We start from the raw sequence: 57,671 nt of genomic DNA on the forward strand, positions 1-57,671 counted from the left end.
CGGCACTGTCATCGAAGGGAAACTTTCGCTGCGTGCTATCCACCAAGCGCATATCACGTTGGAAGATTGCCGCATTCCGGCAGCAAACCAGCTTCCTGGTTGCCGCAGCTTTAAAGACGTCGCCCGGGTGCTGACGGCAACGCGCGTCGGTGTTTCGTGGATGGCGCTCGGCTCGGCCATTGCTTGTTATGAAACCGCGCGAAACTACGTGCTCGAGCGTGTGCAGTTTGGCCGCGAGCTGGCTAAGGCCCAGATTATCCAGCAACGGCTGGCGAATATGGTCCTTGATCTGAGCCAGATGATGCTTACCTGCCGCGAGGTTTCGCAGCGTGACGATGCGGGAGCCTTGTCCCCTGAGCAGGCCTCTGCGGCGAAGCTTCACAATACTCGCGCCGCGCGGCGGATTGCTGCCGATGCCCGCGATATGCTCGGCGGCGTGGGAATTCTTTTGGAAAATGACATCGCTCGCCACTTCGCCGATGTGGAGGCAATGCATACCTACGAAGGTACCGATACCGTTCAATCGCTCATTATGGGCAAAAAGATCACCGGCTTTTCGGCATATAAGTAACCAGACTAAAGCGGACCCCTTCACCCTGAAAGACCAGGGTGAAGGGGTCTGAACTATCTGTATAGAAGGGTGGGTAAGCCTGCGAAGCTATCCGCGTCCAAGGCAGAAGCCCTGCAGCCACAAAGGAGCCCCGCCTTATGGCGGGGCGGGGTAAGCCATTAGTTTCGCAGCGGCTTCCGGGTGGCAGCCATGTGCTGTGCGCGCTCTACATTGGCAGGAAGCAGGACCAGCGGGATAACGAACTCGGACTCTCGCTCACAGAACTCTGAATGAGTAAGCGACCCAGAGCCGGTGTAATGGTCCGCTAACTTGGAGACGATCGCGTGGTCATTATCCGTGGTGCCCTCCAATGGCCACTCACTATCAAGGGCTGTGGAACCGGAGTAGAGCTCGATGTCTTCATCGGCTGGGGCGGAATAGTTTGTAGCGAGCTTTTCGGCCTCTTCCAACGCACGGGCGAGGACGTGGTTAAAAGACATGAGGACTACGTCATCTGTGGTAAGAAACCCTTGCTTTTGCGCCTCAAAAGCCGAAGAAAAGTTGCTAGCGGAGGCGATAAAATCAAAGGCCTTTTGGTGGTAATCGGTTACTCCCGCGGCCTTTAGCCGTTGGAGGGAAGAAACCGTTCCGGTCCAGCCGGGGAATAGTCCTACATTGCGTTCCGGAAAGCCCATGCGCGCATCGGCGTGGGCCACGACGCGGTCGCAGGACAAGGTGGCTTCGAGGCCGCCGCCGAGTGCCACCCCGCGCACTGCCGCCACAACGGGTACAGGTGCAAATTTTAATGCCTGCAGCGTCTGCGCGCCCGTCTTAATAAGCTTAGCTACTTGCTCCGTCGACCCGGATTCACCGGCTGCGGCAATGGAACCGAGATCGGCTCCTGCGCAGAACACCGGTTTATCGTTACCAATCACCAAAGCTACGAGGTTTTCGGTGGTGGCAGCGTCAACGGCGGCGCGAAGTAGCTCAAGGCCCTCAGCCGGCAAAGAATTCATCGGGGTATCTAGATCGATGATGCCTATGCGGCCAGTGTCAGATTCCACTGCGTGTACCTTGCCTGCATCCGTAGAGACGATGATGTCTGTGGATAGAGACTCTAGAGTCACCACACCCTCGCGTGGCGGCAGCTCTTGTACCTCTCCCTTGGTGGAAAGAACCGAACCATTCCCGTAGAAGCCGTTCGCAGAAGCCGCTGCGGTCACAAGCTCCGGTGGGTTGGAACCGTACGCCGAGAGGACCCAGTCGATTCCGATGGCATCGGCAAGCTCGAAGATGCCTTTCTTCCAGCCGAATCCAAGCTTAAGGCCATCATCGATAAGCCCCACGTGGTCCGCGATGGACGGGGCGACGTTGCAGCAATAAGCCAGGGTGTCGAGGAAAACCGCGCGGGCGAACCTGCCGCCAGGAGAATCCGTCTCCATGACCTTGCGTGGATCTTTTATACCCACGACCGGATCATCGGTCTGTTCGCGGGGAACGTAGTCGTACGAGGAATTAATCGTCTCGTCACGCCCGCGGTAAAATCCGCCGTCACCGGTGCGCCCGGTAAGGCCTCGTTCAACCAGTCCAGCAATGAACTCATCGTCGCTTAAGTGGATGTCCCGCAGCGCATCGCCCTGCGGGAGGGCGGTTTCGAGGGACTTCCAGATGGGTTCAACCAATTGCAGGCCAATGTAATCGAGGAGCCCAAAAATTCCGGTCCGTGGGATGCCGAAGGCGCGGCCAAAGGAAGCATCAGCCAGTTCGTAGCTCACGCCAAATTCGCGGGCGCGGGACACACCAGCGGCCATCCAATAACAGCCCACGCGGTTGGCGATAAAACCTGGGGTATCGCGGCACTCGAGCGCAATCTTGCCCAAGGTCTGTTCGATGGTGGTGCGCAGCACGGCCTCGGTGTCCCCGGAAGCGATGAGCTCTACGAGGCGCATTACCTTCGGTGGGTTAAAGAAGTGCGTGATGGCGAATCGCTCGCGAAGGCTTTCTGGGACACCATCGAGTAGGGATTCAAGTGGCAGCGTTGAGGTATTTGAGCTGACAATCGCGGTAGGGGACAGGTGTGGTTCGATGCTCTGGTATAGCGCATGCTTGGCATCTAAATCTTCGAAGATGGCCTCGATAACCCATTCACGATCCGCCAGGAGCTCGTAATCATCACTGGCGCGAACGCGCTCGGCAAACTCCGGGAGGTAGAAACCTTTGCGCTTGAGCTGTATATCGATACCGCGTTGAGCGCTTTCAGCGTCTTTATCGTGGAGGACAACGTCCATGCCGGCTGAGGCGCAGAGGGCTGCAATGCCCGAGCCCATGGAGCCGGCGCCGATGACGGCTACTTTAGTAACACTCATTTACTTTGCTCCATTCTCAATAATCATGGCGATGCCTTGGCCACCGCCGATGCACATGGTGACTAGGCCATAGCGCTTGTTCAGGCGGCGCAGTGCGTAGGCCAGCTTGGTGAGGAGGATGATGCCGGTGGCTCCTACCGGATGGCCATGGGCGACGGCACCGCCGTTGATGTTGGTCTTTGCTGGATCGAAGCCCAGTTCATCTTGAACGGCGATGGCCTGTGCGGCGAACGCCTCATTAGATTCGATGAGATCGATATCATCTAGGCTAAGCCCTGCCTTGCGCAATGCCTTTGGCACCGCAGCGATGGGGCCGATGCCCATGCGGGTTGGATCCACACCGGCGATGGACCAGGAGACTATCTTGGCTAGGGGATTGAGACCGCGCTTCGATACTTCGTCCGCCGTTGCGAGCACGGCGGCTGCCGCGCCGTCATTAATGCCGGAAGCGTTTCCCGCCGTCACCGTGCCATCCTTAACAAACACGGGTTTGAGATTGGACAGTTTTTCCGGATCCGTTTCACGGACGCCTTCATCGAAGTCCAGCTCATCAAGGGCCACAATTTCTTCTTTGTGGACGCCATCGACACGAGCTTTCGCGGCGCGCTCGAGGGACTCTGCGGTGAACTCATCCTGACGCTGGCGGGAGATGTTATTGTCCGCAGCAACATTTTCCGCGGTAACGCCCATGTGGCCGGTGCCAAAGGGGCAGGTAAGGGTGCCGGTGAGCCAGTCATACAGCTTGCCGTTTCCCATACGCTTGCCAAAGCGGGCACCTTCGACGGAATACGGTGCATTGCTCATAGATTCTGCGCCCACGGCGAGGGCCAGGGTGCCATCGCCCGATTGCAGCAATTGAGCTGAGCTGATGACCGCTTGCACGCCCGAACCGCAGAGGCGGTTAACACCCATTGCGGTGGAGGAATCCGGCAAACCGACGTTACGAGCGATAGTGCGGGAGAGGTACAGGTCATTTGGAACGACGGGAATGACATTAGAAGCTACTGCGGTATCGAGGTCCGCGGCTTGAAGCCCCGAACGTTCAATAGCTGCTTCGGCCGCCTTGGATCCGAGCTCGGTGAGCGAGAGTCGGGCCAGGCTACCGCCAAATGTGCCAATGGGAAGGCGTGCTGCGCTCGCGATGTAGATGTCCTGAGTCATGGTGTCCTCCGTTAGTGAGACGAATAGCGATTCGTTTATTTAGTATCCTAGGTCACTTTTTCGGTAGGTGCAATGATTACTCTGCGGCACAAGAAGGAGTGGAGGGGTGTGTGGGGTGTAACCCGCGTCACCCCCATCAGTTTTACAGGTTGTTGAACAACGGTTATGCTTTCGGGATTATTGATGCGACCTGCGTCACGAAAGGTGAAATTAGTGAGTGCTGAAAAACAGGCTTCCGCCCCGGCACAGGCGGGGGCGCAGGCGGATGCGAAGACCCCGCCCAAGGGCATCGGCGCCATGGCAGGTGCCATGTTCCTCATGGCTACCTCGGCTATCGGCCCGGGCTTTTTGACCCAGACTTCGGTCTTTACCGTCCAGATGGGCGCTTCTTTTGCCTTCGCAATCGCGCTGTCCATCCTCGTGGACATTGCCATCCAGCTCAATGTGTGGCGCGTGCTCTGCGTGACGGGAATGCGCGCCAATACCTTGGGCAATACCGTCCTTCCCGGTTTGGGCTGGGTGCTTGCTGGCTTCGTCTTTTTCGGCGGGGCGATTTTTAATATCGGCAATATCGCCGGCGCAGGCTTGGGCCTGAACGCGATGCTGGGCATCGATGCGCGCATCGGCGGCGTCATTGCGGCGGCGATTGCCGTGTTCATCTTCCTCTCCCGCCGCGCTGGAATGGCGCTGGACCGCCTCGTGGCCGCCCTGGGCGCGGTGATGATCCTGCTTATGCTGTATGTGGCCATCGTCAGCCAGCCGCCGGTAGGGGAGGCGCTGAAGAATACCGTCGCGCCGGGTGAAATCGATTTCTTCGTCATTACCACCATCATCGGCGGCACGGTCGGTGGCTATATCACTTTCGCCGGCGCGCACCGGTTGATCGATGCAGGCTTATCCGGCGTTGAAAACGTCAAGAATATTACGCGGACCTCCGTCAGCGGCATCATCGTCACCGGTATTATGCGCATGCTGCTCTTCTTAGCGGTATTGGGCGTGGTGGCTACCGGCGTCACGCTAAAAGAAAATAATACCGCCGCCGATGCCTTCTACCACGCGGCCGGTGAATTCGGCCTTCGTGCATTCGGTATGGTGCTCTTTGCCGCAGGACTGTCCTCGGTCATCGGTGCCGCTTATACCTCGGTTTCCTTCGTGACCACCCAGGAAACCCCGGCCCGGACCCGTAATATCTTCACCGTTATCTTCATTGCGGTCTGCACGGTCATTTTTGTAATAATCAACTCCGCGCCGCAAAAGCTCTTGATCTTCGCCGGTGCGATTAACGGGCTCATCCTTCCCATCGGCTTCGCGCTGGTGATGTGGGTAGCTTGGCGCCGCAAGGATCTGCTGCAGGGTTATAAGTATCCAAAGTGGCTGCTTATCCTTGGCGGCTTGGCCTGGTTGCTTACCATTTTCATCGGCCTCCGCGCAGTCTCAGGAATCACAGCAATATGGGCATAATGCACACGCCAGAAGAGGTGCGCGAGTTCGCGCGCACCCACGAGATGACCACCACCGCCGGGCACGCGCGGGGCTACATGCAGGCCAACCTGCTCTCGCTGCCCAGCGCATACGCCTTCGACTTCCTGCTCTTTGCCCAGCGCAACCCCAAGCCGTGCCCCATCGTCGGCGTGCTTGAGGCGGGGCAGTACACCTCGGATCTGCTACCTGGCGGCGATATTCGCACCGATATTCCGGCCTATCGCATCTTTGAAAACGGTGAGCACACGGCCACGCTTGCCGATGCCACCTCCTATTACACCCCCGACATGGTCAGCTTCCTCATCGGCTGTTCGTTTACCTTTGAAACGGCGTTGGTGGATGCGGGTATAGAGATCGCGCATATCGAACAGCAGCGCAATGTGCCGATGTACCGGACGAATATCCCCACTACTCCTGCGGGCGTATTCTCCGGGCCAATGGTGGTATCGATGCGCCCGATTCCGGCATCGCAGGTTTCCGATGCGGTGCGCATTACCTCCCGCTATCCGTCCGTGCACGGGGCGCCGGTGCACGTGGGGGATCCGGCGGCCATCGGCATTGTGGATCTAGCGCACCCGGACTTTGGCGATGCGGTGGACATCCCAGAAGGTTGCCTGCCCGTCTTTTGGGCGTGTGGGGTTACTCCGCAGGCCATCGTGATGGAATCAAAGCCGGAGCTGGCCATTTCCCATGCTCCGGGCAAGATGCTGGTGACCAATGCCCGCGATGCGGAGTACCTCATCCCTTAGGCATTGTCCCCGCTACTTTCTTAGTCCGTGAAGGACAAGATGGTATCGCAGGTTTCTAAGAGGCTATCGCGCAAGTGCGTGGTGGCCTCTTCGCGTTTTCCATCCGCGATGAGCGTGGCTACAGCAACGTTGTCTTGAATGTGCTCGGCGTGCAGCTGCGGGTAGCGCGGGATGACCAATAAAAAGGTAAGCCGCATGCGCGCGAGCAGGTTGCTCATCTGCTCATCCAAGGTAGCGGAACCTAGCCCTGCTACCAGTGCTTGGTGGAAGCGCTGGTTAATGGAGGAGACTTCCTGGTGCTTATTGCGCCTTGCGCACTCGAAGGCGGAGGAGGCGAGGGAGATGAGCGAGGGGGCATCGGCAAATGCGCCCCAGCGCGCCGCGGCCGGCTCGATGGCGGCGCGAGCGGCGAATAAATCGCGGATATAGGCGGCATCCGGGGTGGCGATGAAGACGCCGCGGTGGGGGATGCGCTCGACCAGGCGCTCAGCGGCGAGCGTGGTAAAGGCCTCGCGGAGGGTATTGCGGGAGCAACCGAATTGCTCAGCCACCTTTACCTCACTGAGCTGCTCGCCGGGCTGAAAATTGCCGGCCGACATCTCTTGGCGCAAAGCGGTGGCGACGGACTGGGAAAGCATGACCCTCACCTTACTGAATGGGTGAGGCGTCAACGGCCATTCCGTATGACTTAAAGATCTAAAAGTTCTAAAGAGGCGGCGAAGTTCTAAAGGATCTAAACTGAGACCATAGTTCTAAAGGTTCTAAAAGGAAGGTCTGGCATAGTGATTCCGGATAAGAATCCTTTTCGTCCCAGTTTTGGCGCGTCGCCGGTGCAGCTGGCCGGGCGCGATTTTGAAATCAGCTCGTTTAACTATGGGCTCCTGGGTGGCGTGGGCGCCATGCAGCGCGCCTTGCTGGTCAGCGGTACGCGCGGGGTGGGCAAAACGGTACTTCTCAATGAGTTCGAAGAATCCGCGCGCCGCCTTGGGTGGGTTGTCATCCGCGCCTATGCGGATGCCCAGATGGTGGCGCAGCTGCGCGATTCCACGATTCCGGAAGCCATAGAGGAGCTGGACTATACGGAGACTCCGGGCCGAAAGATCACGGGATTTTCTGTGGCGGGCGTGGGATCTGTAACGACGCAATTGCCCCACAACCAGGCCCAACCCAGCTTGGCTTCGCGGCTGCGCAGCCTCCTGAAGGCCGCGCGTGCGCATGATGCGGGCGTCCTATTGACCGTCGATGAGGTGCAAGCGGCCAGCGTGGATGAGCTTGCGCAACTTGCCACCGCCATCCAGGATCTCATTCGCGACGAGTACGATATTGCCTTCGCTGCCGCGGGATTGACGTTTGGGGTAGAAGAGCTATTGGAGCACGAGGGCACCACCTTTTTGCGCCGCGCTCAACGGCTGGATTTGGGGCTGCTTGATGATGCCACCGTAGCCGAAACCCTCCACAGCACCGCCACCGCGGCTGGGCGCGGTTTCAGCGAGCGCGCTTTAAAGGAGGCGACCGCATTGGTGCAGGGGTATCCGTACCTATTGCAGCTGGTCGGTGCTTTGGCGTGGACCCGTGCGGTACTCGATGGGGCGGATGCCATCGAAGAGCGTCACGTGTCCTCTATTGCGCGCGAGATTCCAGCGCATATGGGCAACCAGGTGCACAGGATTGCGTTGAAGAATGTTCCTGACGCCCAGCGCGCTTTTCTCAACGCCATGGCGGAGCTGGAATCCGAACACGGGGCTGATATTCCCACCGGTGCCATCGCGGCGCACCTGGGCAAGACTCCCAATGCCATTTCCATGGCCCGCAAGCTGCTTTTAGAACGCGATCTCATCGCTAGCCGCAGCTACGGAACCGTGCATTTCCTTTTGCCCTACCTTGGCGAGTATTTGCGCAGCACGCGCTAGTCGATGGTCGCAATCACCGTCGCGGAATCCAGGCGGTCGCCCTCTTCAGCGAGGATCTTGATGGTGCCGCCGCGCGGGGCCTTGATGGCAGATTCCATCTTCATGGCCTCGACCGTGGCGATGGAATCTCCTTCGGAGACGCTATCGCCATCGGATACATTCCAGGCCACGAGGTTGGCCTCGAAGGGGGAGGTGACCGCGTTATCGTCGCTGGACTGTGCCCCGGCCGTCGAGGGAGCGGTGGCAGTGGCACCAGAATCACCCGCGGCGCCCGCGCCAGCGCCGGCACCAGCACCAGCGAGGAAGTCCATGGGCACGCCGATATTGACGAGTTTGCCATCGATTTCCACCGCTACCGTCCGGCGCTTGGTGTAGATGGCCTCGACCTTGTCTACCTGGTTGGCGGCAGAGGGCCGGTAGTTGTGGTCGAGCCAGTCGGTGAACACGCCGATGTCGCTGGCACCCGCATCGGTGTCGGCGGAAGACGGGGTGCCAATAAGTGCTGGCTCGTCCATCATGTCGCGGTGGAAGGGCAGCACGGTGCGCACGCCGGAGACGTCGAATTCGCGCAGCGCCTGGCGCGAACGGGCGAGGGCCACCTCGCGCGTGGGGCCCCAGACGATGAGCTTGGCAATGAGCGAGTCATAGTACGGCGGGATAATGGATCCCGAGCGGACAGCAGAATCGACGCGGATGCCGGGGCCGGTGGGCGGCTCGAAGGAGACGATGGTGCCGGGGCAGGGAGCAAAGCCGTTGAGGATGTCCTCGGCATTGATGCGGAACTCGAAGGCGTGGCCGGTGGAGGCTGGATCCTCAGAGATAGACAGAGGCTCGCCTGCGGCGATGCGGAATTGCTCGGCGATGATATCGGTGCCGGTCACTACCTCGGTCACAGGGTGCTCGACCTGGACGCGGGTATTGACCTCCAAAAAGGAGATGGTGCCATCCTCGGAGACGATGTACTCCACGGTGCCGGCGCCGGTATAGCCCACGTGGGAACAAATGGAGCGGGCACCTTCGATGATGCCGGTGCGCTGGGCATCGGAAAGCGCAGGTGCCGGGGCCTCCTCGATGAGCTTTTGGAAGCGGCGCTGGGTGGAGCAATCGCGGGTGCCCAGCACGCGGACGTTGCCGTGGGTATCCGCCAGGACCTGCGCCTCCACGTGGCGCGGGTGGGTCAGGAACTTCTCCACGTAGCACTCGGCGCGGCCGAAGGCCTCCATGGCCTCGCGCCCGGCGGAGTTGAACGCGCCCTCGATTTCCTCCATGGAGTCCACGACTTTAAGGCCGCGCCCGCCGCCGCCATAAGCGGCCTTGATGGCAATCGGCAGCCCATGCTCCTCAGCAAAGGCGCGGGCCTCCTGCCAATCATCAATCGGATCGGAGGTGCCTGGAGCCAGGGGCGCGCCGACCTCTTCGGCCACGCGGCGGGCGGCAATCTTATCGCCCAAAAGCTCGATGGACTCCGGGGATGGGCCGATCCACACCATGCCGGCATCGGTGACGGTGCGGGCAAAGTCGGCGTTTTCGGAGAGGAAACCGTAGCCCGGGTGGATGGCATCGGCGCCGGCGCGCACTGCAATATCCAGTAGCGCCGGGGTATTCATATAGGTATCGGCGGCGGTATTGCCGGGCAGCGCATAGGCTTCATCGGCGACCTGGGTGTGCAGGGCGCCGGCGTCGGCCTCGGAATAAATGGCGATGGACTTAATGCCTAAATCGCGGGCCACGCGGGCGATGCGCACGGCGATTTCGCCGCGGTTAGCAATGAGGACGGTTTTAATCTGCATTTTCTTCTCCAGTATTTAAAGCTTGGGGTGTCACGAGGCGGAAGGTCACGCGCGCGCCGGGCGGGAGCTGCGCGGCGATGTCGATATCTTCCTCCAGCACGGTGGCGATGACGGGGTAGCCGCCGGTGACGGCGTGGTCGCGCAGGAAGACCACCGGCTTGCCATTCGGCGGGATCTGGATGGAACCGGCCACCATTCCCTCGGAGGGCAGCTCGCCGTCTTTCACGCGCTGCACGGTGATTTCGGAAGCCTCTGCGCTGTCTTTAGCCCCAGAAAGCCGCAGGCCAACGCGATTGGAATCAGAGGAAACAACCCATTCGGTATCCAGGAAGGTGGAAATATTATCGCCAAACCAGTCATCGCGCGGTCCTAGCACGCAACGCAGTGTCGCGCGAGTCTTGCCAGCGGAATCAGCGGATACGCGCAGGGGGTTGACCAATTGTGCATCCGTCATGCCGGTCGAGCGCGGCAGCACGCCGATGACATCGCCGGTGGTGACGGGATCGGGGCCCAGGCCAGAGAGGACGTCGGTGGCAGAAGAGCCGAGTTCGGATTCGGCAATAATGCCACCGCGAATGGCCACGTAGTTGCGCATGCCCACCGTTGCGGCACCGACCGTCACGGTCTGGCCGGCGGTAACGAGCACCGGGCGGGCGAGGTGTACGGGCATCTCACCCAGGCGGACGCGGGCGGTGGCGCCGGTAACGCAGATGACGGTATCGGTCAGCGCGCGCAGCTTAATGCCGCCGATGTTTTCTAGCACCGTCGCGCCCCGCGGGTTGCCCACGGCAACGTTCGCGGTCGCCGCGGCGGCGTGGTCGGCAGCACCGGAGGGCGTCACGCCGAGGTCGCCCACGCCGGGGCGGCCTAAGTCTTGATAGAGCGTGAGCAGGCCGGCATCGAGGACCTCCATGCGGGGCAGGCGGGCCGGCGAGCGCTTGGATTCCGCGCTGCGATCCACCAAATCTGGCAGCTCGTCCACGGCGCGGTAGCGCACCCGGTCACCGGGCTGCACCAGCGCGGGTGGGTTCGCGTGCGAATCCCACATCGGGGTATTGGTGGTGCCGAGCAGCTGCCAGCCACCTGGTGAAACGCGCGGGTAGACCGCAGAGAACTCACCCGCGATGCCCACGGCGCCAGCCGGAACGGCGGTGCGCGGATCGGAGCGGCGTGGCACGGCCTTGGCCTGGGCCGGATCAGAAGGCGCGCAGTAGGTAAAACCGGGGGCAAAACCACCAAAGGCGGCGGTCCACTCGGTAGAGGTATGCCAGTCAATCAAGGCATCGCGCGACATGCCGAGGAGCTCGGCGGCGGCGTCGACATCGTCGCCATCGTAAAGCACATCGATGTCTACCGTGCGCGCCTCCTTCGCGGTAGCGGCGGCAGGGGAGAAGTCCGTCAGGAACTCTGCGGCCGCGCGCGCGGAATTCGGCGCCTCAAAGGTAATGAGCAACGTGGTGGCGGCGGCAATGCAATCCACCTGATTCTTGAGTGGTTTAGCGGACAGCGCCGCGTGCCACGCCATGACCTGCTCGAGCCCGTCCAAATCAATGAGGAGGGCGCGGGTGCCAACGAAGTGAATATGCGGCATTAGATAAAGCTCCGAATATCGATTCCTTCCGCGCTGAGGCGTTCGACCACACCGCGCAGCAGTTTCACGGAGCCCGGCGAGTCACCGTGGGTGCACACGGACTGGGCATCGACATCGAGCGTGGTGCCATCGATGGCGGTAATAGATCCGGTTTGGGCGACTTCGAGCACGCGCTTGACCACATCCCCTTCATCCCCCATTACCGCATTGTCCTGCTTGCGGGAGACCAGCGTGCCATCGGGGTTGTAGTTGCGATCCGCGAAGGCCTCGCGGATGACGGTGAGGCCTTGGGATTCTGCAATATCGACCGCGAGGCCGCCCGGCAGCAGCATCACGGGGAGGTCACCGAAGGCCTTGATGCCTGCGATAACTCCCTTGGCTTGTGCCTCGTCCTTGACGATGGTGTTGTACATCGCGCCGTGCGGCTTCACATAAGACACCCGCGTGCCATTGGCGCGCGCCAGCGCATCGAGCGCACCAATTTGGTAGGTGACCTCGTCCGCGAGCTCCGCCGCGTTGTAGTCGATAAAGCGGCGGCCAAAACCGGCCGGATCGTTATAGCCCACGTGTGCTCCGACCGTGACTCCCGCACGCGCCGCGGATTTAAGGGTCTGGGCAATGGAGTGCGGGTCACCGGCGTGGAAGCCGGTGGCGACATTGGCGGAGGAGACCATCTCCAGCATCGCGGCATCATCGGCTACCGGGTTGCCAGCGGTGGTTTCACCCAAGTCCGCGTTGAGATCAATGTGGAGCGAAGCCATTCAACACCATCCTTAATTGTTGAACAATAAGTATGGTTCCAAGTGTAACCCGTGCCACTGCCATTTGTGAAGGCGGTTACTTTTTGGGCGGAGTGGTGTCGGTGGAACAGCTCCTTTCCGGACAGACCGAGGGCAAGGCAGAAAACTAAGACTCCACGGCGGCTTGGGGTTTGACCTGGAGGACAGAGGAGATAATCCCTTCTGCCTCTTCGCGGGAGCTGGCCTCGTGCAGCTGGGCGCGGAAATCCTCCTTCATGATGGCGCGGGCGAGGGTGGACAGCAGCTTTAAGTGCTGTTTTCCAGCGTCATCGGGAACGGCGATAAGGAACGCTAAGCTCGTGGGTCCTTCTCCGGTGCCCCAGGTGATACCGGCCTCGGGAAGCCGGGCGAAGGCCAGCGTCGGTGTGGTAACCCCAGCGGAACGAGCATGCGGGATGGCCACGCCGTGGCCTACGCCGGTGGAGTGTTGGGATTCGCGGACAAGGGCGGCATCGGTAACCACGGCGGCGTCGTTAATGCGGCCATCGGCTGCCGCGAGGGAAACGAGCGACTTGATGACGGCCTCGGAGTCTTGGCCGAGTGGCTCATCGAGGCTGATGGTAGAGGTACCGAGAAGCGGGAGCACTGCGGGTGACTCCGTCGCCTCGTCCGCTTGCGGGGAGCGTTGCGTCAGGCGAATGAGCAGGAGCATGAGCGCGGCACACACGGCAACGCCGCAGAGCAGGGACAGGAAGAACCACGCCACGTGATCCACCGCGCCGAGGACGGCGACGATCGGGCCGCCGTGCATGACATGATCTTGGACCCCAAACGCGCCCGCCATCGCACCGGCAACGGCACCACCGACGACGTTGGCCGGGATGACCTGCAGGGGACGCGCCGCCGCCAAGGGAATGGCGCCTTCGGTGATGCCGAAAAATCCCATAAATAGCGCGGCGATACCGGAATCCCTTTCCGCCTTATTGAACCAACTGTGGCGCAGGAGGGTGGCCACGCCCACTGCGAGCGGCGGGACCGCAATCGCGGCGGCGGCCATACCCATCGGGGCAGCATTTCCCGCGGCGATCATGCCGCCGCCAAACAGGAAGGCAGTCTTATTGAACGGCCCACCCATATCGAAAGCGATCATCGCACCGATGATAAGACCCAGCACAATCGCCGATGAGCCTTCCAGCCCGCCGAGGTATTCGGTCATGGCCTCGAAGGCGGTGGCAATCGGCGCGCCGATGAAATAGATGAAGGCCAAGCCCACTATCAGCGTGGTGAAAATTGGGATGACGATAATCGGCCAAATCGGCGCGATGAATTTGTGCACCGGAATCTTCTTGATTGCAAGGGCCACGTAGCCGGAGAGAATACCGGTGACGATACCGCCCAAGAATCCGGCGCCAGCCTCGGACCCGTACAGCGAGCCGGTTGTGGCGATGAGCCCGGTGATAAGGCCTGGCGCTAACCCCGGCCTATCCGCGATGCCAACGGCAATGTAGCCAGACAAGACCGGCACCATCAGCGAAAACGCCAGGCCACCGAGCTCATTGAGCGTATTCCAGAAGCTATCTTCAGGAATGGACAGCCCCTCCGGCGTCGGCGTGCCGCCCAAGGACAGCGCCACGGCGATGAGCAATCCGCCGGTGACCACGAAAGGAATCATGTGGGAAACGCCATTCATCAGCGCCTTGTACATGGTCTGCCCAATACCGCGCAGCCCAGCATCTTCCGCGGCGTCCTCTGCCTCGCTTTCCGATGCCCCCTCATCCTCACCCTTCCACGCTGCCGCCTCCAATGACTTGGTTAACAGCTGTTCGGGGTGCTTGATGGCTTCGTCCACGCCGGTGGCCACCAAGCGCTTGCCGTGGAATCGGTCCTTTGCAATGACGGTATCGGCACCGATAACAATGGCATCGGCTTCCTCGATGTCTTGTGTACTGAAGTGGCCCTCCACGCCGATGGAACCGTGCGTTTCAATCTTGATGCGGTAGCCCAGCTTTTCGGCGGCGGCCTCTAAGTTCTCGGCGGCCATATAAGTATGGGCGATACCCGTTGGGCACGCCGTGATGGCGAGAATGAAAGGCGAAGAATCTGATGTGCTCATACTCTAATTAAAAGCACCCGTGTAAACGAGCACAAGGAAAAAGGGGAGGTTCTTTGCGCAGGGTCCGGCGTGCAAGGGCCCTATGCGCAACCTCCTATGTGCAACCTCCTCTGTGCAGGGTCCTATGCGCATCCTCCTCTGCGTCAATTGAAGGCGCGATGCGATTTTTGAAGGGCGAGTTTGCTCAAACTGTGCAAAGGACCTATAGCATCGCGGAGATCGCACAAGCGAAGACCGGCGGTACCCTAGAACCAGAGCTAGAAACAGAACCGAAACCGCCCGCACTTGGGGAACACGAATGAATCGTGCCCACTTGAAACGAAGAAAGCCGCATCGTGAGTACAGCATCGCCGGATAATATCCTGCTCTACCTGCCAGAAAAGCAGGAAGAGCAGATTCGGGAGATCTTTGCAGGTCTTGCCGAGCGCGGATTCCCCGTGCAAAACCAGCGCCCGCATATTACGGTGACCTTCGCGCAGGAGATGGAGCCTCACGTTGTTGAGCTTGCCGCGGAGCTTTTACCGGCGGTCATTCCGGCGACGTTTCGGCGCGTGGGAAACGTCATCTTCGGCACCAAGCGGAAACGAACCGTGGCGTGGTTATTAGAGACCAGCGATGAACTCGAAATAGCAGCGCGGAAGATTAGCGCCGCCAATCCCGAGGGCCGCGGACCGCGCTGGACGCCGCATCTGACGATGGGTCTGCGCTTACCGCGCGAGGACGTGGGCGGCTATTTAACCGCGATGGATGAACTGACGTCCTCGCATTTCAAGGAACTTAACGCAGTAGAAGCTGCGTATTGGCGCCCGCGCACGCAAGAAAAGACGGTGCTAGCGGGAGGCTAGCCAGCTCATGACATTAAGCTTCTGAGCTCGAACTCGCGGCGGTACGCCGTATTGATATATTCCCGTGCCGCCATCATTTGCAGCGTTCCATACTTGGAATTGGACGGATCGACCAAGAGCTCGCACTTTTGCAGAGCTTCATGTTGCGCCACCGTGTCTGCGGTATCCAGGCACATGAGATCGATGCCGTCGCCATAGCGGGCGTAAAACGCCGTGGCAACGTCGAGCAGATTCGGCCGGTCAGCTTTCGCGCGCGAGAAATCAACCGAATAGGCAAGGTCAACATCATTCGCGTTGGTGGCATCTACGTGCGCGCTGCCAAAAAGAACCAGCAGGTCAATGCCGGTATCCAAGCAGAATGACTCCAAGGACCCGTCATCGGCCTCAGCGCGCAACCGCGCGGCAAGCTGTGCTGGAGTACTCATAACCATCACCTTACCAACGCCGTCAGCAGGCAGAGACGCGCAGAATTGCGGTGTGCTTAAAGCAGCGCCTGAATCTCGCGGGCGACGCGCAAAACGGTGAGGTCCTGGCCCGGCTTGCCGATGACCTGCACCGCGTCACCCACTCCCGTGGTCTCCGTCGTGCGCAGCGGGACAGTGATCGCCGGCCAGCCCAATACATTGAATGGCTCGGTCCAGCGGCGCAGGCTGGCAGCAGAATCCGCAGTATTTTCTGCGGTGATGTCGTCCCATTTGATGGGGCCGGCGCCGAGGGTGGGGGCGAGGATGATGGGGGAGGCATCGAAAAGCGCCAGTGCTTCCGTGCGCAGTTGTTCTACCTGCTGTGCTGCAGCGTCGTAGTCTGCCTGAGTAATATCCTGCCCGCCGAGGACACGCTCCAAGATGACGTCCTGATACTTATCCCGCTGATCAAGGTAGGGCTGATGGACGTCGTAAGCCTCCTTTAGGCGCATCGGCGCGTAGAGCTTCGCGGTGGTAGCGATGGTGGATTCGAGCTGGGAGTAATCGAGGCGCTCCACGGCTGCGAATGTGGAATCCTGCAGCGCAGACAGCAGACCAGCAAAGCGCTCACCTTTGGTTTGCAACGCAGAGACATCGATGGTGGATACAGTCTTGGCCGGAGTGGGTGCCTCATCCACCGTGGCTAGCAGGGCCTGCTCGATGAGCTCGATGGAGCTGGCGAAGAAACCGATGCAATCGAAGCTCGGCGCGAAGGGGAAGACGCCATCGAGCGGGATCGTACCGGTGGTGGGCTTAAAACCGAGGACGCCCTGGCTGGCGGCCGGGACGCGCACGGAACCGGCGCTATCGGAACCCACCGTGAGATCTAGCGCCTCGCACGCAACCAGCGCCGCCGACCCAGAGCTGGATCCGCCGCCGCAGACCTGCGGATCGCGCGGATTGATGACGCGGCCATATGCGGAGGCATCGCCCAAGATGCCATAGGAAAATTCCTGGAGGTTGGCCTTGGCCACGGGAATCGCGCCGGCATCCATTAGCCGCTGTGCCACCGTGGCGTTCTTGGTCGGAACTGGTCCCGTATCAACGTTGGTGCCACAGGTCGTTGGCACCCCGGCGATATCCACGATGTCTTTAAAGGCAATGGGCAATCCGCGCAGCGTAGGCGCGGAATCCACCGCGTCTTCATTAAAAGAAATGGTGGAAATCACCGCGTTAAATTCTTGCTGCGCGTGGGTCAGGCGGTCAGAAATTGTGGACATGGTGGGGTGAATTCCTTTCCACGACGGTTTATACCGTTTGCGGGGTGACTTGCTGCTTTCCAGGGTACAGCTGGTGAGCTCGGAGGAATTGAAGCTATGCCACACGCTGAAACCGTGGCGGTCTTCACCGACCAAAAGTAGGCTCGAGACATGACGCGAAAAATTATTCTGGATTGCGACCCCGGCCACGATGACGCGGTAGCCCTGCTCCTGGCTATGGGTAACCCCAACATCGATCTGCTGGGCATTACCACCGTTGGCGGCAACCAGACCTTGGACAAGGTCTCCCGCAATGCCCTAGTGGTCAAGGAGATCGCCGGTCATCCGGAGATTCCGGTCTATGCTGGTTGCGATCGCCCGCTCGTGCGCCCCGTTGAAGTTGCCGAGGCCATTCACGGCTCAACTGGCATGGATGTCAATGGAGTCCAGCTTCCGGAGCCCGGCACCGCGCTTGCCGATGCCCACGCCATCGACTTCATCATCGACACCGTCATGTCCCACGAACCCGGCACCATTACCTTGGTTCCAACGGGTCCGTTGACCAATATCGCTATGGCCGCGCGCAAAGAACCGCGCATCGTCGAGCGCGTCAAAGAGGTCGTGCTCATGGGTGGCGGCTACCACGAAGGCAATTGGTCCCCCGTTGCCGAATTCAATATCAAGATTGATCCTGAGTCGGCACATATCGTCTTCGAAGAGCCGTGGCCGGTCACCATGGTCGGGCTCGACCTTACCCACCAAGCACTGGCCACAGCCGGGGTCGAAGCCGAAATTAAGGCGTTAAATACGCCCGTCGCGGACTTTGTTGTCGGCCTCTTCGGCTTCTTTCGTGAGGCGTATCAGCAAAACCAAGGCTTCACGGATCCTCCGGTTCACGATCCGTGCACGGTGGCTTACCTCATCGATCCGAGCATCGTGCAAACCCGCAAGGCACCCGTTCACGTTGAGCTCGCCGGCGCACTTACCACCGGTATGACCGTGACTGACCTGCGGGAGCCCGCCGATGACACTTGCCATACTCAGGTCGCTACCAAGCTGGACCATGTGGGCTTCTGGAAATTGGTAACCGAGGCCCTTAAAAATCTCGGCTAGACCACATACTGCGGTCAAAACCGAAAAAACAGCCACATTATCGCCTCTGAATCACTAGTCTCAGGCCATAACGTGGCTGTTTTGTACTCTTGTATTCACTTCGTCTGGCATTGTGCTCTTTCAGAGAGTCTTTAAGCAATTTCGTGAGATTCTTTTTGAAAGGAACCGATATTTGGCGCCACAAGCATAAGTGCTTTCTCACGAAACTCTCGAATTGAGGTTTCTAGACCAATGCCAGCGAAAGTTACAGGGTGCCCATCGAGAAAGAACGATAACGTCTCATCCGCTTGGTTTTGTCCCGTGGAAGCATAAAGCATGATGCCCTGAGCGGTTTCCCATTCCTCGCTGAAGGGTTCTTGGCTGCGTAAGTATGCGTAAAGCTGATAAAGATGAGAGCTTTTAATAGATTCGTTTCCTACGCGATTCTCAGTGAACAAATGCGTGAACTTGGCATCAATAACTGTAATTTCACCTTCTGGTGATCGCAGAATGATATCTGTCTGCATGCTCGGTAAATAGCTGGGAGCTTGTTGAACATTCCAATTTAAGCGTTTACCGCTGCTTACTTTCCAGCCGAAAGGGCTGAGATGGTAATGGAACAGGCCGAATAGAGCTTTTTCGAACAGCTTGCGGAGTTCGTCTTGCGTGAAGTGTTTTCTGCTGAACCGAGGAAGGGCGTCGTTTCCGCGAGTGGGCACGGCTAGTTCCAGAAGCAGTTTAGCCACGGCAACTGGTTTCTTATCTGCAGGAGAAAGCCTGGCACGAGGAAAAGCCGCCGTTTTTGGCTCGGGAACCCCCATTTGAGCAAGTCTTTGACCCAGTATCTTGCACCGGTGCGCAGCGTCACCACTACCTACGTTTGACAGGATATGTCCTGCATACTCGAGGGCGTAACGAAGGAATCGGTTAACTTCGCTATTGATGGTTAGTTCATTGAACTCACAAGCAATGAGACCCTTTTCTAAGAGTTGGTGGCGGGCGGTTTCATACATGTTTATTCGGCCTCGCACCCGGGTTATATTTCGTTCGGTGAGGGTAAAGCCGATGCTCAATTCTCTCCGAAAGCGCCTTTCTACAGCGTCACACAGCATTGTTCCGATGAGCTCTGGAAGCTCAACTCCCGCTTCTTCCACGGAGGAATTGGATATGTGTCCATCAATGAAAGTCTGTGAAGCGTATAGCTGGAGCATCCATACACTACGGATCGGAACGTATATGTCCTCCGGTTTTATGGAACTATCCTGTGAGGACATCGAGGGCCTGCTCGCGCTTCGAAGGATTATCGAACCAGTATTCCCCTATGAGCGGCTTAAGATCCGAGGTCACTACCTGGTTAAACCACTCAATAGTGGCTTCGTAAGAACTGTCTGTTAGCTTTCGGCGCGGAGTAACAAAGCTATGTCCGATGAGGTAATCATCACCAAGATTGAAATCATCGCGGATTAGTTGATTAACCTCCTCGATCCTCCGGGCAATTTCGGTGAGTGCTTGGCCATTGCGATTACGGTTGGAAACACAGAAATTGCGCCAGGTGGATCCCAATTGTGGAACGAGATTTACGAAGGCGAACCTGCGGCGTAAAGCCATATCTACCATGGCAAGTGACCTGTCCGCTTGGTTCATAGTGCCGATGACATAAAAGTTATCGGGTAGGAAGATTGCTTCTCCTTCCTGGCTATAAAGCGTGGTAAGTGCATTTTCGGGGTTTCTCTTATCAGCTTCTAAGAGGGTGAGCATCTCTCCAAAAATTTGCGCTGGATTGCCGCGGTTAATCTCTTCAATTACCACTACGTGTGGATTGGAGTCGTTTTCCTTAGCCTTTTCTACCGCATGGAGGAACGGTCCGTCTCTCAGTTCAAGCTTTCCATTGCTGCTGGGGCGAAAGCCTTGAACGAAGTCCTCATATGAAGTAGAAGGATGGAACTGAACAGAAGTGACTAGTTCTTCTGCATCCGACTTGCACAAGATATATGCCAAGCGACGTGCAAGCCATGTCTTTCCTGTACCCGGTGGTCCTTGGAGAATCAGATTCTTCTTTTCTTTCAGGCGCTCCAGCATAAGCTCGAGATCGTCTTTCGGAATAAAACAGCCTTCTTCTATTAGTTTAGGGATGGTAAAAGGGTCTTCTTCCGACGAAGACTCTGCAGTTTGGGTAGTAGCATCTGTTGGTTCTTGGTTGAAAACCCATGCTTCATAAGACAACCGGGGAAAGTTGGCTGGTTCGATCTCGGCGGTAGTAAGCCATTCTCGAATGTCATCGAGCGTGAGCAAATAATCTTTACCCGTTGAAACATTCTTCTGAATATTGATTCCTAATGCGGAGTCTTGGGCAAGATACTTGGTGATAACTGAATCAAAAGTCAGGAAGTAGAGTGGACGCGCCCAAAACAATGCCATGGTGTATGCCGTGATCGATCGATCTTTAGTCATCACGTCGAAATCGCGCATGAACTTGGCTCTATTTTCTGGCGTATCTGACTGGCTTAACCCGATTGCCGATTCGAAAAGACTCCAGCTGTTATCCCAAAACTTTTGGTTCTTAACATCTGAGGGTTTGGTGGTAAAACACGAGCGCAGGTTATTTAGTTGGGGTAGTCCAGAAAAATCTGTTGGTGCTGGGGCTTCAATTCCGAAAACCGCTTTGAAGGCTTGGCAAATAGCCCGTTTGTTAGACACCGAAATCTGACGGTTTGCCACTCCGAGGATAGTAAACGGATCCATGTCAGTAGCTGGCACTTCTTCATCGTCGATGGACCATTTCCATAGATGCTTGAACCGAAGCGGGCGTCCTGAAATTTCAGCGGTTTCTTTTAGCTTTTCCAGTAGCTCAGCGCGGTTGTCTTTGAAGGCGAGTAGCTTAGTGGCGAATTCTTCGAAAAAATCCGGCCAATCAAATGACGGGGATAATGGAGTCTCAGAGAAAAATTCAGGATCTCCCATGCCCTGGATGACTGATTCCACACGGTCATAGGCATGATTTCGAGAAATCTGACAAATAGTAAGCAGTGAACCCAGAGAACGTTGAAGGTCAAGTCCTAGGTCATCACGGTTGAAGAAATCGCTGGACCAGTTGATTGGTCGAACATGCCGTAAATCCTTCGGATCATTTGGGTGGTATTCGTAGTTGCCGGAGACATAGCCGAAATAAACTCGTCCTTGGTGCAATTTGCTAGGCATCAGAACTAAGTCGCCTATCTGCATCTCGTTTTTAAATCGATTGAGCTGAGACGCGTAGCTGGTAGCCGTTTGTGCCTTGAGATCTGGGTGCTCTCGAACCATTGAGGCTTTGATGGCATCCAGACTATCCTGCTGGTTTACCTCTGGGCCGTAGTCCATGCCGGGAAGACCTTGGTTGGACGCTAATGCTTGCTTTTCGCGTTCGCCATTGCTTCCGGCGCGCAGTACCCAGAAAAAATCCGCACTGGATTCTTCAGGAACTTGTTCTTGCGGGCCTGTATCGGCTGCTTGTGGCTTATTTGTTTTGGAAGTAAGTTTTCCGAGTTCTCGAATTTGGTCTTTGCTTAAGGGATACGGGTTGGAGGCAAGCCAAGTGGCCCCCTCAGCGGTCAAGGAAAAGGAACCCGGTTTAGAGGAAGTGACAAAGCCAATCTCTCTTGCGTGGAATACCGCCCACCGCGTCCGGTCTTCCACAGCGGTTCTATTTTTGAGCTGCCGGTGAGCTTGCTCTGGAAAGTCCACTTCAGCAATTTTTTGAACGCGTTCAAAAATCTCGGGATAAGAGACCAGTGTCGCGTCCCGCATCGTTTCTAAGACGATGGGAAGAACGGTTCTCCAAGAAAAGGTTTGCTGTGGGTCACTCATCAAAGCATCCTTAGAAGTTAAAGCAGGGACGTTTTCATGATAGTAGGAGAACGATTCACTCGGTACGGATGTAGCTCAATTGGAAACCGCCGGGGATAAAATCGAGAGAAAGAACCCCAACCCAAGGAGCCACCATGGACCAGAACAAATTCCGTCACGTCGTCGTCATGGGAGTCTCTGGCTCTGGCAAGACAACGGTGGGGGAGGCCCTGTCGCCGCTGGTCGGGCTAGAGTACCGCGACGGCGATGATATGCACACGCAGGCAAATATCGACAAGATGGCCGCGGGAACGCCGCTGAATGATGAGGACCGGGAGCCGTGGCTAAAACAGATCGGTCAGTGGCTGGCGGATAGGCCGGAAGGTGCGATGGTGGGGTGCAGCGCGCTAAAACGCAAGTACAGGGATCTGATTAGGCAGTACTGCCCAGGCGTGGCGTTTGTGCACGTGCACGGGGACTTTGATGTGTTGTATGAGCGGATGCAACACCGACCGGGACATTTCATGCCGGCGTCGCTGTTGCAATCGCAGTTCGATACTTTGGAGCCGCTGGAAGAGGACGAAACTGGCCGCGTTTTCGATGTGACGCGGCCAGCGGAAGATATTGCAGAAGACGCTGCTGCTTGGATAGAGTTCGGCGCCTAAAAGACTGCAGCCGCGCCGTAGAGGACGAGCACGAGTGCGAAGCCGATGACGGAGATGAGCATCTGGTTGACGGTCCACGTCTTCAGAGTGGTCATTGTATCCATGCCCATCAGGCGGCCGACGAGCCAGAAGCCCGAATCGTTGACGTGGGAGCCGAAGACCGAACCAGCGGCGGTGGCCACGACGATGAGCGCGAGTTGGAGTTCGTTGAACCCGCCAGCTTCCACAGCGGGGACCATCAGGGCAGCGGCGGTAGTGAGTGCGACGGTGGCTGAACCCTGTGCCAGGCGGAGGGCTACGGCGATGAGATAGCAGGCCAGGATGACAGGGATGCCGAGGCCGGAGAGGGAATCGGCAAGCGCATCGCCAATGCCGGAGGTGCGAAGCACGCCGCCGAACATGCCGCCCGCACCGGTGATGAGCACGACGGAACAGATAGGGCCGAGCGAGGAGTCAACGAGTTTTTCCAGAGCCGTCTTTTCCTCGCCGCGGCGCAGGCCGAGGACTACCAGCGCGATAAGCACCGTAATCAGCAGTGCGATTGGAGTTTGGCCGAGCATGACGAAGAACCTGACCCACGTGGCATCAGCATCGATGGTGCCGTAGGAAGCTAGAGCGTTGAGCCCGGTATTGAAGAAGATGAGCACCATCGGGATGAGCAAGATGGAAATCACCGTGGCGGCGGAGGCTGGTTTTAAGGGTTGTTCTTCCTTTTCAAGGACAGGCCCGGTGATGGCATCGGTGACCTTGAACGGGAACTTCTTTCCGGCAAAAAGTCCGAAGCGGTAGCCGGAGATATACCAGGTTGGAAGGGCCAGCAGCAGGCCGACGAGCAGCACCAATCCGAGGTCGGCGCCGTAGAATTCGCTGGCGGCGACAGGACCGGGGTGCGGTGGCAGGTAGACGTGCATGACAGAAAAGGCGCCAGCGGCCGGCAGGCCAAAGGCAAGGACTGGGCCATCCAGGCGGCGGGCGACGGCAAAGATAACCGGCAGCATCACGATAAGACCAGCGTCGAAGAATATAGGGAAGCCCATAATCAGCGAGGCGATGCCGAGTGCAAGGGGCGCTTTGTTTTCGCCGAAGCGGCGAACCATGGCATCGGCAAGCGACTGAGCACCGCCGGAAGCCTCCACGAGCCGGCCGATCATGGCGCCGAGTCCCACCAGAAGCGCCACCGAGCCAAGTGTGGAGCTGAAGCTTTCCGTCATCGTAGGGACAATGCCCTCGAGCGGTATGCCGGCCGCGAGTGCTGTTAGGGCGGAGACCACCAGCAACGTTAAAAATGCATGCAGCTTGATATAGATGACAAGCACGAGGATTAGTGCAATCGCGGCGATGGCGATGCCGAGGAGTGGGCCAGTAGAAAGTGTTGGCTCCCAAGTATCCATGAGCTAAAGGATCCTTTGCATCCGTTTGAAATTTAATAGGGCGTATTGGCCTTTTCAATCCGTCACGGTAGCAGCATTGAATTCGCCCTGGAACGCGTTCTGCGTGTACTCGTGGAAAATGAGGCTGACGCGACACCCGATGGAGGTGAACCGCCGCGGGTTTCCTGGGATGAGTAGACAAGGCTACATTGGAATTATCTCTCTCACCTTTGGAAAGGACTCTTTATGAAGCGCAAGCTTGGCTTTTCGGCATTGATATTGGCAGGTGCGGTGGCACTCGGGGCGTGTTCTTCTGGCGGCGATGATGCTGCAGAACCAGCTACCAGCGCACAATCGGAAGCGACGTACTCTACCTCAGAGGCTGCGCCAGCCTTAGGCAAGGGCGATAGCTTCGATGTACCGTGCAGTGGCGATGATGACACCACGTGCATGACCGTGAAAATCAATGACATTGTCGATGATGCGCACTGCGCAAGTACCGAGTCGAAGAAAGGGAAGTTTGTCGCGGTAGAGATTTCCGCGTCCATGCCTGAGGGCGCGGATGACGGATTCACCTCGCCTTTTAGGTCTATGCCGTGGCGAGCAAGCACCGCTGACAACAAAATTAATAATGCACGGGCAGAAGTTAGCTGCGATGATGGCAGCTACCTCAACCTCATGGATGAATTCCCAGGCTACAGCGCCGACGGTACGGCTTTCCTCGATGTTTCTAAAGACACCAATATGCTGCACTTTAAGGCCACGAATGAGGTGAGCTACAAGATTAAGGTGGAAAGCGGCGGTGAAGCGGAGCCTTCTTCGCAGGAGCCCACCAATGAAGCAAGCTCCAAGAATGACCCTGCCCAAGAGCGCGCAGGCGAAGCTGCGCAGCCTGCCCCGCAGCCGAAATCGGGAACAGATAGTGGGGGACAACAGCAGGTAAACCCGAACAACCAAGGCGGCGATGCGCCCCAGAATGCTGGCGATGCGCCTGTCGTAGGAATTACCCAAGCCCCTGGCGTGGAGAATCCGCACCCGCTCGATAAAACGGTTGCTTCCTGTGGCGACCCATCCAATCAGCAACCAGGGACCACCTATTTCACGGATGGGACGACTGGGTGGACGCAACAGTGCGCAAGCCAGATGGCGCAGTAAAAACAACTCCAGCGCCCGGGCCGCAGTGAAGGGCCGCAGGGCGCTGGAGCTGGTTCTCTCTATCTCTCTTGCGTTCTCTCAAACGCTAAGGAAAGTATGGGCCTAAATCCTGTTATAGGCATTGAAAAAAGCTGAAATTTTCCTGAAAGTTAGTGCAGGCTAAGAAGATCACGGGGTAGGCACGCGGTGCGCTAGTCTGGGAGGTAGAAGAAATAGCCAAAATGTGGGTGGAAGCTGGGGCAATGGCCGCCGAGAAGTGGCCTGGATCGCAGCTTTCCCGCGAGGTAGAGGTGGAAGACTTGTCGTCGCAGTATGATCCGAATTTTCACCGGCAGATGGGCGTGGAAGCTGACGTCGTCTTGCGCGTCGGAATGATGCTGATGGGGGCGGGCACATCGGGCTATCGCGTGCTGCGCGGCATGAAGCGCAGCGCCCGGGCGTTGGGGTTTGATCATTTGGACGCAAACGTGGGCCTGACGCAGATTACCTGCACCTTCCACCGGGGAGATTCCTTTCGCACCGTGATTGCGCGCACGCACTCGCCGGCCGTCGATGCCTCCCGCATTGAGGCATTGGAGGACCTCACCCATAACCACCTATATTCCGGCATTACCGCGGAAGAGCTTTCAGGGATGCTCGATTCCATAGAAAGCGATGTGAAAAAGCGCTGGAGCGTGTGGGTCCTATCCACGGCGGCCGCGGTCGCGTGCGCGGCGTTTGCTTTCTTAAATTTCTTCCCAGTGCAAGCGGTAGGGCTCGTGGCGCTGGCGGCATTCGTGGGGCAGTTTGTGCGCTATGAAGTGCTTCACCAGCACGTGCACCAAATTGGCGGGATCATTGCCGGTGGCGCGGCAGCCAGCATCACCTTCTTTATCCTCATCGAGCTTCTCGGATTTGCTGGGGTAGTAGAGCCGAGCTCGCTGTCCTCGGGCTATGTTGCGGCGGTGCTCTTTTTGATTCCGGGGTTCCCGCTGTTCTCGGCCCTGATTGATATCGCGCGCTTTGACTTTGATGCGGGTATCGCCCGGCTGGGTTATGCGTTTACGGTCATCTTTACCGCTACGTTTACCGTCTCCATGGTCAGTTGGCTAACGGATCTCAGCCCGGATCCGCCGGTTCCTGCACCGGATACGCGGTGGTACCTGCTGGCTTCTGTCGCCAGTTTCTTCGGCATCGCGGGCTTTGCCTTCCTCTTTAACTCCTCGCGCCGCATGGTGTTGGTGGCTGCAAGCGTGGGAACCGTGGCCAACGCGGTGCGCCTTGGCCTCCTTGAGCTGGGCACGACCATCTACTTTGCGGCGTTCATTGGTGGGCTGATTATCGGGCTCTTGGGTGCGGTGGCCTCCCAAAAGGCGCGGTTGCCGCGCATCACCACCACCGTGCCGGCCGCCGTCATCATGATTCCTGGAGTGACGATGTTTCGCGCGGTCTATTACCTTAATGACGGCCAAATGGATCAGGCGGTGGCAAATGTGGCCACCGGCTTGATGGTGGTAGGAGCCATCGGCGCAGGAATGGTATTTGCCCGGTTGCTCACGGACCGCGATTGGGCGTTGGGGCGGCTCATTGATTTCGATAAGGAAATCCCACGAAAGAAGCCCGCCTAGCGCGGGTGGTTCGGCCTTGCAGCGGGGCCGAGGCGATAGCCAGCGGCGGCGGCCAGAGACGGCGGCCAGAGACGGCGGCCAGAGGCAACAGGCAAAGCGGCAGCCAATAACACGAATAGTAAAACGCCAGCGGCACTCGGTTCCTTTCGGTTCCGAGTGCCGCTGGCGTCTCTCTCTACAAGGGTGTTTCCATGTATCGGTGTGCACCGCCCTCTGGAAACTGAGGGGTTCTCTCTATCTCTCGTATGCGCTCTCTCAAACGCATGATTTAAGTATGGGGCACGCGGCTGGACTCGCCATGGTATCTGCCTGAAAGGTTGCTGCTAAGTGCTGTGAGTTGGGTGGGGAAGGGAGGCATCGGCAAGCGAGGCGTGTCGGCGAGGCTATAAAGGCACATAAAAGTGACCTAAACCATAATAAATTCTGTAGGCTCGTCGCTACGGGTGCAGACTATTCTGCGCCATTTTTGCGAAAGAAGCTCAACAGAAACGAGGTGAGGAGCATGGCTCCTCTGATAGCCCCACCGCCAGCGAGCGATGAATCTGCGCGAACGGACGTGGACGTTCCTGGCACTTCACATGAACAGCGCGTTTCCGCCATCAAGGCCGCATTCATCGGCACGTTTATTGAGTGGTTCGATTATGCGGCCTATATCTATATGTCCGCGATTATCTCGCGCGTCTTCTTCCCAGAAATGGAAGGCCGCCGCGCGCTGATTTTGACCTTCGCGCTCTTCGCGCTGTCATTCTTGGTGCGCCCCATCGGTGGAATCGTCTGGGGACATATTGGTGATAAGCACGGCCGCATCCACACGCTGACCTATTCCATCGTGTTGATGTCGCTAGCGACCGCCTGCATCGGCCTATTGCCTGGGTATGCCACCATCGGCTTTGCCGCGACGCTCTTGCTTCTTATATGCCGCATGGTGCAAGGCTTTTCCGCCGCCGGTGAATATGCCGGTGCCGCCACCCACCTGGCTGAGATTGCCCCACCTGGGAAACGCGGGATTTATGCTGCGGTGGTGCCCTCGGCCACCGCATCCGGGCTGCTCTTGGGCTCGCTCATCGCGGCATTTCTTACTGGCGTGCTCGATGATGATGCCCTGCATTCCTGGGGCTGGCGCGTGCCCTTCCTAGTGGCGGTGCCGCTCGGCCTGTACGGCTTATGGATCCGCCGCCATACGGAGGAATCCAACCGCTTTGAAAAGCACGCGGACACCGAACTTTCGCCCCTGCGCCAGGTGCTGAAATACCCCAAGGCCCTGGCCATTGCCTTTGCCGGCGCGGTGCTCAACGCGATTGGCTTCTACGTCATCTTGACCTACCTGCCCACCTATCTTTCGGAGGAGCTGGGCATGGCAGAAACTCCGGCGTTTATCGCGTCTTCGGTGGCCTCCGCGTTCTACGTGGGCTTTGCGCTATTGACAGGCCTGCTGTCCGATCGCCTTGGCCGGCGCACCACCATGCTGTGCGCCGCGCTCTTTATGGGACTTGCCATTATTCCGGCATTCATGCTTCTCGACGGCGCAGGCATCCTGCTCGTCATCATCATTCAGGTGTGCCTGGGTGGGGTGCTGGCGCTTAACGATGGCGTCTTGCCCTCCTTCCTTTCCGAGCAGTTCCCCACGCATGTGCGCCTGTCTGGTTTCGCGCTGACGTTTAATACTGCCAATGCCATCTTCGGCGGTACCGCCCCGATGATCGCGACGTGGCTGATTGATACCACCGGAAATAAACTAGCCCCGGCCTTTTATCTGGTGGCTGCGGCGATCGTGACGGGTACTGCCGTGCTCTTCGCGCCGCGCAAGAACAAGCTGGTGGCATAACCCGCGCGGGTTATGCCTGTAGAACTAGTAAAACGCCAGTGGCACCCGGTTCCTTTCGGTTCCGAGTGCCGCTGGCGTCTCTCTACAAGGGTGTTTCCATGTATCGGTTTTCACCGCCCTCTGGAAACTGAGGGGTTCTCTCTATCTCTCTCGTATGCGCTCTCTCAAACGCATGATTTAAGTATGGGGCACGCGGCTGGAACAGCAATGGAATCTATCTGATAGGTCGCTGAAAAATACTGAAAGTTTCCTGTAAATCCATTTGCGCTGGTAAGCGGCCCTCAAAGATTATCCTTCTAGCAGGCCTTCATCGATGAGGAAATCCTGTGCCACGGCGGTGTAGTCCTCACCGTCGACGTCCACGCGGGCATTAAGCTCCTGCATCTTCTCATCCGTCAGGAGTTCCGCGAGGGGAGCGAAGAGGTCCTTGATCTCTGGGTATTCCTCCAAAACCTCGGTGCGCACGACCGGGGCGAGGTTGTACTTGGGGAAGAAGAGCTCAGGGTCCTCCAGCACGGTGAGGTTTAAGGACTTAATGCGGCCATCGGTGGCAAAGATGGAACCGAGGGTGCACTCGCCCTTATTCAAGGCGGCATAGACGGCGCCGGAATCCATAATCCTGATGCGGTCGCGCGGTGGTTGTTCAATGCCATAGCTATCCAACATGGTAAGCAGGCCGTCATTGCGGGCTAAGAACTCGCTATCGGTGCAATAGGTCTGTTCACTGGTGGGAATACCCTTGATATCGGCCAGCGACTCAAGGCCGTACTGTGCGTGGGACTGCTCGCTAATGGCCAGCGCGTACGTATTATTCATCGGCGCTGGGGGCAGCCAGGTAAGTCCATGGTCCTTATCGGCCTCCTTCACTGCCTCGTATTGCTCCTGCGAGCCGGGGACCGGATCGGCGTTGCCCAGGTAGGTAATCCAGGCGGTGCCGGTGTATTCAAACATGGAGTCCATATCGCCGACCTCCAGCGCTTGGCGCGCCGAGGTAGAGCCGGGGATATTGGTTAGGTCCTTTACGTTGGCACCTGCGGATTCCAAGAGGATGGCACCAATCTTGCCCAGGATGACCTGCTCGGTGAAGTTTTTGGAACCGATGGAAATATTGGCGCCGTCCAAGTCGATATCGGCTAGGTCGCCCTTTAACTGTCCGCTCGGGATGAGGCCACCGGCGGTGCCGAGGCCACATCCAGCGAGGAAGAAGGTGCTTGCGGCGGCAAGTGTTGCGAGGAGGCGTTTCATTTGATCATTCCCTTCGGGGCGAAGACAACCTCAAGAACGCGGCCCACCCATTCGACCGCTAAGGCTAAGGCGGCGATGAGGACCGCGCCAGAGATGAGAATAGGGTTGCGGTAGAGGGTAATACCGGTGGTAATCAGCCCGCCGAGGCCGCCGGCATCGATAAAGGTGGCAAACGCACCGGCGCCGACCAAGAGCACCAGGGAGGTGCGGATGCCGGTCATGATGACCGGCAGGGCCATGGGCAGCTCGACCTTGGTGAGCACCTGGATTGGTGACATGCTGAGGCCGTAGGCGGCCTCGACAAGCTGCTTATCCACGCCCCGCAAGCCCGCAATCACGTTGGCGAGTACCGGCAAGAAGGCATAGAACCAGAGGCCGAGGATGGCCACAGGCTCGCCAAAGCCGAGCCAGATGGCCAATAGGACGATGACACCGACGACGGGCGCGGCCTGTCCAATATTCGCGATGCTGGTGATGATCGGCGCCATGAACTTGGTGGACTTGCGCGTTAGCACGATGCCCAGCGGCACGGCCGTGGCGATGACCAGCAGTGCGGAGATGACAACGAGGACTAAGTGCTCGCGGGTCATGGTGAGCACAGAACTAATCTGCAGGGTGCGCTCTTCAATATCATCCAGCTCGGCCGTGGCGTGCCAGATGAGCCAGCCGCCCACCGTAAGTACCACCAGGATGGGGATGCCGATGATAAGGAGGCGGTCTTCACCGGTCAGGCGCTTAAATTTCTCCACCGGAATCCACCTCCTGATCATCTAAAGCCTCTTGGGCGGCAGCATTCATCTGCTGGATATAATCCGTGACCGTTTCGTAGTACAAAACGCCCACGAATTCACCCCGGCGGGTCACAAGCGCACCGCTGTGGGAGGAAGCAAGCATGGCAGACATGGCATCGCTAAGCGTAGAGCGCGCATCCACAACGGAGTTGAGCTCGAACTGCGGCTCCGGGATGGTCTCGTAGCGCTCGAGCTGGCGGGCGAAGATCCAGTCGCGGGGATGGCCCTTGTCATCGATGATGACCACCATTTCTTCGCCGGCTTCGCGCAGGCGCGCTAGGGCCTCGCTTGTGGGTTCGCCGATGCGCGCGGTGGCCTGGTCCGCAAGCTCCAGCTCATCCGCGCGGCGCAGGTTGAGCTGTTTTAGGGCAGAGCCGGAACCAATGAAGTCGGCCACGAAGTCATTCGCGGGCGCGGCAAGGATATTTTCGGGCGTATCGTACTGGCTGATTTTGCCGCCCGGCTCAAAGATGAGGATGCGGTGGCCCAGCTTGATGGCCTCATCGATATCGTGCGTGACGCAGATGATGGTCTTTTTCAACTCGGATTGGATATTGACCAATTCATCCTGCAGGCGCGTGCGGGTGATGGGGTCGACCGCGCCGAAAGGCTCGTCCATCAAGACCACCGGCGGATCCGCCGCTAGGCCGCGGGCGACGCCGACGCGCTGTTGCTGGCCACCGGATAGCTCGCTGGGGAAGCGATCGCGGTAGGTTGCAGGATCGAGCCCGACCATATCCAAAAGTTCATCGGTGCGCTGAGCAATCTTATCGGCCTTCCACTTCTTCAGCTTGGGCACCAAGGCGATATTATCCGCGACGGACATGTGCGGGATGAGGCCGCCGCCTTGGATGACATAGCCAATATCGCGGCGCAGCTGCGTGGGGTTTTTCTTGGTGGCGTCCTCGCCATCGATATAAATGGTGCCGCTGGTCGGCTCCACCAAGCGGTTAATCATCTTCAGCGAGGTGGTCTTACCACAACCAGACGGCCCGACGAATGCGACCAGCTCGCCTGCCGGAATTTCGAAGGAAAGGTCCTCCACGGCGGGGGAGTCTTGGCCCGAATAGGCCTTGGTGACGTGATCGAAGACGATGCTGGCACCGCTATTGCTCGCGTCCGCGGCGTGCGTGGATGAAGCGTGCGTTGAATCAGACATTCTTAGATACCTTTCGGGGTGGTCAATTTTTGGATTCCGGCGAGAATCGCATCCACGATGAGCGCAATAATGACGACGCCGATGGTGCCCACCAGCGTGAAATTAAGTGCGTTGGTGCCGCCGATTTGGCTGAGTCCTGAGTAGATATATCCACCCAGTCCTGGGCCGAGCGCATAGGCGGCGATGGCGGCAACACCCATAGACATCTGGGTGGAAACGCGAATGCCAGTCATAATCACCGGCCAGGCCAGCGGCAGCCGGATGCGGAAGAGGATAGCCGTCGAGCTCATGCCCTGCCCGCGGGCGGATTCGATGACATCGTCGCTGACATTGTGCAAGCCGACGATGGCATTGCGCAGGATGGGAAGGACGGCATAAAAGACCACGAGGGCAACCGACGGTATGGTGCCGATGCCAAACAGCGGGATGGCAAGACCAAGCAGCGCCAGCGATGGCAAGGTCAGGCCAATGGAGGTCAAGGCATTAGCGATAGCCGCACCGCGCGGGCGCTGGGCCACAAAGATGGCAATAATCAACGCGATGACCAGGGCCACGGCGACTGATTGGATGACAAGGCTTGCGTGCTGGTAACTGCGGAAAAGGATATCCTGCCAGCGCGCAGCGATAAATTCGTTCATTTCATCACCTAAAAGAAAGAGAATAGGGCGCAGGGAAATTTATTAGGGGCACAGGCTCTCTGGTCCTTCCTCTGCGCTGATGATGTGCTTCTAGCGTACAAGCCTTTTTACGCGCGAAACAATAGCGTGACAGGCTGGGCACAAAACCGGGGGCAGTGAGCACGAGGTAATACCGGTCTTAGTGGCGGCCTAGAAAAACAGCACTTGGCCGATAAGTGCCAGGGCAGCGGTAATAGCTACCACTGTGACGATGCGGTTCAGGCGCTTGGTATCGATGAAGTGGTTGAGGTAGTTGGCAATGAATAAGCCGACGACTACTAACGGGCTATAGGCTGCGGCGGCGTAGACCTGCGGCTGGGTCACCTGGCCGTTAAATCCCAGGATGATAAGGGACATGACGGTACCGATCACAAAGGTGCCGGCGAGGCTGCCGCGCGTGCGCTGTGGGTCGAAGCGCTTCATAATCAGCGCCATCGGTGGGCCACCGATGGAGGTAGAGGTTCCCAGGAATCCGGAGGTAAGGCCGGCAAGAACGGTATTGCGCCTGGTGGGCTCGGGGCTCCAGCCGAGGCTGGAGAGGGACATCGCCAAGAGCACGGCGCAGCCGATGAAGATGGAAAGGCCATCGTGTGAGAGGGATGCGATTGCCCACGCGCCGGCGAACGAGCCCGGAATGCGGGCGATGACGGATATGCCGACCAAGCGCCATGAGGTTTCGCGGTAGGTTCGCGCCAGCGTGTAGATGGAAATGCACAGCGCGAGGAGCAAGATGAGCGTGGGGACTAAATCCGGGCGCAAGAGCGCGATGATGGGAGTGGCGATGGTGCCGAGCCCAAAGCCGATCGAGCCCTGAGTGATAGTGCCGACCAAAATGAGCACACCAATAAAGATGTAGACCCACGCGTCTGAAGAGATTCCCAAGAACATGATGGAAGGCAAGTATAGGGCACTTGGCCTAGAGCCGGGCGGTTACTTTCTCATTCGCTGCAATTTCATCCAAGCGGGACGCGGGGCAGAGTCCTGCGACGATGACGGCGGAGCCGCCGGCCGCTAAGGGCTCGAGGACGGCGCGGGTGAAGGAAGATTTATCGCTCCACCCGGTAGATAGCAGCCGCTCGGCGCAGCCGGGCGGGGTCACCAATTCCGGCAGGGGCTGGGTTTCACCAAAGTACTGATCTCCATAAAAACGGACGGTGGGGCCGAAGTCGATGGCACCGGTGGGCAGATCCCCGCCGGATTCAACGATGCCGCGGCCAAAGGGGTCGTCGCTGATGAGCACGATATCGGCCTGCGGCTGGCGCTCTTGGGCGGCGAGGTAGCGGGAGGGGGAGGTAAAGACGACATCGGCAAGCGCGGCCGTTTCACCGAAATCAAAGCTGGGCCCGGCGGCGAGGGCGCCTAAAGCAATGACGGCGGCCTGCCACGAGGTGGGCACGTCGATGGCGATGGTGGAATCCGGCTCCAAGTCGAGCTCTTCTTCCAACATATTGGCGATCTTGGCCACCCAGTTATCGAGCGTCTGGGCGGAAAAATCCATGCGCGCGCCGGTGGATTCGTTATAAACAGTCAGCCGCGGGGTGGCGGCATCGGCGTTTAAAAGATGGGCGAGTAGTTCCATACCCGCCCATCGTAGGCCAGCCTGCTTAGTTCACGCAGCGCGGACCGTCGCCGCCGGCGTCGATTTCAGGGGCAACCTTGTTGGCACCGAAGTCATTGCCCGGGGTTCCTACCAGGTCGGTATCTTCTTCGGCCGCGGATTCCTCGGCGCTGGCTTCCTCATCGGAAGGGCCCTGGTAGTCGTCGGTGGCCACGACGAGCAAGGTATTGGCATCGAGCTGCGGGTTTTCTACCACCGGTAGGCCACCGAGCTTTTCCGCCAGCTTCTTGGCATCTTCGCTCTCCGGGTCTGCGGCCACGACCTGGGACTCAGAGTAGATGCCGGGCTGGGCATTGGCGGAGCGCTCGACGGTATAGCCGGTGTTTTCCAGCCAGGTGCCGATGCCAGCGGCCAAGCCATCGATATTGCCGGCATTGAGGACGTGGACCTCGTTATCGGAGTTGATATCGGCATCGTGCTCCGCTGCGTTTTCGGCGTTTTCCTCCTTGTGGGCCGCGTCTTCTTCGGCTTCCTCGTGCGACATGGCCAGATCCTCCATGAAGCGGTGGACCTCATTGGTATCGATGGTGACGATGGATTCACCGTAATCGCCGCGGCCATCGATGGAGGTCACCGGAATGGTGGTGAAGGTGACATTGCCGCCGGCCAGGCCTGCTAGCTGGGTGACGAAGCCCATGATGTCCCAGCCGTCATCGATGACCACGGAGCGCTCCACGGCCTTGGCAATCTTGGAGAGCTTGGACGGGCTGGTCAGCGTGTCATTATCGAGCACCTTATTCACCAGCGAGGCCATATACGCCTGTTGGCGTACGATGCGGTCAAGGTCACCGCGCGGCAGGTTATAGCGCTGGCGCACGAAGGTCAGCGCCTGCGCACCATCGAGGGTCTGGGTGCCCTTGTGGAAATTGGCGCCGGACATCTCGTCCTCAACGTCCTCGTTGAGGCAGACCTCGACGCCACCGACGGCATCAGTAAGCAGCGTAAAGCCCAGCAGGCCCACCTCGGCGTAGTGGTCAATGGATACGCCGGTCAGGGAGTGCACCATCTTCAGCAGGCCTTCGCGGCCGGCTTCTACGCCGCGCTTTTCGATGTCCTTATCCGTATACGGTGCCTTTTCGCCCTGCGCCTCCGCCTGGGCGTTTTCCTGCTGGAGCTCTTGGACCTTGTCGTTTTTGTGCGAGGCGTAGACGGCATTGATCTTCATATTGCCGTAGTCCGGATCGTTGACATAGGTATCGCGCGGAATGGATACCGCGGTAGCGCGCGAGCCGTCTTCCGGAATGCGCACGAGCATGATGGTGTCGGTGTTTTCCTCGCCCTCGGCAACGCCGGCGTGGAGATCCGCCAGCTCCTTTTCAGAGAGCGGATTGCCCTGGGCATCGGTTCGCGAGTCCTTGCCTACGAGCAAGATATCGGCGGCGCCGTCCAAGGAAGGATCGGATAAACCATCCTCGCCCAAAGATAAGTCTGAGGCAGAGGACATGCCCGTATCCAGGCGCCCCACCGTGGCGTAGCCCACGCCGGAGACAGCCAGGATGAGGGCAGAAATCACAGCCACGATGGTTTTGGTGGCCGTGGAACCCTTTTGCTTAACCGCGCTAGCGGCAGAGGGCGCGGGTTGGATATTGCGCGCCCGGCGAGTGTTCTCAGAAGTCACAAGTGAAGGCTTTCTACTTTCCGGGGATCTGGAGACAGTTTAGGGGAGATCTCGCCAAAATTAGGGATCCGTGACCAGTTTCGCGCAATTGAACAGTGTCTGTCTCCGGACACAGCCCCTGGCGTGACTAAGCTTGGGGCCCATTGTGACTACTGAAACTACAGCTCCGCTCGCCATTATCACCGTGACCTATAACCCCGGTGAGTACTTGGCGCGCTTTATAGGCTCCCTGCCGCACGCCAGCGCCCAAGGCGCTCAGGTGGTGCTGGCGGATAATGGCTCGACCGATGGCATCCCCGAAGCCGCCGCGGCGGAAAGGGAAGGCGTGGACTTCCTCGATACCGGCGGCAATATTGGCTACGGTGCCGGCATGAACGCCGGCGCGCGGTGGGTGCGGGAGAACCGGCGCGTAGACGATGAGTTCTTCCTTATCTCTAACCCGGATGTCACCTTCAGCGAAGGTGCGATTGACCAGATGATCGCGTGCGCGCGCCGCTGGCCGGATGCCGCAGCGGTAGGCCCGCGCATCGTGGAACCAGACGGCAGCAACTATCCGTCAGCCCGGTCGGTGCCGAATATATCCACCGGCATCGGCCACGCGCTGTTTTCTAACCTATGGCCCTCTAATCCGTGGACGCGCACGTACCGCAACGATGCCGATATGTCCGTCCAACGCCCCGCCGGGTGGTTATCCGGATCCTGCCTCTTGGTGCGCTGGGACGCCTTCGATGCCATCGGCGGTTTTGATGAGCGCTACTTCATGTACTTAGAAGACGTGGACTTGGGCGATCGCTTCGCGCGCGCCGGGTATCAAAACATTTTCTGCCCGGAAGCCGTCATTAGCCACGCCAAGGGGCATTCCACCCAGGCGCACGCCGGGGCGATGCTGCGCGCGCACCACAGCTCCGCGTACCGCTTCCAGGCGGACCGCCACCCGGCGTGGTGGCAGGCCCCGCTGCGCGCCGCGCTGTGGCTGGGCTTGCGGGTGCGGGGAGCGGTAACGGCCGCTCGTGCCAGTACCGCCAAAGATTCGGAAGCCTGAAGCGCGTGCCGTTGACCTGGTTTCTGGTCGCGGCCGCATACACTGACCTTCGAAAAACCTCAGAATAAGATTGTCTGCATACAAAGGATGACTATGACTGAAGCAGCCACCACTTATGGTGCCACCACCGATGCGGTGATTTTGGTGGGCGGGCGCGGTACCCGCCTGCGCCCACTGACCATTGGTACGCCCAAGCCCATGCTGCCGACGGCAAACTACCCGTTCCTGCAGCACCTGCTCGCCCGCATCAAGGCCGCGGGCATTGAGCACGTGGTGATGTCCACCTCGTACAAGGCAGAGGTTTTCGAGGAATACTTTGGCGATGGCTCTGAGCTTGGCCTGGACATTGAATACGTGGTGGAAGAAACCGCGCTGGGCACCGGCGGCGGTATTCGCAACGTCTATGACAAGTTGCGCAATGACACCGTCATGGTTTTCAACGGCGACGTGCTCTCCGGCATGGATCTAGAGGGCATCTTGACCACGCACCACAACAAGGGTGCCGATGTCACCATGCACCTGCTCAACGTGGCGGATCCGCGCGCCTTTGGCTGCGTGCCCACGGATTCTGAGGGTCGGGTCACGGCCTTTTTGGAAAAGACCGAGGATCCACCAACCAACCAGATCAATGCCGGTTGCTACGTCTTTGACCGCTCCGTCATCGAGTCCATCCCTGCAGACCGCGTGGTCTCGGTAGAGCGCGAGACCTTCCCAGGCTTGCTTGCCGATGGCCGCCTGGTCGTCGGCCACGTCGATAACTCCTACTGGCGCGATATGGGCCGCCCCGATGACTTCACCCGCGGCTCCTCCGACCTGGTGCGCGGCATCGCGCCATCGCCGCTCTTGGAAGGCCGCACCGGCGAGTCCCTCGTGGAATCCTCTGCGGGCATTGCCGGCGGCGTGCTGCTGCTATCTGGCACCGCGGTGGGCCGCGGATCCGAGGTGGGTGCTGGTTCCCGCCTGGAGGGAACGGTGGTCTTTGATGGCGTGCGCATCGAACCGGGCGCCATCATCCACAACTCCATCATCGCCTCCGGCGCGCATATTGGCGCCAATGCGGTCATCGAAAACTGCGTCATTGGCGAAGGCGCCCACGTTGGCGCCCGCTGCGAGCTCGTGGACGGCATGCGGGTATTTCCTGGTGTGACCATCCCCGATGCCGGCATTCGCTTTAGCTCTGACGCCTAAAGCACCCACCACCTACCCTCCGCACCGCTTTCAGCTCGGCCACGAGCGCGGTGTGGAGGGCTTTGTGATCCCCGCCCGGCCGAGATTTTGGGAGACACGCCGACACTTCCTGAAAATTGTTGACAGAAAAACCGGGCACCACTATATCTAGTACCCCCTACCTATACCCCCGGATAGCACCGGATGTTACTAATGTGACGGATGGGGATCCTGTGCAGCGTTTTTGCAATAAAGCGCGGAAAAGGCACTAATTCAGGTTGACGATATTTAGTGATCCGGTGTGAAATTACATCAGTGCAAGAAACGGCGACCGACACACCCGTTTTTACGGATTGGCTCGCGGATTGACGGCGATTCAGCCGCACTTCAGCCTCGTGTACAGTCGGTTGCACTGATTAGGATTACCCAACCTCGGAGAAAGGAAAAGGCGTGGACAAAATGGCTAATAACAACGCCATTCTCCGTGGCGGTGCTGCTGCAGAGGTATCGCTCGATGAACTCTTCGGTGCCGTCGAGCAGGAGTGGCAGGATCAAGCGTTGTGCGCGCAGACGGATCCAGAGGCATTCTTCCCCGAAAAGGGAGGTTCCACCCGTGAGGCAAAGCGTATCTGCCAAGCCTGCGCGGTGCGCGATGAGTGCCTGGAATACGCGCTGGAGCACGATGAACGCTTCGGAATTTGGGGCGGGCTTTCGGACCGCGAACGCCGCCGCCTCAAGCGCGAGATTGGTTAATTAAGTTGTGTGTGTGCTCTAGCCCTTGGCTGCGACCCTGAGTGGTGTGGCCAAGGGCTAGAGTTTTCTCTGTGGTGCGAAAAAGTGTCCCTACCAGCTATAGCGCGGGTCTACCTCCTCTGGGGCGAGGTTTAAGTAATTGGCCACCAGGGCGGTAATGACCGTGCCGAGGAGCTCTGCGCGCTCGGCGGAGGTCACGGCACGCTGCTCAATGGGCATGCGGAAGATAACGAGCCGGGCGCGGGTAGGGCTACCAGCGGAATCGACACCGGCGGGCACGATGCGGCCGAGCGGCACGGGGCCATCGGCAATGATTTCATCCGGCAGCACCGTCATATCCGCCGAAAGGCGCATGCGCGGGATGGTGTCTACCGCAAGGTCGAGCCCGCGCAATTGCGGGGCGAAGGCGTGCTGAATGGGTGCGTAGGCCTCGAGGACGGCGGCATCGAAAAGCTCGCGGGCGCTGCGGTAGCGTGGGGTTTGCTGCGGCAGAAGGGGCCCGTGCAGGCCGCGCCCGTGGCGATCGTGGGCGGGGCGGATATGCGGGCGGGGGCGAGCAGCGGTCATGGCGTTGATTCTAAAGCTCTAAGGTTGCGCAATAAGTGCAGCCACGCCGGGGAAGTACTATCTAAATCTCAACCAAGGGTTTAGACTAATGCGCGTGACTGAATCTCGCCATTGCTCCCGCCCAGGCTGCGGCCGACCCGCCGTGGCGACGTTGACCTACGCATACGCGGATCAAACCGCCGTGGTTGGCCCGCTGGCAGAAGAGGATAACCCGCACAGCTGGGATCTCTGCAGCACCCACCGCGACCGCATCTCCGCGCCGGTGGGCTGGGAGCTGGTGCGCGTAGACCGCATCGAGCTCGACGAGGATGACGACCTTATGGCCCTGGCCCAGGCGGTCAAGGAAGATGGCAGGGTGACCACTGGGCTTGTCGATGACCGCAGCGCCGGCTCCGGGGCAGATCCCATCGATTACGCCGCCACCTTCGACGGCGCTGATCCCGCCAATTCCAATCATCCGGTATTTCGCACCCGCCGCGTGGCCTATGCCAAAAAGGCCCGCCGCGCTCACCTGTCCGTCGTTCCTGATGCGCAGAGCGAAGATAATTCTGCCGAGAGGCAGGACACGGACACCGAATCTGATTAAAGCAAGGGCGCTGAGCACAGCGCCTGAGAAAACTCGCGCTACCTAGCCGCAGACACGGAAGGAGCACTGCGCTAGTTGCCCGTAGGCAGGGAGTAATATTGCGAGGTATGCGAACTCGTGAGCATCTTGATGCAGTGATTAAGGCCTATGACGTCCGTGGCGTGGTGGGCGAAGATATCGATGAAGACTTCGTGCGCGATACTGGCGCCGCCTTCGCCGCAATCCTGCGCGAAGAAGGCGAAAACACCGTGGCTGTAGGCCACGATATGCGCCCGTCTTCTCCCGCGTTGGCGCAAGCCTTTGCTGAGGGCGTGGTGAGTCAAGGCCTCCATGTGACGCTTTTGGGGCTTACCTCTACGGATGAGCTCTACTATGCGGCGGGTTCTATGGAGTGCGCGGGCGCGATGTTTACCGCCTCCCACAACCCGGCGAAGTACAACGGCATCAAGCTCTGCCGCGCCGGTGCCGTCCCCGTGGGGCAACAGACTGGGTTGGAAGAAATCAAGCAGATGCTTATCGATGGCACCCCAAGCTACGACGGCCCTAATGGTGCCATCGCCGAGCAAGAAATCCTGACCGGCTACGCGGACTTCCTGCGTCACCTCGTGCCGCTGGAAGAATCCAAGCCGCTGGTCGTCGCCGTCGATGCCGCCAATGGCATGGGCGGGCACACGGTCCCGGCCGTTTTCGATGGCCTGCCCTTTGATGTCCGCGATCTCTACTTTGAGCTCGACGGCACCTTTCCCAACCACGAGGCGAACCCGCTGGATCCCAAGAACTTGGAGGATCTGCAGAAATTCACCGTAGAGCAAAACGCCGATATCGGCCTTGCCTTCGACGGCGACGCCGACCGTTGCTTCGTGGTGGATGAAAAGGGCCAGCCGGTATCGCCGTCTGCCATCTGCGCGCTGGTGGCCAGCCGCTACTTGGATAAGTTCCCGGGCGCGACCATCATCCACAACCTGATTACCTCCAAGACGGTGCCGGAGCTCATCGCGGAAAAGGGCGGTACCGCCGTGCGCACGCGCGTGGGCCACTCCTTCATTAAGGCCCAAATGGCCGAGCACACGGCGGCCTTTGGCGGCGAGCACTCCGCGCACTACTACTTCCAGGAATTCTGGAATGCCGATTCCGGCATGCTGGCCGCTATGCACGTCCTGGCCGCGTTGGGACAGACGGATAAGCCGCTCAGCGAGCTCATGGCGGAATACTCCCGCTACGAGGCTTCCGGGGAGATCAACTCCACCGTGGCGGACCAAAAGGCCGCCACTCAGGCTGTGCTCGATGGGCTGGCGGATAAGATCGAATCCGTCGATGAGCTCGATGGCGTTACGGTCGAGCTCAAGGGCACGGACGCGTGGTTCAATGTGCGCGCTTCCAATACCGAGCCGCTGCTACGGCTCAACGTTGAGGCGAAGACCTCCGAAGAGGTTCAGCAGATCGTAGACGAGGTCCTCGCCATCATCAGGCGCTAATTACTGGAGTTACTGAATTACTGCGCGCGGGAGTGGGCGACCATGTCTTCCCACTCCACGTACTTCTTTCGCTCGCGGCCTTCGCGCTCGCCCAAAGCGCGCTCAGCGGCATCGAGGCGTTGCCAATCCTGCCAGGTGAGGTAGTCGATGCCCTTATCCGCGAAGGCCTCGGTGATATCGCCGGCGGTGGGGGACGGTAGGGTGCCCGCGGCGGCATCATCAAGCAGCATGCCAATGGTTTCGCTGGCATCGGACTTGGTATTGCCAATCAGGCCCACGGGCCCGCGTTTTACCCAGCCGGTGGTGTAGAGGCCGGGCACGATGGCGCCCTCTTCGTCGATGACGTGGCCGCCGTCATTGTTGATGACGTTTTTCTCGCTATTAAATGGCACGCCGTCCACGGCGTCCGAGCGGTAGCCCGTGGCAAAGTAGACCGCTTGCACTGGCCACGTGGTGAATTTACCCGTCCCGCGCACGCTGCCATCGCCGGTCAGCTCGGTGCGCTCCGTTTTAATCCCGCTCACCCGGCCGTTCTCACCGAGGATCTCCACCGGCTGCTCAAAGAGATGAATCTGCAGCGTATGCGGGGCCTTTTTGGGATCGCGAATGGCATATTGCTCAAGAACCTGGCAGACCAAATCCGTGGACTTGCTGGAAGCGCGTGCCTCTAGCGAGGCCTCATCGTAATCAATATCTTCGGGGGAGACGACCACATTGATGTTATCCGAGTGGTCGAGCTCTTTGAGCTCTTGCGGGGTGAACTTGGCTTGGGCGGGCCCGCGGCGCCCGAAGACGCGTACGGTCTCTGCCTTATTTTGTGCCAGCGAATCGTAGACATTATCGGCGATCTCGGTCACCTTAAGTTCATCGCCAGTCTTGGCCAAGATACGCGAGACGTCCAGGCCCACATTGCCCACGCCGATGACAGCGACCTCGCTGGCGGAGAGGTCCCATTCGCGCTCAAAGCGCGGATTGCCGTCATAGAAGCCTACGAATTCACCGGCGCCGTGCACGCCCTGCAGCTGCGCGCCAGGGATATCGCGGTGGCGATCGCCTACCGCACCGGTGGCAAAGACGACGGCATCGTAGTGCTGCTGCAGCTCGTCCACGGTGATATCGCGGCCGATGTGCACGTTGGTAAGCAGGCGAATCTGCTCCGTGTCCAATACGCGGTGCAGGGATTTAATGATGCCTTTAATGCGTGGATGGTCAGGGGCCACGCCGTAGCGGATGAGGCCGAAGGGAGCGGGCATCTGCTCAATGAGATCGATGTGTACATTGCCACCGGTCTTTTTCACCAAGATATCGGAGGCGTAAATGCCAGCGGGGCCGGCACCGATGACGGCTACGTTTAAGGGTTTATCTGACACGGTAATTTTGCCTTTCTTGTCTGCGTAGTCTCCCGCGGTGGGATGAAGGGAACGAAGTTCTCAATAAATATGCGCAAATAGACCACATGGTCTATTTATCGTGAGTGAGCGCGGGATTTCTCTTAAGAGAGTGAACCGTATGGTCTGTTTGCACACAAGCGGAAGAATTAGATTCTTTATTAAGCCTTCTCAAAGTGCAGGTCATAGCTTTGGGAAAAGTGAAAATAAAACAGACCGCTTTGTCTGCAATCTATAGACGGGTAGGTTTTCCCTCAACGCTTTGAAAGGGAGGTCTACACCACATTATGGCTACCGCGACAACGACCAAACGCAAGCCACGCGCCAATAAGCCCGAGGGCCAGTGGAAAATCGACGGTAAAGAACCGTTGAATAACGATGAGGCCATCAAACAGGATGATGGTGGTCTCTCCGCTAAGCAGCGCGTGATAGACATCTACTCCAAGCAGGGATTTTCCTCCATCCCGCCGGAGGATTTAGCACCGCGCTTTAAATGGTTAGGCCTGTATACGCAGCGCAACCAGAACCTGGGCGGGGAGATGACCGCCAAATTATCTAACGCGGAATTGCAAGATGAATACTTCATGATGCGCGTGCGCTTCGATGGCGGCCGCGCCGATCCAGCCAAGCTGCGCGCGGTGGGAGAAATCTCGCGCGATTATGCCCGCTCCACCGCGGACTTTACGGACCGCCAGAATATTCAGCTGCACTGGATTCAGATCGAAGACGTACCCACCATCTGGGACAAACTCGAATCTGTGGGCCTGGGCACCTTGATGGGGTGTGGCGATGTGCCGCGCGTCATCTTGGGCTCGCCGGTCGCGGGAGTTGCCGAGGATGAAATCATCGATGCCACCCCAGCCATCGAGGAGATTAAGAATAATTACTTACCGCGCGAGGAGTTCCATAACCTTCCCCGCAAGTTCAAAACCGCTATTTCCGGCAATGCGCGCCAGGACGTGACGCACGAAATTCAAGACGTTGCCTTCGTCGGCGTCAACCACCCCGAATATGGCCCCGGCTTTGATTGCTTTGTGGGCGGGGGACTATCCACCAACCCGATGCTCTCGCAATCCTTGGGCGCGTGGGTGCCACTCGAGCGCGTGCCGGAAGTATGGGCCGGTGTGGTCAGCATCTTCCGCGACTACGGCTTCCGCCGCAACCGCAACCGCGCGCGGCTGAAGTTTTTGGTGGCTAAATGGGGCATCGACAAGTTCCGCCAGGTCCTCGAGGAAGAGTACCTGGAGAAGCCGCTTGCCGATGGCATCCCGCTCGAGGTTAATCCCGGCAGCCGCGATCACCTGGGCGTGCACAGGCAAAAGGACGGCAAGTTCTACGTCGGCGTAAAACCCACCGTGGGCCATGCAACGGGTGAGCAGCTCATTGCCATTGCCGATGTCGCGGAAAAATTCGGCATTTCGCGCATCCGTACCACCCCGATGAAGGAATTGCTCTTCCTCGATGTGGAAGAAGACGATATTCCGGCACTTTCGCGCGCGCTGGATGAAACGGGCCTGTATTCCCAGCCCACGGAGTTTCGCCGCGGCGTCATTTCCTGCACTGGGCTGGAATTTTGCAAGTTGGCGCACGTGACCACGAAGGCCCGCGCCATCGAATTGGTGGACATCCTCGAAGACACCCTGGGGGATTTGGACGTACCCATTTCTATCGCACTCAATGGCTGCCCCAATGCGTGCGCGCGCTCCCAGGTATCCGATATCGGACTTAAAGGTCAGATCGTCACCGATGCCGATGGCAACCGCGTCGAAGGATTCCAAGTCCACCTAGGCGGTGCCCTCGGCCTTTCTCCCGACTGGGGCCGCAAGCTCCGCGGACACAAGGTCGTAGCCGATGAGGTACCGGACTACGTCATACGGCTGGTCAATAAATATAAGGAACAACGCGAAGAAGGCGAGCAGTTTCGCCACTGGGTACTGCGCGCCGAGGAGGAAGATCTGCAGTGAATTTCCGCCGTAAACCTAATCCCAATCGCAATCACCCCACCTTTTGCCCTTACTGCGCCGGCACCGATCTGTTCCCGGATGAAGAAGACGACTTTGCCTGGAATTGCCAGGAATGCCTGCGCGTATTTTCGGTCCGCTTCCACGGCCAAGACGATGCCCCCGTGGCACCGGCCCCGGCCGTTTCTTCCACCGAAGCCCTGCAGCGCTCCCTAGCCCGCCGCGGACACTCCACGGCTCCGGTGGATTAAGGATGCACCATGACCACACTCATCACCTTGTCCCACGGCTCGCGCCACCCGGGCGCCGCCGCTGGCATTGAACGGCTCACCCAGGCCGCTGCTGCCGCGATACCAGCCCGCCCTGCTTATCGGGCGGCGCACCTAGAGTTCAATACTCCCGATCTCACCGCAGCTGCGGTCGACCTCGCCCGTTGTGGGGAGGATACGGCCGTAGTCATTCCATTGCTCTTTACGCAGGGCTACCACCAGCGCGTTGACGTTCCCCGCGTTATTGCCGCGGCCGAACAGGCCTCAGGCGTGCGCTTGGTACAAGGCGAGTGCTTGGGCGGAGGGCGCGCCGCAGAACATAGCGTACGAGATGTGGGCAGGCGGGAAGCCGCAGAAGCGGACCTGGCGGCGGTGCTCGCGGCACGCGCAAGGCCGGAAGATACCCACCACGTCATCTACTCCGTCGGTTCCTCTGATGCTGCGGCCAATGACTCCATCCACCGGCTGGCCGTTCGGGTATCCCAGCTCACCGGCGTCCCCGCCACGGCCGCGTTTGCCACCCGGGGCGGCAGCAATGACATTCATGCATTGGCAAGAAGCACTGCGCGAATGCGGGTTATCCCGCTGTTTGTCACCGCAGGACTGCTCCTTAAACCATTGTCATCTACCCCCAGCAATGTCACCGTCGATCCCGTTCTTGGTACCGATCTCGCTGGCATCGTTGCTGCTCACTACCACATCGCCCAGGAGGTCGGTGTTCCATGCTAACCCTGATTTTAATCGCCGTGGCCGGTGCGGCCGCCCAGCTTGTCGATGGCGGCATCGGCATGGGCTTCGGCGTCACCTCAACCACCATCCTTCTCCTGGCGGGCCTTGGGCCCGCCCAAGCATCCGCCGTAGTCCACACTGCGGAGTTAGGAACCACCGCAATGTCGGGCTTGAGCCACGCCCGTTTTGGCAATGTGGACTGGAAAACCGTCTTCCGGCTGGGTGTGCCGGGTGCCATCGCGGCGTTTATCGGCGCCACCGTGCTCTCCAATATCTCCACCGATGCGGCAGCCCCGATTACCGCGCTCATCTTGGTGGCCATCGGCAGCAACCTCATCTGGCGCTTTTCCCGCCCGCGCCGGGCGAAGTTCGTGCAAAAACGCAGCCATTCCACCCCATTTTTGATCGGTCTCGGTTCCGTCGGCGGATTTGTTGACTCTACCGGTGGCGGCGGCTGGGGCCCGGTGTCTACCTCGACGCTCATGGCGATTGGCCGCGAGCAGCCCCGCCGCATCGTCGGCACGGTAAATACCGCCGAATTCCTGGTCACACTGGGTGCCACCCTCGGCTTCGTCGTTGGATTGTGGCAGGATATCGTCGCCAACCTCTCCGCCGTGCTGGCCCTGCTCATCGGTGGTTCCATTGCCGCCCCGATTGCGGCCTGGGTGATTTCCCGGATTGAGCCGGTCGTCCTCGGTGGACTCGTGGGTACGGCCATCGTGGCTCTCAATATCGGCAAGGTCTTAGGCGGGCTAGAAACCTACTTTGGGCTGACGGTACCGGGCTTTGTCTCCCCGCTGCTCATGGTCCTAGTCCTCGTCGTGGGCATTTCCGCCACCATCCACGGTGCGCGCGCTACCCGGGCAGCCCGCGCACGGGAGCTGGAGGCCGAAAACGCCGAAACCAAGGCGCACGCGGAATTTCATGCCGCAGGCTTTGCACACAGCGCGGCCGGTGCCTCTAAGGACGCGAGCATCGTGGAGGAGTCCGCACCGCAGGCGGATAAGGCCTAATCCCCGGCTGGGTCGAGGCCGGCAACCTCGCCAATGACATAGACGGCGGGGGAGGAGACGTTATTGTCCTTCATTGTCTGCGCAAGGCGTTCTAAATCGCAGCGAAATTCCCGCTGCGTATCCAGGGTGCCCTCCTGGATAATCGCGCACGGTGTCGACCCAGCAAGCCCGCCTTCCTGCAATGCCCTGGCAATCGCCGGGGCATTTTTCACGCCCATGATGATGGACAAGGTCGCGCCGGACTGGGCCAGGGCGTGCCAATCCACCAGGGACTTCTCGTGGCCAGGCGGCAGATGCCCTGATACGACGGTAAAGCCGTGAACCATTCCGCGCTGGGTGACGGGGATGCCAATGCCCGCGGGCACGGAAACCGCGGAGGTCACCCCTGGAATGACGGTGGTGGGGATAGATGCCTTGGCTAGGGCCTGTACCTCTTCAAAGCCGCGGCCGAACACGAAAGGATCGCCGCCCTTCAGCCGCGCTACCTTCCGCCCGGCTTGGGCGTGCTCGATGAGCAGCTCGTTGATCTTGTCCTGGGTAATCGACTTCTTGTAGGGCAGCTTGGAGACATCGATAAGCTCCTTGGCTGAAATATCGCAGAGTTTATCCAATTGCGGGGCAGGGCCCAGGTGATCGGTCAAGATGACCTCGGCCTCCTGTAGGGCGCGCATGCCGCGAACCGTAATCAGGTCCCACGCGCCGGGGCCGCCACCGATAAGGGATACGGGGTGAATCTGTGCGGACGTCATGCCGCACCATCATAGTGGGAGCCAGACTATGCTTGAGCGATATGGATAACGGTTTCACTGAGGGTTCCGCCTATGACACCGAAACGGTGCGATTTTTTGATGTCGCCCACGAGGGCGCGCAGATTCGTCTGCTCGCCGGGCAAATGGAGCGCTGGGGTGAGATCCTCAACGGGCTCAATCCGCGCTCCCTGGTCATCTTGCCCACCGATGCCATCGCCCGCGAGGCAGCGCACCTCGGCGTCGGCTTGGCCGAACCGCTGCGCATCCCGCTGGTGGTGACGGAATCGCTGCCGCAATACGTGGGCGCGCTCGATATCGTCGTGGTGGTGGGCGAGCCCGCAGAATGCGATTGGGCCTCCCGCGCGCTCATTGCGGCGAGCCAGCGCGGCGCCACCACCATCCTGGTGGGCCCGGCAAGCGGCCCCTTGGTAGAGGATTGCCCGGAAGACACCCTGATTGCCCCGTCGCTTCCCACCGCAGAGGGCTGCTCGCCGGCGCGATTTATCACGGCCCTGTACGCGCTGTGCAGCATCGTTCATACCTCCCCGCGCGCGGTGTGCGAAGAATTAGAGGACCTTGCCGCCGCCGTGGACCGCGAGATCGAGCAGCTTTCGCCAGAGCGCGATGATGCCATCAATCCCGGCCGGCAGCTGCGCGAATACGCCGAGGGCGCGCGGATTATTCACTCCTGCGCCATCGATCCCTATGCATATGCCGAGCGCCGCGAGCGCGTACACATCGATACCTTGGTCGCCCGCATGGCAGCAACCATCTGGGCTGTGCACGGGTTGCCCGGCACTTTCGTCGAGCCCGCTGACCTGCGCGGCGCACTCGATCGGGGTGCTGAATCTAGTACGGCGCCCGCGCCTGCCGATGACCTTTTCTACGACCCCTTCATCGACGGTGCTGGGGCGGATGCACCTTTGATACCCTTGAAAGTGATTTTCTGGGGGCAGGAAGAGGCGAACCTGCCCAACTCGCTTGCAGTCCGCAGCACCGACCCGGAACCGGGCCTTGGGCATCTTGCCCGCTCACTGCAGCTTATTACGCGGAGTTTTGCCGCGACCGCCTACGAGATTTCTAAAGGATAGAAATAAATGCAATTACTGGAAGGCGCTACCCGCAACTACTCGTGGGGTTCGCGCACCCTCATCCCTGAGCTGCGGGGCGAAGAAGCCGCAGAAAAGCCGGTGGCTGAACTCTGGTTTGGCGCCCACCCAGGCGATCCCTCCACGGTGGATGGCCAGCTTCTCAATGAGGTTATTGCGGCGGATCCAGAAGGCCAGTTGGGCGCTCGAGTCTATAAAGAATACGGCGAGAACCTGCCGTTCCTGTTGAAGATCCTCGCCGCCGAAGATCCGCTGTCTTTGCAGGCCCACCCGTCTAAGGAGCAGGCCGAGGAGGGTTTCGCCCGCGAAAACGAGGCGGGCATTGCCCTGCAGGCTGCAAACCGCAATTACAAGGACGATAACCACAAGCCGGAACTTATCGTGGCGCTGTCGGATTTCTACGCCATGGCGGGTTTCCGTCCCCTGGCACAAACCCGCGAGCTCTTTGCCGCCTTGGCATGCCCGGAGCTTGAGCGCTACCTGGCCATGCTTGACGATGACCCCGCGGAATCCTCCGAGTCCGCCAACCTTCGGGTGCTTTTCACCACGTGGATTACGATCCCTTCGGCCAAGCGCAAGGAGCTCATTAAGGCCATCGTTGCCGCCGGCGAGCGCCTGATTGCCGTCGATCCCAAGGATTGGAAGGCGCGGGTCATGGCTACGGTGGTGGACCTTAATGACCGCTATCCTGGCGATATGGGTGTGCTTGGTGCGCTCTTGCTCAACCACATCGAGCTTGCCCCGGGTGAGGCCGTCTACCTCGATGCCGGGCAACTCCACGCGTATGTCTCCGGGCTGGGCGTAGAAATCATGGCCAATTCCGATAACGTTTTGCGCGGCGGGTTGACCCCGAAATTCGTGGATGTGCCGGAGCTGGTCAAGGTCCTGACCTATGCGGCCGCCAATGAGCCGCGGGTGCAGCAAAAGGATAAGCAAAACCAGGACAATGTCCACGGCGCCGAGGCGTGGTCCTATCCAGTGCCCATCGATGAATTCCTGCTCGACCGCGCCGAGCTCGGGCCGGATTCTTCCGTCGACCTCGACTATGACGGCCCCACCATCGCCTTGTGCACCGGTGGGGCCCTCAACCTGCGCAATGCTGCGGGCGAGGAATTGATTCTTTCCCCGGGCCAGGCCGCATGGCTGCCGGCCTCCGACGGCATGGTTACCGCCCAGGCTCACGCTGTAGAAAAGGAAAATCCTGAGGGCAGCACGGCGCAATTATTCGTCGCCCGAGTCTAAGCGGCCTCACAACTATGCCCCCTTGCTGGAAAATTCCAGCAAGGGGGCATTTTTAGGCGCTAGCCGCGGTGAAAAGTTAGCGCGCAGCAGAAGAACTGGCGGCTGAGCTTCCCGTTGCCGGGAGATCCGTGGGTTCTTGGTTTCCTGGCTGCTGCGTAGGAACAAGCTTCTTGGTTGCCTGCGGCTCGGCGTGGGACTTATTTTTCGTCTGCTGTGTACCAGAAGGCGCGCCCGCTCCTGCACCGTGTCCCTCTGTAGTGGCATCGGGAGCCGACGGGGTGCGCTGCGTGCTCGACTCGGGACGAGGCTTGTGCGGAGCCTGCGTCGCTGGCGGCGCCGGGATACCGGATTCGGCGGGCTCCTCCGGCTTACCAGGCTTGCCGGGCTCGCCACCTTGATCAGGCTTCTCTTCGCCCGGGGCAGGGGATGGAGCCGGTGAGCTCGGTGCCGGGGACGACGGTGCTAGGTTATCCGGCTTGCTGGGGTTATCTGGGACCGCCTGCATGGTGCCGGTGCCTGTGCCGTTACCATTTTGCGGCACCTGCCCGCCCTGGTTAGACGGGGCATTATTAACGGAAGTTCCTGGCGAGTACACATTTTCGGGGCGGTACACCTTGGTAGGGCGGGTGGCCGCGTGGGGATGCGTGACGGCATTCGGCGCCAAGTATGGGTCCGTTGATTCAGGGTGCTGGTGGTCTGATTCACCGGCGCCAGAATTTGCCTCTGCGGGGGCAGAGTTTTCCGTCGAAGGCTTCTTATGCGTCGACGATGTCGTCGATTCTTCAGCGGAAGTATTTTTTGGTGCCACGGTAGAGGTAGGGGACTCATTCGCGGCGTTGGAGTAACGGGCGCTCGGCGTGCTCATGCGCCACACGCCCACTCCCACGACGACGGCGGCGATAAGGCCGAGCACGATGAAGACGTACACGCGACGTGAATCTGGTTTCATCGTGCCCTCCTTTCTTGGTTGCATAGGGTGGGTAACAAGTTGATAACGAGAGTATCATGTATTGGAATTTCCGCGACAGGCTGCGGATTCCGTGATATGTAAACAACGTGGAGATGAGAAATGGCAGTGCTTATGCAATCCTTTTCATGCCCGATTTTTCTCCGCCGGAAAAGCGTGTATAAATGGCGCTAAACCCGTCGAAGGAGTGAGAGATGAGCAGCTGGGACGAAGAGATTTTTAGCACCGATCTCAACGTGGATTTTCTAGATGAATTAGCAAACCTCGATGAAGAAGGGGTAATCCGCGCAGTACAGGATGCCTGCGAGGTGGCCCGCAGCAAGGACGATATAACCGAAGAGGAACAACTCAACGCCCACGCCGCGGCCACGATCGCCGCCATTTGGGCGGGTGCGCCGTTCAGTGCCAGCGAAACCGTTGAGGACTACCCCTATATTAGGGACTTGGTGGGAACCGTTGACGATACCTTGACCGAAAATGCCCTCGAGATCTTGGACACCGTCGAAGAAGACTACGACGTGGAACCTTTTATCGAGGCACTTTCTTAAAAACCATGTCCTTCGGTGCCAAAGGCGCCGCCACAGAGCAGAAAGGATTCTGCGTATCTCACCATGCTCATAAGCATTGAAGGCATTGACGGCGCCGGAAAAAATACGCTTGCGACCGCAGTGCGAAGCGCCCTCGAAGTCCCGGTAAGTACCATAGCCTTTCCGCGCTATGAGACCTCCATCCACGCGCAGCTCGCGCGCGAGGCGCTGTACGGAAAGATGGGCGATCTCACGGATTCGGCCTACGGTATGGCCACGCTCTTCGCCCTCGACCGCTTTGGGATAAAAGAGGAATTGCGGGCGGCGAAGGAAACCCGCGAGATAGTCATCTTGGATCGCTATGTGGCCTCCAATGCTGCCTATTCCGCGGCCCGGTTGCGCGACGATAGCCTCTTCCAGTGGGTCTACGACCTAGAATTTGGTACCTTGGGCCTGCCGAAAGCGGACCTGCAGGTGTATGTGGATACGGCGGTGGAGGTGGCATCGGCAAGAGCGCAGTCCCGGGCCGCCACCGATTCCACCCGCGAGCGCGACCACTATGAACGCGATGGGGGATTACAGGAGCGCACCGCCGCCGCCTACCGGCGCTTGGTCGAATCCGGTTGGGGTGGGCGCTGGATCGCCACCGCCGATGCGGATACTATTACGGCAGCAATTAATGACCTTGTAGGAGATTAAAACGTGGCGCCAACGATTTTGGTCGTGGATGATGATCCAGCGATCTCGGAAATGCTGACCATTGTCCTTGAATCTGAGGGACTAAACCCCGTCCCCGTCATGGATGGCAACGATGCCGTTCCTGCCTTCCGCGAGCACGAACCGGATCTCATCCTTTTGGATCTTATGCTGCCGGGCATGAACGGTGTGGATATTTGCCGCACCATCCGGCGCGAATCCGCGGTGCCCATCGTCATGCTGACCGCCAAGACCGATACCGTGGACGTGGTCTTGGGCCTTGAATCCGGCGCGGATGATTACATCACCAAGCCCTTTAAGCCGAAGGAGCTCATCGCCCGCATTCGGGCGCGCCTGCGCCGCACCGATTCCGCGGAACCGGAAACCCTTGAGGTCGCCGACCTGATCATCGACGTGCCGGAACATACGGTGCGCCGTACCGATGGCACCGAATTGAACCTGACCCCGCTGGAGTTCGATCTCCTGCTGGAAATGGCGCGCCACCCAGGCCAGGTGCATACTCGCGAGTCACTCCTGGAGTCCGTCTGGGGCTACCGCAATGCCTCCGATACTCGTTTGGTGAACGTGCACGTGCAGCGCCTGCGCGCCAAGATCGAGCACGATCCGGAAGATCCGCAGATCGTGCTGACGGTGCGCGGCGTGGGGTATAAGACCGGCAAAGCCGGTGCCGGGGAGTAAGGAAACATCAGAATTCTGGACCGCGTGCGGCGCATTCGTGACGCCATAGTAGATACGCTGCGCACCTCATTGCAGGCGCGCGTTATCGGCATGATTGTGGTCGCCTCCTCGGTGGTCATGATCATCTTGGCCTATGCCTTGGTCTCCGTGCTGACCCAGCGGTTGGTATCCCAAAAAGAAGACGTGGCGCTGCAGGAACTCGAACGCGCCCGCACGGCGGTGGAGCAGCAAATCGATGCCACCAGCTCGGCCAACTCGGTGCAGGTGCGCATCAATTCCGCCCGCGCTTCTTTGGATCAGCTCTCTGCGCAACAAGGCGATGCGCAGGCCGTATATGAACCCGTCATCGTGGTGGAAAACCAGGATGGATCCATCACCACCTCGCCGGAGGATTTCCCGGTGCCGGAACAAATGCGGCAGATGGTGGGCCAGGACCAGATTGCGCAGCAGTATTACCCGGTCCCGCGCGGCAATGGCGATTACTATAACGCGCTCATGGTGGGCACACCCACCGATGCAGAGATTCCGAATCTGCAGGTCTACCTGGCCCTGTCCATGGAATCGGAAGAGTCCACGATGGCGCTGATGCGCGGCCTGCTCTCTGCCGCCGGCGTGGTGGTCGTGGTCTTACTGGTGGGCATTGCCTGGTTGGCTACCCAGCAGGTCATCACCCCGATTAAGTCCGCGTCCCGCATTGCCCAGCGCCTGGCCGCCGGCCATCTCAAGGAGCGCATGGCCGTGGACCGGGACGATGAGATGGGCCGACTTGCCGCCTCCTTTAATAATATGGCGGATAAATTGTCCTCCCAGATTGCGCAGCTGGAGGAATACGGCGATTTGCAGCGGCAATTCACTTCCGATGTCTCGCACGAGCTGCGCACCCCCATTACCACCGTGCGCATGGCCGCAGACCTCATCGAATCCGAGGCCGATAGCCTGCCCGCGGGCGCGCAGCGCGCCTCCAAGCTCATGTCCAGGGAGCTGGACCGCTTCGAGGAGCTGCTCGCGGATCTGCTCGAGATTTCCCGACACGATGCCGGCGTGGCGGACCTGTCCACCACGGCCATTGACCTGCGATCCTGCGTGGATGCTGCCTACCGCCAGGTTGAGCACCTAGCCCAAAAGCTCGACGTGGAGGTGGTCCGCAATATGCCAGACGAGCGGATCACCATCCAGGCCGATTCCCGGCGCATCGAGCGCATTTTGCGCAACCTCTTGGCCAATGCCATCGACCACTCTGAGGGCAAACCCGTGGTCATCGATATCTCCACCACGGAGAAGGCCGTGGGCGTGGCGGTCACGGACCACGGCGTGGGCCTGAAACCCGGGCAAGAAGAGCTGGTATTCAACCGTTTCTGGCGCGCGGATTCCTCCCGTAAGCGCCACTCTGGCGGCACCGGGCTGGGCCTTGCCATCGCCCGCGAGGACGCGGTCTTGCACGGCGGCACGCTCGATGCCTTTGGCGTCTTCGGCTACGGTTCCCGCTTCCGCCTCATTATCCCGCGCGAGCCGAATACCGAGATCGGTGAAGAACCCATCTCCCGCGAGATTCCAGGCGCCCCGGGCACCGGTTCAGACGCCGCGCACGAGGGGCACGATGCGCTTGCCGATGCCCCCGCTCTCGCTGATCCCGCTACCGCCGGCCCAGCTACCGCTGCCGCCGGAGAAAAAGGCGCCGCTGCTGACTTCGCGGCCGACGCAGCTCATGAGTCTGATGCTGCGGATGCCAGGCAAGCGGACGCTGGGGAAGCGGATGCTGGTGCAGCAGAAGACGAGGGCGAGGGTGGCGCCGGTGGGGCATCGCCAAGCAGCAGCACGGTGGTAGGCCGCGGAATTGGCATCGACGATGACTCGGCGGAGGCGGCCGAGGCGGATGGTGACGGAATCTTGTGGCCTTCTGAGCGCAACCGTGGGGCCGCCTCGCCCGAGAGGCGCTCCTATAAGGCGCCGGATTTTAAGGGGGATAAATAAATGAATTCGGTCATACGCAATGGATTGTGGCGGCGGAGCACCGCCGTGGGCGCGGTGGCGGCGCTGTGTTTTGCCACCGGCTGCTCAACCTTGCCGCACGATACGAGCCCCCAGGTCGTGGGTACCTACCACAAACAGGCCGATGGCCCGGAAGAGGTCATTGCCCCAGAGGTGGGGGCGGACCCGGACCTTACCCTGCGCGATTTTTATCGCGCCGCGGCCGTTCCTACCAATGACCACGATGCCGCTCGCGGGTTCCTCACGGATAACGCCCGCGGGGCCTGGGATGCCTCGGGCGATGTCATGGTGGTCGATAGCCTGGACATCGTGACCGCGCCCGATAAGAAGCAGAATACGGCGGCGGATGCGCGTTCCTTCAATGTGCGCGGCACTATCATCGGACGCCTCAAATCCGGCGGGGCCTATGTGCCGGAAAATGAGAGCTACGAAGCTACCATCGACATGAAAATGGTAGATGACCAGTGGCTCGTTGATAGTCTGCCGGCCGGGTTGGTTATCGAGCGCAATGAGCTGCGCAATCATTACACCCCGCAATCGCTTTACTTTTATAAACAAACCGATGACGTCCTCGCCCCGGACCGCCGGTGGCTGTATAAGGGCAGCGAGGAATCCGAGTCCACGCTGATTACCCTCTTGATGGAAGGCCCATCTAGCAGCATCGCTCCGGCCACCCGCCGGGCGGCGGATGAAAAGGTCACCTTCGCCGGCTATGACAACGAAAACGGCTACCAGTTCGAGGGTCTGTCGGACCTGGATGAAAATGACCGCACCCGCTTTGCGGCGCAATTGGTCTGGACGCTTTCTGATGCCGGGCATATCGGCCCCTTCAAGATCAAAGCCGATGGCAGCAATCTGGTAGAAGGCATGGACACCGTCAGCGTGGATGATTTTGCTGACTATAACCCCAAGGTCAATAGTAATTCCCTGTCCACGCTGTACGCCTTGAACGAGGGCAACGTGCTGGAGGTCGATAGCGGGGTGGCCGAGCCGGTTAAGGGCTCATTGGGATCGAGCGGCAATGTGCAATCGGTCGATGTCACCGAGTCCGGCATGATTGCGGCGGTTAGCCGGAAGCCTAGCGGTGACTTCAAGCTGCAGATGGGCGAGATTGGTGCCGCGCTGCAGGATTCGGTCGAAGGTAAGACGCTGGCGCGGCCCACCTTTGAATATAACGGGCAGGCCGTGTGGACGGTGGTCGATGGTGACCGCATCGTGCGCGTCGTGCGTTCCAAGACCACCGGACGGATTTCAGAATCCGAGGTCGATGCCCGCAGCATCGACGATATCGAGGGCGAAATCTCCGTTATCCGCCTCTCCCATAGCGGCGCACGCGCGGCGATGATCATTGACGGCCACGTTTACATCGCCGCGGTGGCCCAATCCAGCAGCGGCGATAAGCGCATCGTCAACGCCCGCGAGGTGGGCCCTGAGGTCTCCGGCTCGGCACTATCGCTGGATTGGAATAACGATGGCTCGCTCATTGTGGGTACGTCCTCTGGGCAGTCGCCGGTATGGCGCATCGAGCAGGATGGTTCCTCGGCCTCTACCATGCCGACGGGTAATATCACCGCCCCGGTAGTTGCGGTGGCTACCTCGCCATCGAAGCTTTATATTACGGATTCCCATGCCATGCTGGAGCTTCCCGCCACGGTGGTCGATGAGGTGAACTGGCGCGAGGTGCCTGGCCTGCAGGGCCGGCGCTCTTCGCCTATCGTGTCCAGTTAGAAGGCGGCGGCGCTAGGCGGCGCTGCCGCGGAGGACCTTTCGGGGGATGGGGTGGTGTCGCGCCGTGAGCGTGCGAGAGCTGATTTTTCCGCGTGCGTGTGCCGGGTGCCGCGCGCCCGGCCACGTCTTGTGTCCGCAGTGCCGGGGACACCTGCGCCAGCCTCCTTACTTGGTAAGCCGCCCGCGGCTGCTCGGGGCGCCGGTATTCGCCCTGGGGTCCTATTCCGATATTCGCCGCAACATCGTCATCAGCATGAAAGAACAGGGCAATAGGGAAGTGCGCGATTATATAGGTGCGGTGGTGGCCGCGGGCGTGGCGCACTTGGCCGCCCGCGGTGAGGTTCCCCGCGAGCTGTGCCTGGTGCCGGCCCCTACGCGGCGCCGCTCGGCGCGCATGCGCGGCGGTGATCCCGTGATGGCCATGTGCCAGGGTGCGGCGCGCCGGCAGCAGGGCCTGCGGGTGCGCGAGGCGCTTGTCATGGGCGCGGATACGGCGGATCAATCCGAGCTCAATGCGCAGGATAGGTGGGCGAATCTGCAGGGGCGCGTGGGGATTAGCGCCCCGGTGGGCGGTGAGCAGGCGCTGCTTGTCGATGACGTTATAACCACCGGTGCCACCCTTGCGGCCAGCATGGCGGCCCTGCGCGCCGCCGGCGCCACGGTCTATGGGGCGTTGGCTTTTGCCGATGCTTAAGGCGCATCACACAGTGGGGTGCACGGTGTTACCCCCTAATGCCATCAGGTCATAACCACTGGTATTATTAGAGGTGTCACAGAGGAACAGTTACTGTGATTGTTTCTAGTCCCCACTACCAAAGGGAGGCATCTCAATGTCCCAGCCAAACAAAGCTCAGGTAACGATTACGGGCCGTAACGTTGATGTACCGGAACACTTCCAGGAGCGCGTCAACGACAAGCTGGCAAAGATTGAACGCCTTGATCCCACATTGACCTTCTTCCACGTGGAATTGCAGCACGAGCCAAACCCGCGCCGCGAAGCAGAGTCCGACCGCATCCAGATCACCGCAACCGGCAAGGGCCACATCGCCCGTGCAGAGGCTAAGGAAGACTCCTTCTACGCAGCGCTGGAAACCGCGATGGGGAAGATGGAACGTTCCCTGCGCAAGGTGAAGGTGCGCCGTGAATACGTCAAGGGCGGCCACCGCGCACAGAAGGGCACCGGCGAAATCGCCGCTGAGATGGTTGCGGAGGCAGAAGCACAGCGCGCTAAGGAAGAGCGCTTGGTCGATCCTTATGCCGAGACCGTCGAGGACGTTCGCCCCGGCCAGATCGTGCGCACCAAGGAGCACCCGGCCACCCCGATGAGCGTGGACGATGCTTTGAGCGAGATGGAGCTGGTTGGCCACGATTTCTTCCTCTTTGTCAACGAGGAAAACAACAAGCCATCCGT

At 59.5% G+C, this 57,671-nt stretch carries 51 protein-coding genes (2 of these 51 running past the window's edge); 28 read left to right on the forward strand and 23 right to left on the reverse strand.

The features are described 5' to 3' along the window. On the forward strand, positions 1-571 hold the end of the coding sequence (locus HMPREF1287_RS11360) for an acyl-CoA dehydrogenase family protein (protein WP_023016877.1). Its footprint begins 605 nt before the window's first position; the window shows 571 of its 1,176 coding nt (coding positions 606-1,176); its start codon lies beyond the left edge, outside the window; its stop codon occupies positions 569-571. Positions 572-729: 158 nt separating this feature from the next. On the opposite strand, the gene HMPREF1287_RS11365 is transcribed toward HMPREF1287_RS11360, so the two are convergent. Beyond that, positions 730-2,916: a 3-hydroxyacyl-CoA dehydrogenase/enoyl-CoA hydratase family protein gene (locus tag HMPREF1287_RS11365; protein ID WP_023016878.1), complete on the reverse strand. Its 2,187-nt coding sequence runs from the start codon at positions 2,914-2,916 to the stop codon at positions 730-732. Continuing rightward, positions 2,917-4,077, reverse strand: coding sequence for an acetyl-CoA C-acyltransferase (locus HMPREF1287_RS11370; protein ID WP_023016879.1), 1,161 nt, complete (start codon positions 4,075-4,077; stop codon positions 2,917-2,919). A gap of 297 nt (positions 4,078-4,374) precedes the next feature. Between HMPREF1287_RS11370 and HMPREF1287_RS11375 the strand changes: the two genes are divergently transcribed. Both HMPREF1287_RS11375 and HMPREF1287_RS11380 read left to right on the forward strand, forming a co-directional pair. Further along, the gene (locus HMPREF1287_RS11375; protein WP_005277435.1) at positions 4,375-5,538 is read left to right on the forward strand and encodes an NRAMP family divalent metal transporter; all 1,164 of its coding nucleotides are present in this window, start codon (positions 4,375-4,377) and stop codon (positions 5,536-5,538) included. Next, positions 5,529-6,308 carry a putative hydro-lyase gene (locus HMPREF1287_RS11380; RefSeq protein WP_023016881.1) on the forward strand — a complete coding sequence of 260 codons (780 nt, stop codon included), beginning with the start codon at positions 5,529-5,531 and terminating at the stop codon, positions 6,306-6,308. The genes HMPREF1287_RS11375 and HMPREF1287_RS11380 overlap by 10 nt, the downstream gene beginning before the upstream one ends. 20 nt (positions 6,309-6,328) lie before the next feature. Here the strand turns inward: HMPREF1287_RS11380 and HMPREF1287_RS11385 are convergent, their stop codons facing one another. Continuing rightward, positions 6,329-6,946 carry a GntR family transcriptional regulator gene (locus HMPREF1287_RS11385; RefSeq protein WP_023016882.1) on the reverse strand — a complete coding sequence of 206 codons (618 nt, stop codon included), beginning with the start codon at positions 6,944-6,946 and terminating at the stop codon, positions 6,329-6,331. A 144-nt stretch (positions 6,947-7,090) separates the two neighbouring features. Between HMPREF1287_RS11385 and HMPREF1287_RS11390 the strand changes: the two genes are divergently transcribed. Then, the gene (locus HMPREF1287_RS11390; protein ID WP_023016883.1) at positions 7,091-8,218 is read left to right on the forward strand and encodes an ATP-binding protein; all 1,128 of its coding nucleotides are present in this window, start codon (positions 7,091-7,093) and stop codon (positions 8,216-8,218) included. Here HMPREF1287_RS11390 and HMPREF1287_RS11395 read toward each other — a convergent pair. From HMPREF1287_RS11395 to HMPREF1287_RS11410, 4 genes are all read right to left on the reverse strand, one after another. After that, positions 8,215-10,008 carry a biotin carboxylase N-terminal domain-containing protein gene (locus HMPREF1287_RS11395; RefSeq protein WP_023016884.1) on the reverse strand — a complete coding sequence of 598 codons (1,794 nt, stop codon included), beginning with the start codon at positions 10,006-10,008 and terminating at the stop codon, positions 8,215-8,217. The two genes, HMPREF1287_RS11390 and HMPREF1287_RS11395, sit on opposite strands and share 4 nt — an antisense overlap. Further along, entirely contained in the window at positions 9,998-11,599 is a 1,602-nt protein-coding gene (locus HMPREF1287_RS11400) for a 5-oxoprolinase/urea amidolyase family protein (protein ID WP_023016885.1), read from the reverse strand. Before HMPREF1287_RS11400 ends, HMPREF1287_RS11395 begins: the two co-directional genes overlap by 11 nt. Beyond that, positions 11,599-12,360 carry a LamB/YcsF family protein gene (locus tag HMPREF1287_RS11405; protein WP_023016886.1) on the reverse strand — a complete coding sequence of 254 codons (762 nt, stop codon included), beginning with the start codon at positions 12,358-12,360 and terminating at the stop codon, positions 11,599-11,601. The genes HMPREF1287_RS11400 and HMPREF1287_RS11405 overlap by 1 nt, the downstream gene beginning before the upstream one ends. A 145-nt stretch (positions 12,361-12,505) precedes the next feature. Next, positions 12,506-14,452, reverse strand: coding sequence for a fructose-specific PTS transporter subunit EIIC (locus tag HMPREF1287_RS11410; protein ID WP_023016887.1), 1,947 nt, complete (start codon positions 14,450-14,452; stop codon positions 12,506-12,508). Positions 14,453-14,787: 335 nt separating this feature from the next. On the opposite strand from HMPREF1287_RS11410, the gene HMPREF1287_RS11415 reads away from it, so the two are divergent. Further along, positions 14,788-15,297, forward strand: coding sequence for a 2'-5' RNA ligase family protein (locus tag HMPREF1287_RS11415; RefSeq protein WP_023016888.1), 510 nt, complete (start codon positions 14,788-14,790; stop codon positions 15,295-15,297). Positions 15,298-15,302: 5 nt separating this feature from the next. Here the strand turns inward: HMPREF1287_RS11415 and HMPREF1287_RS11420 are convergent, their stop codons facing one another. Together HMPREF1287_RS11420 and HMPREF1287_RS11425 are read right to left on the reverse strand one after the other, a co-directional pair. After that, positions 15,303-15,722 (reverse strand): nucleotidyltransferase domain-containing protein, encoded by a 420-nt coding sequence (locus HMPREF1287_RS11420; protein ID WP_023016889.1) that lies wholly within the window; start codon positions 15,720-15,722, stop codon positions 15,303-15,305. Between the two features lie 56 nt (positions 15,723-15,778). After that, a complete protein-coding gene (locus HMPREF1287_RS11425; RefSeq protein ID WP_023016890.1) occupies positions 15,779-16,981 on the reverse strand; it encodes an amidase in 1,203 nt (400 codons plus the stop codon). 150 nt (positions 16,982-17,131) lie between these two features. Here HMPREF1287_RS11425 and HMPREF1287_RS11430 point away from each other — a divergent pair, with 150 nt between their 5' ends. Further along, on the forward strand, positions 17,132-18,073 hold the full coding sequence (locus HMPREF1287_RS11430) for a nucleoside hydrolase (RefSeq protein WP_023016891.1): 942 nt from the start codon (positions 17,132-17,134) through the stop codon (positions 18,071-18,073). Between the two features lie 131 nt (positions 18,074-18,204). On the opposite strand, the gene HMPREF1287_RS11435 is transcribed toward HMPREF1287_RS11430, so the two are convergent. Beyond that, positions 18,205-19,326 carry a hypothetical protein gene (locus HMPREF1287_RS11435; RefSeq protein WP_023016892.1) on the reverse strand — a complete coding sequence of 374 codons (1,122 nt, stop codon included), beginning with the start codon at positions 19,324-19,326 and terminating at the stop codon, positions 18,205-18,207. Beyond that, the gene (locus tag HMPREF1287_RS11440) at positions 19,310-21,895 is read right to left on the reverse strand and encodes an AAA family ATPase (protein WP_023016893.1); all 2,586 of its coding nucleotides are present in this window, start codon (positions 21,893-21,895) and stop codon (positions 19,310-19,312) included. Before HMPREF1287_RS11440 ends, HMPREF1287_RS11435 begins: the two co-directional genes overlap by 17 nt. 134 nt (positions 21,896-22,029) lie before the next feature. Between HMPREF1287_RS11440 and HMPREF1287_RS11445 the strand changes: the two genes are divergently transcribed. After that, entirely contained in the window at positions 22,030-22,539 is a 510-nt protein-coding gene (locus tag HMPREF1287_RS11445) for a gluconokinase (RefSeq protein ID WP_023016894.1), read from the forward strand. On the opposite strand, the gene HMPREF1287_RS11450 is transcribed toward HMPREF1287_RS11445, so the two are convergent. After that, complete coding sequence (locus tag HMPREF1287_RS11450; RefSeq protein ID WP_023016895.1) at positions 22,536-23,930, reverse strand: GntP family permease; 1,395 nt, start codon at positions 23,928-23,930, stop codon at positions 22,536-22,538. The genes HMPREF1287_RS11445 and HMPREF1287_RS11450 overlap by 4 nt on opposite strands. A 225-nt stretch (positions 23,931-24,155) precedes the next feature. Between HMPREF1287_RS11450 and HMPREF1287_RS11455 the strand changes: the two genes are divergently transcribed. The 3 genes from HMPREF1287_RS11455 (at position 24,156) to HMPREF1287_RS11465 (ending at position 28,496) form a co-directional block, all read left to right on the forward strand. Then, the gene (locus HMPREF1287_RS11455; protein ID WP_023016896.1) at positions 24,156-25,064 is read left to right on the forward strand and encodes a hypothetical protein; all 909 of its coding nucleotides are present in this window, start codon (positions 24,156-24,158) and stop codon (positions 25,062-25,064) included. 335 nt (positions 25,065-25,399) lie between these two features. Next, the gene (locus HMPREF1287_RS11460) at positions 25,400-26,671 is read left to right on the forward strand and encodes a threonine/serine exporter ThrE family protein (RefSeq protein ID WP_198010391.1); all 1,272 of its coding nucleotides are present in this window, start codon (positions 25,400-25,402) and stop codon (positions 26,669-26,671) included. Between the two features lie 502 nt (positions 26,672-27,173). After that, positions 27,174-28,496 carry an MFS transporter gene (locus HMPREF1287_RS11465; RefSeq protein WP_023016898.1) on the forward strand — a complete coding sequence of 441 codons (1,323 nt, stop codon included), beginning with the start codon at positions 27,174-27,176 and terminating at the stop codon, positions 28,494-28,496. A 288-nt stretch (positions 28,497-28,784) separates the two neighbouring features. On the opposite strand, the gene HMPREF1287_RS11470 is transcribed toward HMPREF1287_RS11465, so the two are convergent. The 7 genes from HMPREF1287_RS11470 to HMPREF1287_RS11500 all read right to left on the reverse strand — a co-directional run bounded on the left by HMPREF1287_RS11470 (position 28,785) and on the right by HMPREF1287_RS11500 (position 35,604). Beyond that, positions 28,785-29,741 (reverse strand): glycine betaine ABC transporter substrate-binding protein, encoded by a 957-nt coding sequence (locus tag HMPREF1287_RS11470; protein WP_023016899.1) that lies wholly within the window; start codon positions 29,739-29,741, stop codon positions 28,785-28,787. Then, positions 29,738-30,490: an ABC transporter permease gene (locus HMPREF1287_RS11475; protein WP_023016900.1), complete on the reverse strand. Its 753-nt coding sequence runs from the start codon at positions 30,488-30,490 to the stop codon at positions 29,738-29,740. Before HMPREF1287_RS11475 ends, HMPREF1287_RS11470 begins: the two co-directional genes overlap by 4 nt. Then, on the reverse strand, positions 30,477-31,691 hold the full coding sequence (locus HMPREF1287_RS11480) for an ABC transporter ATP-binding protein (RefSeq protein ID WP_023016901.1): 1,215 nt from the start codon (positions 31,689-31,691) through the stop codon (positions 30,477-30,479). Before HMPREF1287_RS11480 ends, HMPREF1287_RS11475 begins: the two co-directional genes overlap by 14 nt. A gap of 2 nt (positions 31,692-31,693) precedes the next feature. Beyond that, positions 31,694-32,329, reverse strand: a complete 636-nt coding sequence (locus HMPREF1287_RS11485; RefSeq protein ID WP_023016902.1) for an ABC transporter permease — start codon at positions 32,327-32,329, stop codon at positions 31,694-31,696. A 189-nt stretch (positions 32,330-32,518) separates the two neighbouring features. Further along, positions 32,519-33,256, reverse strand: a complete 738-nt coding sequence (locus tag HMPREF1287_RS11490) for a sulfite exporter TauE/SafE family protein (protein ID WP_005281740.1) — start codon at positions 33,254-33,256, stop codon at positions 32,519-32,521. A 28-nt stretch (positions 33,257-33,284) separates the two neighbouring features. Next, entirely contained in the window at positions 33,285-33,947 is a 663-nt protein-coding gene (locus HMPREF1287_RS11495) for a TIGR03089 family protein (RefSeq protein ID WP_023016903.1), read from the reverse strand. Between the two features lie 25 nt (positions 33,948-33,972). Next, positions 33,973-35,604, reverse strand: coding sequence for an LCP family protein (locus HMPREF1287_RS11500; protein ID WP_005277482.1), 1,632 nt, complete (start codon positions 35,602-35,604; stop codon positions 33,973-33,975). 133 nt (positions 35,605-35,737) lie between these two features. Between HMPREF1287_RS11500 and HMPREF1287_RS11505 the strand changes: the two genes are divergently transcribed. The 3 genes from HMPREF1287_RS11505 to HMPREF1287_RS11515 all read left to right on the forward strand — a co-directional run bounded on the left by HMPREF1287_RS11505 (position 35,738) and on the right by HMPREF1287_RS11515 (position 38,566). After that, entirely contained in the window at positions 35,738-36,646 is a 909-nt protein-coding gene (locus HMPREF1287_RS11505) for a glycosyltransferase family 2 protein (protein ID WP_034653487.1), read from the forward strand. Positions 36,647-36,739: 93 nt separating this feature from the next. Beyond that, positions 36,740-37,834 (forward strand): sugar phosphate nucleotidyltransferase, encoded by a 1,095-nt coding sequence (locus tag HMPREF1287_RS11510; RefSeq protein WP_023016905.1) that lies wholly within the window; start codon positions 36,740-36,742, stop codon positions 37,832-37,834. A gap of 438 nt (positions 37,835-38,272) precedes the next feature. After that, on the forward strand, positions 38,273-38,566 hold the full coding sequence (locus HMPREF1287_RS11515; RefSeq protein ID WP_005277485.1) for a WhiB family transcriptional regulator: 294 nt from the start codon (positions 38,273-38,275) through the stop codon (positions 38,564-38,566). Between the two features lie 90 nt (positions 38,567-38,656). Here HMPREF1287_RS11515 and HMPREF1287_RS11520 read toward each other — a convergent pair whose 3' ends face one another. Next, positions 38,657-39,133, reverse strand: coding sequence for a metallopeptidase family protein (locus tag HMPREF1287_RS11520; RefSeq protein WP_005281750.1), 477 nt, complete (start codon positions 39,131-39,133; stop codon positions 38,657-38,659). Positions 39,134-39,221: 88 nt separating this feature from the next. Here HMPREF1287_RS11520 and HMPREF1287_RS11525 point away from each other — a divergent pair, with 88 nt between their 5' ends. Then, a complete protein-coding gene (locus HMPREF1287_RS11525; RefSeq protein WP_023016906.1) occupies positions 39,222-39,719 on the forward strand; it encodes a DUF3499 domain-containing protein in 498 nt (165 codons plus the stop codon). Positions 39,720-39,826: 107 nt separating this feature from the next. Beyond that, positions 39,827-41,194, forward strand: a complete 1,368-nt coding sequence (locus HMPREF1287_RS11530) for a phosphomannomutase/phosphoglucomutase (protein ID WP_005277491.1) — start codon at positions 39,827-39,829, stop codon at positions 41,192-41,194. Positions 41,195-41,211: 17 nt separating this feature from the next. On the opposite strand, the gene HMPREF1287_RS11535 is transcribed toward HMPREF1287_RS11530, so the two are convergent. Then, positions 41,212-42,564, reverse strand: a complete 1,353-nt coding sequence (locus tag HMPREF1287_RS11535) for an FAD-dependent oxidoreductase (protein WP_005277492.1) — start codon at positions 42,562-42,564, stop codon at positions 41,212-41,214. A gap of 305 nt (positions 42,565-42,869) precedes the next feature. Here HMPREF1287_RS11535 and HMPREF1287_RS11540 point away from each other — a divergent pair, with 305 nt between their 5' ends. Genes HMPREF1287_RS11540 through HMPREF1287_RS11555 form a run of 4 tightly spaced genes read left to right on the forward strand, consistent with a single transcriptional unit; the run spans position 42,870 to position 46,554 of the window. Beyond that, positions 42,870-44,546: a nitrite/sulfite reductase gene (locus tag HMPREF1287_RS11540; RefSeq protein ID WP_005277495.1), complete on the forward strand. Its 1,677-nt coding sequence runs from the start codon at positions 42,870-42,872 to the stop codon at positions 44,544-44,546. Then, positions 44,543-44,794, forward strand: a complete 252-nt coding sequence (locus tag HMPREF1287_RS11545) for a hypothetical protein (protein WP_005277497.1) — start codon at positions 44,543-44,545, stop codon at positions 44,792-44,794. Before HMPREF1287_RS11540 ends, HMPREF1287_RS11545 begins: the two co-directional genes overlap by 4 nt. Before the next feature lie 9 nt (positions 44,795-44,803). Further along, positions 44,804-45,541: a sirohydrochlorin chelatase gene (locus HMPREF1287_RS11550; RefSeq protein WP_023016907.1), complete on the forward strand. Its 738-nt coding sequence runs from the start codon at positions 44,804-44,806 to the stop codon at positions 45,539-45,541. Then, a complete protein-coding gene (locus HMPREF1287_RS11555) occupies positions 45,535-46,554 on the forward strand; it encodes a sulfite exporter TauE/SafE family protein (RefSeq protein ID WP_005281760.1) in 1,020 nt (339 codons plus the stop codon). Before HMPREF1287_RS11550 ends, HMPREF1287_RS11555 begins: the two co-directional genes overlap by 7 nt. On the opposite strand, the gene cobA is transcribed toward HMPREF1287_RS11555, so the two are convergent. Next, a complete protein-coding gene (gene cobA, locus HMPREF1287_RS11560; protein WP_023016908.1) occupies positions 46,551-47,303 on the reverse strand; it encodes a uroporphyrinogen-III C-methyltransferase in 753 nt (250 codons plus the stop codon). The two genes, HMPREF1287_RS11555 and cobA, sit on opposite strands and share 4 nt — an antisense overlap. A 41-nt stretch (positions 47,304-47,344) precedes the next feature. Between cobA and HMPREF1287_RS11565 the strand changes: the two genes are divergently transcribed. Next, the gene (locus HMPREF1287_RS11565) at positions 47,345-48,394 is read left to right on the forward strand and encodes a hypothetical protein (RefSeq protein WP_023016909.1); all 1,050 of its coding nucleotides are present in this window, start codon (positions 47,345-47,347) and stop codon (positions 48,392-48,394) included. Positions 48,395-48,400: 6 nt separating this feature from the next. Then, entirely contained in the window at positions 48,401-49,654 is a 1,254-nt protein-coding gene (manA, locus tag HMPREF1287_RS11570) for a mannose-6-phosphate isomerase, class I (protein WP_023016910.1), read from the forward strand. Between the two features lie 76 nt (positions 49,655-49,730). Here manA and HMPREF1287_RS11575 read toward each other — a convergent pair whose 3' ends face one another. Then, entirely contained in the window at positions 49,731-50,603 is an 873-nt protein-coding gene (locus HMPREF1287_RS11575) for a hypothetical protein (RefSeq protein ID WP_023016911.1), read from the reverse strand. A gap of 212 nt (positions 50,604-50,815) precedes the next feature. Between HMPREF1287_RS11575 and HMPREF1287_RS11580 the strand changes: the two genes are divergently transcribed. The 7 genes from HMPREF1287_RS11580 to hpf form a co-directional block, all read left to right on the forward strand. After that, positions 50,816-51,169 (forward strand): DUF4259 domain-containing protein, encoded by a 354-nt coding sequence (locus HMPREF1287_RS11580; protein WP_005277508.1) that lies wholly within the window; start codon positions 50,816-50,818, stop codon positions 51,167-51,169. A gap of 63 nt (positions 51,170-51,232) precedes the next feature. After that, positions 51,233-51,847 (forward strand): dTMP kinase, encoded by a 615-nt coding sequence (locus tag HMPREF1287_RS11585; RefSeq protein ID WP_023016912.1) that lies wholly within the window; start codon positions 51,233-51,235, stop codon positions 51,845-51,847. A 3-nt stretch (positions 51,848-51,850) separates the two neighbouring features. Beyond that, complete coding sequence (gene mtrA / locus HMPREF1287_RS11590; RefSeq protein ID WP_005281774.1) at positions 51,851-52,543, forward strand: MtrAB system response regulator MtrA; 693 nt, start codon at positions 51,851-51,853, stop codon at positions 52,541-52,543. Positions 52,544-52,633: 90 nt separating this feature from the next. Next, positions 52,634-54,514 carry an MtrAB system histidine kinase MtrB gene (mtrB, locus tag HMPREF1287_RS11595; protein ID WP_034653814.1) on the forward strand — a complete coding sequence of 627 codons (1,881 nt, stop codon included), beginning with the start codon at positions 52,634-52,636 and terminating at the stop codon, positions 54,512-54,514. After that, positions 54,515-56,260, forward strand: coding sequence for an MtrAB system accessory lipoprotein LpqB (gene lpqB / locus HMPREF1287_RS11600; protein ID WP_023016914.1), 1,746 nt, complete (start codon positions 54,515-54,517; stop codon positions 56,258-56,260). It begins immediately after the preceding gene. 169 nt (positions 56,261-56,429) lie between these two features. Further along, entirely contained in the window at positions 56,430-56,954 is a 525-nt protein-coding gene (locus HMPREF1287_RS11605) for a ComF family protein (RefSeq protein WP_232218876.1), read from the forward strand. A gap of 136 nt (positions 56,955-57,090) precedes the next feature. After that, on the forward strand, positions 57,091-57,671 hold the 5' portion of the coding sequence (gene hpf / locus HMPREF1287_RS11610) for a ribosome hibernation-promoting factor, HPF/YfiA family (protein WP_005277524.1). 64 nt of this gene lie beyond the right edge of the window; only the first 581 of its 645 coding nucleotides appear in the window; its start codon is at positions 57,091-57,093; its stop codon lies beyond the right edge, outside the window.

Origin of the sequence: Corynebacterium sp. KPL1986 (genome assembly GCF_000477975.1) — a bacterium.
Lineage (GTDB): Bacteria > Actinomycetota > Actinomycetes > Mycobacteriales > Mycobacteriaceae > Corynebacterium > Corynebacterium accolens.

Coding starts and splice junctions, on each gene's coding strand:
- lpqB (WP_023016914.1), top strand. CDS start 54,515: ATGAATTCGGTCATACGCAATGGATTGTGGCGGCGGAGCACCGCCGTG.
- HMPREF1287_RS11380 (WP_023016881.1), top strand. CDS start 5,529: ATGGGCATAATGCACACGCCAGAAGAGGTGCGCGAGTTCGCGCGCACC.
- HMPREF1287_RS11455 (WP_023016896.1), top strand. CDS start 24,156: ATGAAGCGCAAGCTTGGCTTTTCGGCATTGATATTGGCAGGTGCGGTG.
- HMPREF1287_RS11420 (WP_023016889.1), bottom strand. CDS start 15,722: ATGAGTACTCCAGCACAGCTTGCCGCGCGGTTGCGCGCTGAGGCCGAT.
- HMPREF1287_RS11580 (WP_005277508.1), top strand. CDS start 50,816: ATGAGCAGCTGGGACGAAGAGATTTTTAGCACCGATCTCAACGTGGAT.
- HMPREF1287_RS11465 (WP_023016898.1), top strand. CDS start 27,174: ATGGCTCCTCTGATAGCCCCACCGCCAGCGAGCGATGAATCTGCGCGA.
- HMPREF1287_RS11370 (WP_023016879.1), bottom strand. CDS start 4,077: ATGACTCAGGACATCTACATCGCGAGCGCAGCACGCCTTCCCATTGGC.
- HMPREF1287_RS11410 (WP_023016887.1), bottom strand. CDS start 14,452: ATGAGCACATCAGATTCTTCGCCTTTCATTCTCGCCATCACGGCGTGC.
- cobA (WP_023016908.1), bottom strand. CDS start 47,303: ATGACGTCCGCACAGATTCACCCCGTATCCCTTATCGGTGGCGGCCCC.
- mtrB (WP_034653814.1), top strand. CDS start 52,634: ATGATTGTGGTCGCCTCCTCGGTGGTCATGATCATCTTGGCCTATGCC.
- HMPREF1287_RS11530 (WP_005277491.1), top strand. CDS start 39,827: ATGCGAACTCGTGAGCATCTTGATGCAGTGATTAAGGCCTATGACGTC.
- HMPREF1287_RS11565 (WP_023016909.1), top strand. CDS start 47,345: ATGGATAACGGTTTCACTGAGGGTTCCGCCTATGACACCGAAACGGTG.
- HMPREF1287_RS11395 (WP_023016884.1), bottom strand. CDS start 10,008: ATGCAGATTAAAACCGTCCTCATTGCTAACCGCGGCGAAATCGCCGTG.
- HMPREF1287_RS11470 (WP_023016899.1), bottom strand. CDS start 29,741: ATGAAACGCCTCCTCGCAACACTTGCCGCCGCAAGCACCTTCTTCCTC.
- HMPREF1287_RS11585 (WP_023016912.1), top strand. CDS start 51,233: ATGCTCATAAGCATTGAAGGCATTGACGGCGCCGGAAAAAATACGCTT.
- HMPREF1287_RS11480 (WP_023016901.1), bottom strand. CDS start 31,691: ATGTCTGATTCAACGCACGCTTCATCCACGCACGCCGCGGACGCGAGC.
- HMPREF1287_RS11485 (WP_023016902.1), bottom strand. CDS start 32,329: ATGAACGAATTTATCGCTGCGCGCTGGCAGGATATCCTTTTCCGCAGT.
- HMPREF1287_RS11365 (WP_023016878.1), bottom strand. CDS start 2,916: ATGAGTGTTACTAAAGTAGCCGTCATCGGCGCCGGCTCCATGGGCTCG.
- HMPREF1287_RS11445 (WP_023016894.1), top strand. CDS start 22,030: ATGGACCAGAACAAATTCCGTCACGTCGTCGTCATGGGAGTCTCTGGC.
- HMPREF1287_RS11575 (WP_023016911.1), bottom strand. CDS start 50,603: ATGAAACCAGATTCACGTCGCGTGTACGTCTTCATCGTGCTCGGCCTT.
- HMPREF1287_RS11515 (WP_005277485.1), top strand. CDS start 38,273: ATGGCTAATAACAACGCCATTCTCCGTGGCGGTGCTGCTGCAGAGGTA.
- HMPREF1287_RS11450 (WP_023016895.1), bottom strand. CDS start 23,930: ATGGATACTTGGGAGCCAACACTTTCTACTGGCCCACTCCTCGGCATC.
- HMPREF1287_RS11520 (WP_005281750.1), bottom strand. CDS start 39,133: ATGACCGCTGCTCGCCCCCGCCCGCATATCCGCCCCGCCCACGATCGC.
- HMPREF1287_RS11440 (WP_023016893.1), bottom strand. CDS start 21,895: ATGAGTGACCCACAGCAAACCTTTTCTTGGAGAACCGTTCTTCCCATC.
- HMPREF1287_RS11405 (WP_023016886.1), bottom strand. CDS start 12,360: ATGGCTTCGCTCCACATTGATCTCAACGCGGACTTGGGTGAAACCACC.
- HMPREF1287_RS11435 (WP_023016892.1), bottom strand. CDS start 19,326: ATGTCCTCACAGGATAGTTCCATAAAACCGGAGGACATATACGTTCCG.
- HMPREF1287_RS11555 (WP_005281760.1), top strand. CDS start 45,535: ATGCTAACCCTGATTTTAATCGCCGTGGCCGGTGCGGCCGCCCAGCTT.
- HMPREF1287_RS11490 (WP_005281740.1), bottom strand. CDS start 33,256: ATGTTCTTGGGAATCTCTTCAGACGCGTGGGTCTACATCTTTATTGGT.
- HMPREF1287_RS11375 (WP_005277435.1), top strand. CDS start 4,375: ATGGCAGGTGCCATGTTCCTCATGGCTACCTCGGCTATCGGCCCGGGC.
- HMPREF1287_RS11550 (WP_023016907.1), top strand. CDS start 44,804: ATGACCACACTCATCACCTTGTCCCACGGCTCGCGCCACCCGGGCGCC.
- HMPREF1287_RS11525 (WP_023016906.1), top strand. CDS start 39,222: ATGCGCGTGACTGAATCTCGCCATTGCTCCCGCCCAGGCTGCGGCCGA.
- HMPREF1287_RS11425 (WP_023016890.1), bottom strand. CDS start 16,981: ATGTCCACAATTTCTGACCGCCTGACCCACGCGCAGCAAGAATTTAAC.
- HMPREF1287_RS11510 (WP_023016905.1), top strand. CDS start 36,740: ATGACTGAAGCAGCCACCACTTATGGTGCCACCACCGATGCGGTGATT.
- HMPREF1287_RS11495 (WP_023016903.1), bottom strand. CDS start 33,947: ATGGAACTACTCGCCCATCTTTTAAACGCCGATGCCGCCACCCCGCGG.
- HMPREF1287_RS11385 (WP_023016882.1), bottom strand. CDS start 6,946: ATGCTTTCCCAGTCCGTCGCCACCGCTTTGCGCCAAGAGATGTCGGCC.
- manA (WP_023016910.1), top strand. CDS start 48,401: ATGCAATTACTGGAAGGCGCTACCCGCAACTACTCGTGGGGTTCGCGC.
- HMPREF1287_RS11460 (WP_198010391.1), top strand. CDS start 25,400: ATGGGCGTGGAAGCTGACGTCGTCTTGCGCGTCGGAATGATGCTGATG.
- HMPREF1287_RS11540 (WP_005277495.1), top strand. CDS start 42,870: ATGGCTACCGCGACAACGACCAAACGCAAGCCACGCGCCAATAAGCCC.
- HMPREF1287_RS11400 (WP_023016885.1), bottom strand. CDS start 11,599: ATGCCGCATATTCACTTCGTTGGCACCCGCGCCCTCCTCATTGATTTG.
- HMPREF1287_RS11430 (WP_023016891.1), top strand. CDS start 17,132: ATGACGCGAAAAATTATTCTGGATTGCGACCCCGGCCACGATGACGCG.